Below are 57671 nucleotides of genomic sequence, written 5' to 3'. Positions count from 1 at the left end.
AGTCGCCGGTGTTGAAGTGGCCGGTGTTGTAGTTGCCCGCGTTGACCCCGCCGGTGTTGGTGTGGCCGGTGTTGTAGGAGCCGGTGTTGTAGTCGCCGGGGTTGGCGATGCCGGTGTTAACCATGCCGGTGTTGAACAGCCCCGTGTTGAAGCTCCCAATGTTGCCAAAGCCGGTATTGCCGGTGCCCGGGTTCCCGAATCCCCAGTTCGCGGAGCCCGTGTTGCCGAAGCCGGTGTTGCCGGACCCGGGGTTGCCGATGCCGAAGTTGCCGGTGCCCGAGTTACCGATCCCGATGTTTCCGGTGCCCGAGTTGAACAGGCCGATGTTTCCGGTGCCCGAGTTGAACAGGCCGATGTTGCCGCTGCCCGTGTTCCAGGCGCCGAACCCGACCTGTCCGGAACCGGTGAGCCCGAAGCCGATGTTGTTGACGCCGGTATTCCCGAAGCCGATATTGGAATCACCGGAGTTGCCGAGGCCAACATTGTAGGCTCCCAAGTTGCCCAGGCCGAAGTTGTAGCTGCCCAAGTTTGCGACGCCGATATTGCAGCTTCCCAAGTTCGCGGGACCGATGTTGTAGCTGCCCACGTTTCCAAAGCCAATGGTGAAACTGCCGCGGTTTCCGAAGCCGAGATTGGAGCTGCCGAAGTTTCCGCTGCCTAGGTTGAAGCTGCCGTCGTTTCCGCTGCCTGCATTCAGGGTGCCGTGGTTTGCCAAGCCCAGGTTGAAGTTCGACGCGCCATCAAAGAGGCCGGAAATTTGGCTGCCGACGTTCCCGATGCCGGACACATTGGCCGCCTTGGTGAGGTCCAGCGCGCTCGTGTTGAGGAAGCCGGAGACGGTGTTGCCGAGGTTCGACACGCCCGATACCAGCTCGCCGAGGTTCTTGTAACCCGAGATTCCAGAGCTTCCGGAGGCAGTGTTGGAAAAGCCTGACAGGTTGGCGCCGAGGTTTCCAAAGCCCGATGAACTTCCGGTGCCGGTGTTGAAGAAGCCCGATGACGGGGTGCTGGTCGAGTTGCCAAAGCCCGGGGCCGCCGGGATGTCGATGATCGGGATCCTGATCGGGCCGATGCCGCCGCTGCCACCAACATCGATAACAGTACCTGGGCTGCCGAGGTTGGCAGTAATCGGCGGAAGGCCAATGCTGATGGTGGGAATGAAAAGGGGACCGACGCTGATGAGCTGGAAGTCAGGACTGCCAAAAAAGCGGATCTCGGCCTGGTATGCCGGAATGGTGAAGCCCTGCAGGGAAATGGTGCCGAGCGTGGCGTCGATCGGGATGTTAATCGGGATTTGCACGTCGAGGGCCACGGGGATAGCGGTGTCCGGAATGACGATTTCCCAGTCAACGCCGTACAGGCCCTGATAGTCGCCCCTCCACAAGAGGCCGTTGGAGTAACTGCCGGCGATGAAAGCCCCGGTGTCAACATTGCCCGAGTTACCCATGCCGGTGTTGTAGTCGCCGGTGTTCAAATAGCCGGTGTTGTACTTGCCGGGGTTGAACCCGAGCGTGTTGAAGCTGCCGGCGTTGAAGCTGCCGGAATTGTAATTGCCGGTGTTGCCGATGCCGGTGTTGACGTTGCCGGCGTTAAAGAAACCGGTGTTGACGTCACCGGCGTTGAGTAACCCGGTGTTGATTTTACCGGAGTTCGCGATGCCCCAGTTTCCGCTGCCCGAGTTCCCGATACCGACGTTTCCGGTGCCAGAGTTGAACAGGCCGACGTTGTTGGCGCCCGAGTTGAACAGGCCGGTGTTGCCGCTGCCGGTGTTCAGCGCGCCGAAGCCGACCTGCCCGGTGCCGGTGAGCCCGATGCCGATATTGCCGCTACCGGTATTGCCGAAGCCGATGTTGGAGTCACCGGAGTTCCCGAAGCCCACGTTGTAAGGGCCCAAGTTTCCCAGGCCGATGTTGTAGTTGCCCAAGTTCGCAAACCCGGTGTTGTAGCTGCCCAGGTTTCCGGCGCCGACGTTGTAGCTGCCCGCGTTTCCGAGGCCGGCATTGAAGATGCCAATGTTTGCGCCGCCGAAGTTGGCGCTGCCGGTGTTTCCCAATCCGAGGTTGGTGTTCCCGACGTTTCCGAAGCCCACGTTGAAGGTGCCGTCGTTCGCGAGGCCCAGGTTGAAGGTCGACGGCCCAGCCACGCCGTCGCGGAACAGGCCCGCCAGGTTGGTGCCGATGTTTTGGAGGCCCGAGACGTTGGCCGGCGTGGACAGGTCCAGCGAGCTGGTGTTGAGAAAGCCCGACACGGTGTTGCCCAGGTTCGCCACACCCGAATCCAGCGCGCCCCAGTTTTTGATACCCGAGCTGCCGAGGCTCCCAAAGGAAACGTTCTGCCAGCCCGAATTGTTGGCGCCGACGTTGCCGAAACCCGAGGAGCTGCCGGTGCCGCTGTTGAAAAATCCCGACGACGGCAAGGTGGTGGAGTTGAAGAAGCCCGGGGCCGCCGGGATGTTGACGAGGGTAATGTCGACGGGGCCGATGCTGCCGAAGCCGGTGATATCAATCGAAGTAGATGGTCCGCCGATGGTTGCTTTCGGCGCCGGAGTCGGACCGGTGATCGTCACTTGCGGGATGGTGAGGGACTCGATTGTGCCCTCGAAGGCGCGGAGCGGACCGAAATTCAGAAAACCGAAGGGGACGTCGTGAATCGTCATGCCGCTGAAGACGGTGTTGGTGAAAGTGGCCGTGATGGGGATATTGATAGGAATGGTCCCGACCACATGCAACGGGATTTCGGGGACGTGGATGGTGTAGTTGGCGCCGATCAGCCCCTGGGAATTGCCCCTCCATAACAGGCCGTTGTTCATGTCGCCGGTGATGAAGGCGCCGGTGTCGAGATGGCCCGCGTTGGCAATGCCGGTGCTGTAGGTGCCCGGGTTGAACAAGCCGGTGTTGTAGTCACCCGGGTTGGCGATGCCGGTATTGGTATGACCGATGTTGTACCAGCCGGTGTTGTAGTCACCGGAGTTGGCCAGCCCGGTGTTGACCGCACCGGTGTTAAACAAGCCGGTGTTGGTGCTGCCGGCATTGCCGATGCCGGTGTTGAAGCTGCCGGAGTTGCCGATGCCGAAGTTGCCGGTGCCGGAGTTGCCGATGCCGATGTTGTTGGTGCCGGAGTTGAACAGGCCGATGTTGCCGCTGCCGGAGTTCCAGGCGCCGAACCCGACCTGATTGTCACCGGTGAGCCCGATACCGACGTTGTTGTTGCCGGTGTTGCCCAACCCGATGTTGTGGCCGCCGGTGTTGCCCAGGCCGAGGTTGAAAGAGCCGATGTTGCCCAAGCCGATGTTGGACAGGCCCGCGGTCGCCGACGGGCCGGCGTTGCCGAACCCGATGTTGGCGCTGCCGATGTTGCCGCCGCCGACATTGCTGCCGCCCAGGTTGCCGCTGCCCAGGTTGTAGGAGCCGACGTTGCCGTTGCCCAGGTTGTAGTCGCCAACATTTCCCAAGCCCACATTCAACGCGCCCAGATTGGCCAGGCCCACGTTGAAGGTTGTCCCGGCCGCGTCGCGGAACGCGCCCGCCAGGTCGGTGCCGACATTGACAAAGCCCGACACCTCGGCCGGGGCGGCCAAGCCCGCCGTGCCGGTGTTGTAAAAGCCCGACACGGTGTTGCCCAGGTTGGCCACACCCGATTGCAGCGCGCCCCAGTTCCTCAGACCCGAGCTGCCCACGTCCCCCCAGGAGTAGTTCTGCCAGCCCGAATTGTTGGCCCCGAAGTTACCAAAGCCCGAAGAACTGCCGGTGCCGCTGTTGAAGAAACCCGACGACGGGCCGGAGGTCGAATTCCCAAAACCCGGAGCCGCCGGAATATCGATGATGTGGATCGTGCGGCCCTCGAGGGCGCCGGCGATAGTGATGTCGATATTTGTAGTCGGTCCGCCGATGGTGAGCGTCACCAAGGGTATCGTGATCGCGGATTGCGGAAGGTCGAAGGGTCCAAAATAGAAGAAGCCGTCTAGAAAATAGTGCTGCGGGTAAAAGTACCCCGGAATGGTGACGGTGGTGCCGCCGAACTGGCGCGTCATATTGACGGGAATGCTAAATTTGGCGTTGATGGGCACCGTGGGAATCTTGACATCAAGATTGACGGCAATCTGATTCCGATTATCGCCGGAGACGAAAAAGCCGTTATTGAAGTCGCCCGAGTTAAAGGCACCGGTGTTGACATTTCCCGTGTTGAACAAGCCGGTGTTGTAATTTCCCCTGTTGAAGTAGCCCGTGTTGTAGTCGCCCGGGTTGACGCTGCCGGTGTTGAAGCTGCCCGTATTGAAGTTGCCCGTATTGAAGCTGCCAACGTTGGCGACGCCGGAGTTGACGGTGCCGGCGTTGAAGAAGCCCGTGTTGACCGCTCCCGTGTTGCCGATGCCCGTGTTGCCGTTGCCGGGATTTCCGATGCCGAAATTGCCGGTGCCCGAGTTCCCGATGCCCCAGTTTCCGGTGCCCGAGTTTCCGATTCCGATGTTTCCTGTGCCCGAGTTGAAGAAACCGATGTTGGCGCTGCCGGAGTTCCACCCGCCGAACCCCCACAGGTTGTCTCCGCTCAGCCCGATGCCGTTGTTTCCGTTACCTGTGTTGCCGAAGCCTATGTTGTTGTTGCCGGTATTGCCGAAGCCGATGTTGCCGCTGCCGGTGTTGCCGAATCCGATATTGTGGATGCCCACCGTCAGTAGTGGACCGGCATTTCCGAATCCGATATTGTTACTGCCCACGTTTCCGAAACCGAAGTTGGAATTGCCCAGATTTCCGGAGCCGAAATTGAAGTCGCCGATGTTCGCGTTGCCGACGTTGCCCGCACCGACGTTGGCCAAACCCAGATTGTGAAACGGGCCGACGGCTGCTTGGGAGGCGGCGGTCACGGCCGCGCTGGCCGGGACCGCGCTGCCCGCACTCGCGCTGGCCATCTGGCCCGCCAGGCCCGCCAGACGCTGCGAGAACGGCGTCAACGCTGAAGCCATCGCCGAGGCACCCGTGTGATAGTCGAACATCGCGGCCACGTCCTGGGCCCACATCAGCTCGTACTGGGCCTCTGCGGCCGCGATCGCCGGGGCGTTTTGCCCCAGCACATTCGACCTCACCAGCGACACAAGCTGAGCACGGTTGGCCGAAATAAGCGCTGGATGCACCGTCGCCGCCCGCGCCGCCTCGAACGCGGCCGCTGCCACCCGGGCCTGGGCAGCCGCCTGCTCAGCCTGGGCAGCGGCCGCCCTCAACCACCCCAGATAGGGCGCGGCCACACTCGTCATCGCCACCGAGGCCGGTCCCTGCCACGCCGCACCCACCAGCGCCGAGGTCACCGACCCAAACGACGTCGCTGCCAAACCCAGCTCGACGGCCAACCCGTCCCAGGCCGCCGCCGCTTCCAACATCGGCCCTAACCCAGCACCCATGTACAGTCGCGCCGAATTGACCTCCGGGGGCAGGACCGCAAAATTCATCGCACCGTCCTCAGACTGAACTCAAGGCCGGAACCGATGGGCGGCCCGGCCTTCGCCCGCGATGCCGACACGACGCATGTATGCCAGCGCGAAGGCGGCAGCTACGAGCCAGACATCAGTGACCTGGATCGGATCGCCGCGGCCCGCGGCAACCCTCACCGTGACACTGAGCCCACGCTATGGACCCCGCATATCGGCGTCTAGTAGAAGCTTCCGAACAAACACTTGACTCTTTCTCAAGGATTCGAGCTGCCCCCTGTGGAGCTCCCATCGACCACAGCAGCCCCGACGGGTGTTGGCGTCCGTGACCGTCGACAGACGACAAGGTCTGCCCTTGACGTCGACGGCACCTGTTCAATGCCCCCGATGGGTTGTCAGGCGAACCTGTCGTTGACGAGTGCTCGTGAAGTTGTCAATCGCCATTCGTCAGGCCGCGTCGGGACGCCCCCGGCTGCAACAAGCGGACACCCGAGCGGAGAGCATCACGATGTTGCGATCGACGCGACGATTGGTTGGTCAGGCCTCATCCCAAGCCGTGGGATTTGGTTCAGGCAGCTCCCATGACGAGATCGTGGTGTCCCGAAACGCGGCGGCTGAGGGCGGCAAATACCTGTTGGTCATCCAACCGATCGCAATGGGTCTGGCCAGTTCCTTGTCGTCGATTGCGATCTCGACGACGTCGGGTTGCGATGTGGTTGACGGGGGCAGAACACCTACGCCCAGGCGGGCGCCGATGAGGCCGCGCAGCGTGGGAACGCCCGTTCCTTCGAAGGCGATCTTGGGCGTGATACCGTGGCGCGCGCAGGCGTCGTCGAAGATCCTGCGCATGGCGTAATCACAGTTGAGGACCACGAAGGGTTGGTCGGCGAGTTCTTCGAACCCGATCACCTTCCGCTTGGCAAGCGAATGGTCTCGGTGGACGACGGCGCACAGCTGTTGGTTGAACAGGCGATGCCATTTCACGCCGGGCCATTCGTCAACGGGCATTGGGTAGCTGAGGCACAGGTCGATGGCGCCGGTGGCCAGATCGCCCAGCAGGGAGGTTCCGCCGGCCTGGCGCAGTTCGAATCGTGCCCCGGGAAAGCGGTCATGGTGGCGGCGGATCAGCCTGGGCACTACGGCCACGCCCAGTGTGTTGAGAAATCCCAGGGTCACCGTCCCGGCGTCGACTCCGGCAAGTTCACGGACGCCGGCGATCGCTGTGTCAAGGCTCCGCTGGGTCACGAGACTCGCCCGCAGGAACGCCTTCCCGAACCGGTTGAGTTCGTTGGCCCGTCCACGCCGGGTGAACAGTTCAACCCCGATCTCGGACTCGAGCATGGCGATGGCCCGGCTGACCGCGGATTGGGACACCGCCAGTTTCTCGGCGGCTTCGCGCAGCGTGCCGCACTCCGCGACCATTTGGAAATAGCGCAGTTGATACAGCTCCACGAGGTTCACGATACTTTCGGGTGACGCAAGTCATTCCGTAAACCCTCTTACTGGGGCGCCGATATCCTTCGGGCCGCAAGGCGTGGCCCGCTGAGCGCGCGGGAGCGCGCCAACGGAAGCGCCCCGCACGCGGCATGCGCACACCGGTGACGAAGGCCGCACGCTTGGCGCGGCGGCCAACTTTGGCGGCCGCGGCGGGATCCCTCGACCGGCAGCGGCGACCGGGTGGGCCGCCCAATCCCCACGTCCCGCGCGACGTCGGCCGTCCGCCGGCAGCCGCCACCCCAAGGCGACCTCAATGGCCGGCAGCTGGGTATTGGCGGCCCGCGGCAGCATGCCCGGCACGACATTCCCCAGGGATAGGCGCTTGCGGCCGACGCAAGAGTTTGTTCGCAACCTTCTACTGGACCCCGATGGGTGGTCCACATAGCGTGTCATGCAATCAGAAGCGCGCTGATGAGAACTCTTCACTGAGAACCCTCCAAGCTCCCGGTTGTTCACGCCGGTGACGAAGGCGTCGCATTTCGGGGCTGCACCCTTCGGTCACGTTGTCGTGCGGAAGGACTGGCGATGTCGTTTGTGAACACGGCGGTGAAGCACGTGACGCCAACGAATCTGGCGGCGCCATCTTCGGAATGGGCTGCGATTGGTTCGCCGATCGCCGACGCCCACGCGGTGTTGGCCGGCGCCGAGAACGGCAGCGCTGGCCGTGGGCACCGCGGCTGCGCCGTCGTAAGGTGCCCTTCCGGGTTCACCCGCACCACCGAGTTGACAGGCGCGCAGCCATGACGAGCTCAACAACCCGGGCGACCCCCGCCGCCACTCCGATCTGCCCACCGGTCAGCCTACGGCGGCGCAACGTTATCTTCGTGGCGATCGTGCTCGGCATGCTGGTCGCGGCGCTGGCGATAACGACTGCAGTTACCGCGCTGCCAACGATCGTCGCCGACCTGGGGGGCGCCAACCATCGGTCGTGGGTCGTCACCAGCCATCTGCTCGGCGTGACCAGCTCAATCCCGCTGGCCGGCAAGTTCGGTGACCTGTTCGGGCGCAAGCAGGTGTTCCTGGCCGCCACCGCGTTCTTGATCGCCGGCTCCGTACTGTGCGGGCTTTCGCAGTCGATGAGCATGCTGGTGATCTGCCGCGCGCTGCAAGGCGTCAGCGTCGGAGCGATCAGCGTCACCGCCAGTGCATTGGTCGGTGACATCGCGCCGCCCCGATACCGCGGCCGCTATCAGGGCATCTTGGGGGCGGTGTTCGGCGCCGCGATGGTGACCGCTCCCTTGGTGGGCGGCTTGTTCACCGATCATGTGAACTGGCGGTGGGCCTTTTGGATCAACGTGCCGATCTCGCTGGTGATCTTGTTGTTGGCGGCGGCAGCCATCCCCAAGTTCGCCCAACGCCCCAAGCCGGTCATCGACTACCTGGGAATGTTGCTGGTCATGTTGGGTGCGACCGCCCTGACGATGGCCACAAGTTGGGGCGGCGCCACCTATGCCTGGGGGTCACTGATCATCGTCGGGCTGTTCGTAGGTTCCGCGGTGGTGCTGGGCGCCTTCTTGTGGGTAGAAGGCCGCGTCGCCGCACCCATCCTGCCGATCCGACTGTTTCGCAATCCCACGTTTTCCCTGTGCTGCCTGCTGGCCTTCGGGGTCGGATTCGCGATGCTGGGCGCGCTGACGCTGGTCCCGACGTACCTGGGGTACGTGCACGGCGCGTCGCCAACCGCGTCTGGGCTGCGCATGCTTCCGATGGTGATCGGCATGCTGCTCACCGCTACCGGCGGCGGCGCCCTGATCGGCCGCGTGGGCCGGTACAAGATCTTTCCGGTGGTTGGTACCGCCCTGACAGCGGCTGCGTTCGGGCTGATGTCATACATGGACGAGTCGACGCCAGCTCTGCTGCAATCGCTCTACCTGTTCATCCTGGGGGCCGGCGTCGGCCTGTCGATTCAGCTGCTGATCCTCATCGTGCAGGACACGACACACGTCGAGGACCTCGGGGTGGCAACCTCGGGAGTGACCTTCTTCCGCGCGATCGGCAGTGCATTCGGGACCGCGCTGCTCGGCGCGTTGCTCGCAAACTTTCTCGGCCGGCGCCTGGGCCCGGTGTTGGCGTCCACCGGGACCTCCTTCGAGACCGCGCATTCGCCGGCCGCCCTGCACCGACTGCCGCACCACCTGACCGCCCCCATCGTGCGGGCCTACTGTGAGTCGCTCACGCAGGTATTCGTGTGCGCGGGACTGGTCGCCACGCTCGGATTCATCCTGGCTGTGTTCCTGCCGGAGGTCCCCCACCCACCCGCGCGAGCAGACGCAAAAGCCCCCGACACGCCGAGCGTGCGGGGGCTTTTGCGGCTGCTCGCGCTTACCTCAGCGAGTCCGGCGGCAGGAAGCGGTCGCCGTACGCGGCCGCCAACTCCCGGGCCCGGGCCACGAAGGCTTCCTTACCCGTGCCCGCCGGACCGGAGTAGCCGACGATGAACTGCGCACTGCCACCCGTCCACGGCGGGAACCCGATGCCCATGATCGACCCGATGTTGGCGTCGGCGGTCGACGTCAACACGTTCTCGTCGAGACACTTCTGGGTTTCCAGCGCCTCGGCGAACAGCATCCGGTCGATCATGTCCTGCAGCGGCGGCCGCGATGAGCCGGACTTGAACGTCTCTCGCAGCCCCGGCCATAGGCCAGACCGCTTCCCGTCGACGTACTCATAGAAACCCGCGCCCTTCAGCTTGCCCGAGCGGCCGAGCTCGAGCATCTTCTCGACGACGGCCTCGGCAGGGTGCGGCTGGTAGGTGCCGCCGGCGTCCTCGACACCCTTGCGGGTGGCGACGGCGATCTTGTGCATCAGCTCCAGGTTGAGCTCGTCGGACAGCTGCAGCGGCGGCGCCGGATAACCGGCCTGCGAACCGGCCTGCTCGATGCTGGCCGGCTCCACACCCTCGCCGAGCATCGCCAGCGCCTCGTTGACGAAGGTGCCGATGACACGGGAGGTGAAGAAGCCGCGGCTGTCGTTGACCACGATCGGGGTCTTGCCGATGGCCAGGGTGTAGTCGAACACCCGTGCCAGCGTCTCGTCAGAAGTCTTCTCGCCCTTGATGATTTCGACCAGCGGCATCTTGTCGACCGGCGAGAAGAAGTGGATCCCGATGAAGTCCTCTTGCCGCTTGACACCGCTGGCCAGACCGGTGATCGGCAGCGTAGAGGTGTTGGACCCCAGCACCGCGTTGGGCTCGACGATGTCCTCGATCTCGCCGAACACCTTGTGCTTGAGCTCCTGGTTCTCAAAGACCGCCTCGATCACGAAGTCCACACCCTTGAAATCGGCGGCGTCGGCCGTCGGGGTGATCCGGTCCAACAGCGCCTTGGATTTCTCCTCGGTGGTGCGGCCCCGTTCCAGCGCCTTGGCTTCCAGCTTCTCCGAGTAGCCCTTGCCCTTTTGCGCGGCTTCGAGGCTGACGTCTTTGAGTACCACGTCGTAGCCGGCCTTGGCCGAGACGTAGGCGATGCCGGCGCCCATCATGCCCGCACCCAGCACACCGATCCTCTTGATCGGGGTCTTGCCGATGCCTTCGGGCCGGGACCCGCCGGCATTGATGGCCTGCAGGTCGAAGAAGAACGCCTGCATCATGTTTTTGGCGACCTGACCGGTGACCAGTGACGCGAAGTAGCGGCTCTCGATGCGGGTGGCGGTGTCGAAGTCGACCTGCGCCCCCTCGACCGCGGCGGCCAGGATGGCGCGCGGCGCCGGCATCGGTGCACCCTTGAGCTGCTTGCGCAGGTTCGACGGGAACGACGGCAGGATGGCCGCCAGCGCGGGCGACGACGGGGTGCCGCCGGGCATCTTGTAGCCCTTCTTGTCCCACGGCTGCTCGTGCGCGTCCGGGTTGGCCTTGATCCAGGCCTTGGCGGCGGGCACCAGCTCCTCGACCGTTCCCACCAGCTCGTCGACCAGCCCCATCTCCTTGGCCTTGGCCGGCTTGAACCGCGTACCTTGCGCCAACACGCTCACGAACGCGTTCTGGATGCCGAACATCCGCACCGTGCGGGTCACCCCACCGCCGCCAGGCAGCAGCCCCAGCGTCACCTCCGGCAGGCCGAGCTGGCTGCCCTTGACGTCAGCGGCGATCCGGTGATGACACGCCAGCGCGATCTCCAGGCCGCCGCCCAGCGCCGCCCCGTTGATGGCTGCGACCACCGGCTTGCCCAGTGTCTCCAAGGTGCGCAGCTGCTTCTTGATGGTCTCGACGGTGTTGAACACATCGCCGGCGTCCTCGGGCCTGGCCTGGATCATCGTCTTGACGTCGCCACCAGCGAAGAAGGTCTTCTTCGCGCTGGTGACGACCACTCCGGTGATCGAATCCTTTTCGGCGACAAGGCGGTCGACGGCCTTGCCCATCGACTCGAGGTAGGCCTGGTTCATCACGTTGGCCGACCCGGAGGGATCATCCATGGTCAGCGTGACGATGCCGTCGGCATCCTTGTCCCACTGAATTGTGTTGTCGGGCATGCTGTTAAACCCTCTCGATAATCGTCGCGACACCCATGCCGCCCCCGATGCACAGCGTGACGAGCGCACGTCGGGCGTCGCGGCGCTCCAGTTCGTCGACCATGGTGCCCAGGATCATCGCGCCGGTGGCACCCAGCGGGTGGCCCATCGCGATGGCGCCACCGTTGACGTTGAGCTTCTCGTCGGGGATGTTGAGGTCCTTCTGGAACTTCAGCACCACCGACGCGAACGCCTCGTTGAGCTCGAACAGGTCGATGTCGTCCACGGTCAGGCCGGCACGGTCGAGCACCTTGCGGGTGGCCGGGGTGGGGCCGGTCAGCATGATCACCGGGTCGGCCCCGCTGGTGGCGGTGGCCACGATGCGCGCCCGCGGGGTGAGGCCCTGCGACTTGCCAGCGGCCTCGGAGCCGATCAAGACCAACGCGGCGCCGTCGACAATCCCCGAGCTGTTGCCGCCGGTGTGTACGTGGTTGATCTTTTCCACCCAGTGGTACTTCTGCAGCGCCACGTCGTCGAAGCCGCCCAACGCGGCAAGGCCCTCGAAGGCCGGCTTCAGCTTGGCCAGCCCCTCCATGGTGGTGTCGGGCCGCATGTGCTCGTCGTGGTCGAGGATCAGCAGGCCGTTCTGGTCGCGGACCGGAACCACGGACTTGGCGAAGTAGCCGCCCGACCACGCGGCCGCGGCCCTTTGCTGGCTGCGCAACGCGTAGGCGTCCACATCCTCGCGGGAGAAGCCCTCGATGGTGGCGATCAGGTCGGCGCCGATGCCCTGCGGGACGAACATGACGTCATAGTTGGTGGCCGGGTCCAACCCCATCGCGCCGCCGTCGGATCCCATCGGCACCCGGCTCATCGACTCCACACCGCCGGCCAGCACCAGATCATCCCAGCCGGAGCGCACCTTCTGCGCGGCGGTGTTGACGGCCTCCAGGCCCGATGCGCAGAACCGGTTGAGCTGCACACCGCCGGAGGTGACCGGCATGCCCGATGCGAGCACCGCGGCGCGGGCGATGTCGCCGCCCTGGTCACCGACCGGTGACACGCAGCCCAAGATGACGTCGCTGATCAGGTTCTCGTCGAGGTCGGGGAAACGCCTGCGCAGCTCGTCGATCAGGCCAACGACCAGGCTTAATGGCTTGACTTCGTGCAGCGATCCGTTTTTTTGCTTGCCGCGCGGGGTGCGGATGGCCTCGTAGATGAACGCTTCTTCGGACATGTCGATTCCTGTTCCAACTGTTCCAACTGTTCCCAATGACGGGGAGGTTCGGATCCGTCTTCAAGACTAGGTCCAGTACAGGCACACTAACAGGGGCCCCGGCCAACCTGTTGGTTGGGCAACAGTTCGCTGCGGCGCGCATCGTCGGCGGGCCCACGCCCAATCGCCCACCTCCTCCGCGCGCCGCAGCGCGGCGCACATCGTCGGCGGGCCTTAAGCTCGTGCACCATGACGGTGTCGCGACTGCGGCCCTACGCGACCACGGTGTTCGCCGAAATGTCGGCGTTGGCCGCGCGCATCGGCGCGGTGAACCTCGGACAGGGCTTTCCCGACGAGGACGGGCCGCCGGAAATGCTGCAGGCCGCCCAAGACGCCATCGCCGACGGTGTCAATCAGTACCCGCCCGGCCCAGGCATCGCGCCATTGCGGCACGCCATCGCCGCCCATCGAAGGCGCCACTTCGGGGTCGAGTACGACCCCGACACCGAGGTGCTGGTCACGGTGGGAGCCACCGAGGCCATCGCGGCAGCAGTGCTCGGCCTCGTCGAACCCGGTTCCGAGGTGCTGCTGATCGAGCCCTTCTACGACTCCTATTCGCCGGTGGTGGCAATGGCCGGAGCGCACCGCCTGACCGTGCCGTTGGTTCCCGATGGCCGGGGCTTCGCCCTGGACGCCGACGCGCTGCGCCGTGCGCTGACGCCGCGGACCACGGCGCTGATCGTCAACTCGCCACACAACCCGACCGGTGCGGTGCTGCGCCCGACCGAGCTGGCCGCGATTGCACAGATCGCGGTGTCCGCAGACCTGTTGGTGATCACCGACGAGGTCTACGAGCAGCTGGTGTTTGCCGGCCCGGACAACCCCCGGCATCTGCCGCTGGCCGCCTTCGACGGCATGGCCGAGCGCACGATCACCATCTCGAGCGCGGCCAAGATGTTTAATTGCACCGGCTGGAAGATCGGTTGGGCCTGCGGCCCAGCCGGACTCATCGCCGCGGTGCGTGCGGCGAAGCAGTACCTGAGCTATGTCGGCGGGGCGCCATTCCAGCCGGCGGTGGCGCTGGCGCTGGACACCCAGGACGCCTGGGTGGCCGGGCTGAAGAACTCGTTGCAGGCCAGGCGCGATCGGCTGGCGGCGGGGCTGACCGACGTCGGCTTCGAGGTGCACGACAGCTACGGCACGTACTTTCTGTGCGCCGACCCGCGGCCACTGGGGTACCACGACAGCACGGCGTTCTGCGCGGCGTTGCCCGAGAAGGTCGGCGTGGCCGCCATCCCGATGTCGGCGTTTTGCGTCCCGGCGGCGGCCCACGCCTCACAACAAGCCGACGTGTGGAATCACCTGGTGCGCTTCACCTTCTGCAAACGTGACGACACCCTCGAGGAAGCGATCAGGCGACTGGCGGTGCTCCGGGAGCACGCTATCTAGCCATCTCCATAACCCGTTTGCGCAGTCCCTCGGTGGCGGCGTGCAAGATCTTCTTGCGGGCCTTGTTCACCCAAAACTCCGGCAGCGGCGCGGAGGGTTCGACCGTGAGGGTAAATCGCACCCGGGTCTTGTCGTCACCCTCACGCAACAAGTTGTACTCGCCGTGCTGGCCGTGTTGCTGGGCGGTCCTTTGCGCGTCCCACACCACCCAGTCGGGTCCCCAGTGGTATTCGAGCAACTCCGTGTCGACTATCCCGGTCACCTTGATGGTGACCTTCACGTGGTACGGCCGACCGTCCGGATGGGTGTCGAGCACCTGGCAGCGCTTGTGCACCGACGACCAGGACGGCACCGCGTCCAGGTCGGCAAGTGCCTCCACGATCGCCGCTACGGGCGCTTCGATGACAACTTCACGCGATGCTTGGATGGCCATTGCTACCAAGTTTGCAACGCGATCCCATCACAGACCATGCCAACATCGCGGTGCCCGGACGGCTATCCGGATTGCCCGGAATCGCCGTGCTTGGCAACCCACTTCTGCAGGCCCTTTATCGCCGAATTCAACACCATCTCGCTCGCACGCTTGACCAGGAAACCGGGAATGGGCCCCGACGGTTCCACGGTGATGTCGAAGCGGACCCGCGCCTTGTCGATCCCTTCCGGCTTGACGGTGTACTCGATGTGCTGGCCGTGCTGTTGAAACGTCTTATCGGCATCCCAGACCACCCAGTCGGGGCCCCAGTGATATTCCAAGATCTCCTTGTCGGTCATCCCCAAAACCTTGACGATGGCCTTCACATGGTGGGGCCGGCCATCGGGGTAGCGGTCGATGACTTCCAGCTTCTTGTGCACCGGAGACCACTCGGACAAGACGTCAACATCGCTGAGCGCCTCCATGATTTTTTCCGGCGGCGCATCGATCACAATTTCCCGCGATGCCTGAACAGCCATCACTGTCAAGCTACAACGCCGTCGCAGCCTCGGACAGTGTTTGAGGCAAATACTGTGTCACCAGCCGATGTCGGCGAGCGGCGTGGTCGTGGCCGGCGGCCGGCCGACCGGTCCGGCCGGTGTCCGGGAGAAGCGCGGTGCGGGCGCGGCCTGCTGGACACCGTGGGCCGTGATCACCGTCGCGCGTGCCGTCAGATGCGCGTTGTTGGCGGCCTCGCTCCAGGTCAGCACCGGTGTCACGCAGGCATCGGTGCCGGCGAAAACCGCTGTCCACTCGGCGCGGGTCCGGCTGGCGAACCGTTGGGCGAAGGCCGCGCACATCCGCGGGTAGGAGGCCACGTCGAGCTGATTCGGCACCTCGTCGGGCGACAGCCCGAGCCCGGCGAGCAACGCCGCGAAGAACTGCGGCTCGATTGCCCCCACGGCCATGTACTTGCCGTCGGCGGTCTCATAGCAGCGGTAGAACGGGGCGCCGCCGTCCAGCAGGAAGGACTCGCGCTGGTCGCGCAGTCTGCCGATGGCCTTCATCGTCCAGATCATCTGCGCGAGCACGCTGACCCCGTCCACCATCGCGGCGTCGACCACCTGACCCCGGCCCGAACGTTCCCGCTCATACAGCGCGACCGCGATGCCCAGCAGCACCAGCATGGAGCCACCGCCGAAGTCGGCGACCAGGTTCAGCGGCGGCATGGGTGGTCGGTCGGCGTAACCGAGCGCCGATAGCGCGCCGGTCTGTGACAGGTAGTTGATGTCGTGGCCGGCGGTCTGCGCGAGCGGCCCGTCCTGTCCCCAGCCGGTGATGCGCGCGAAGATCAACCTCGGGTTGACCGCCGCGCAATCCTGCGGACCGATGCCAAGTCGCTCACAGGTGCCGGGCCGGAAGCAGTCCAACAGCACATCGGCTTTGGCGGCCAGCCCGAGCAGCGCCTCCGGCTGCGCCTTGACGTCCAGGTCGACGATGCGCTTCCCGCGGTGCAGCAGGTCGCGATCCTCCGACGGCATCGTCACGCCCGCTCGGTGGCGACCCGCTTCGCCCGGCTTCGCCGCGCTTGCGATCGCCACGCCGCCCGGGCGGCGCACTCGCACCACGTCGGCGCCGAGGTCGGCGAGCACCATGCCCGCGTGTGGGCCCGGTCCGATGCCGCCGAGTTCGATCACCTTCACCCCGACCAGGGGCCCCCCGGTGGTCACCGCGCCTATGTGCCCTTCTTGACCTTCAGCACCCGTTTGCGCAGCGCCTCGGTCGCCGTGTCGATCGTCCCCTTGACGGCGCGTTTGAGGACGAAGCCCGGCAGCGGAACGTTGGGATCGACGCTGATCTCAAACTTGACCAGGGTTTCGGCGCCCTTGGGAACCAAGGTGTACTTCCCGTCCTGCGACTTTTGCTGGCCGGAGCTGACCAGCGTCCAGCTCACCGCATTCTGGCCCCAGGTGTAGGCCACGACCTGCTCGTCGGTGATACCCGCGGTCTTGACTTTCATCTTGACTCGGCTGGGCCGGCCGTCGGCACCGGTCTCGAGTATTTCCACGCTTTGATGGGGTTCGGACCACTCGGGCATCGCTTCGAAATCGGCGATGACGTCCAGGATCTCTTCGGGGCTAGCTTCGATGACGATGTCGCGGGACTCGGTGATTGCCATGGCCCGCACGATATCGAAACCGCGCCCGGGCCGGAATGGTTTCGGATGCGCGTACCGTCGTCTCCGTGACCGATCCCGTGTACACCGTTGGCGATTACCTTCTCGACCGCCTCGCCGAACTCGGCGTCTCCGAGATCTTCGGCGTGCCCGGAGACTACAACCTGGAATTCCTCGACCACATCGTGGCCCATCCGGCCATTCGCTGGGTGGGCAGCGCCAACGAGCTCAACGCCGGCTATGCCGCCGACGGATACGGCCGGTTGCGTGGAATGGCTGCTGTGGTAACGACATTCGGCGTCGGCGAACTCTCGGCGACCAACGCGATCGCGGGCAGCTACGCCGAGCACGTGCCGGTGGTGCACATCGTCGGCGGCCCGTCCAAGGACGCCCAGGCCACCCGCCGAGCGCTGCACCATTCGCTCGGCGACGGCGACTTCGAGCACTTCCTCCGGATCAGCCGCGAAATCACCTGCGCCCAAGCCAATCTCATGCCAGCAACGGCGTGCAGGGAGATCGACCGGGTGCTGTCGGAGGTACGGGAACAGAAGCGGCCGGGCTACATCCTGCTGTCCACCGACGTGGCGCGCTTCCCCACCGAACCGCCCGCCGCGCCGTTACCCCGCTACACCGGCGGCACCAGCCCGCGCGCGCTGTCGATGTTCATCGCGGCCGCCACCGAACTCATCGCCGACCATCGCTTGACGGTGCTCGCCGACCTGCTGGTTCACCGCCTGCAGGCCGTCAAGGAGCTTGAGGAGCTACTGGCCGCCGACGTGGTGCCGCACGCCACGTTGATGTGGGGCAAGAGCCTGCTCGACGAGAGCTCGCCCAACTTCCTGGGAATCTACGCCGGCGCGGCCAGCGCCGACCGGGTCCGCACGGCGATCGAACAGGCGCCGGTGCTGGTGACCGCCGGGGTGGTGTTCACCGACATGGTGAGCGGCTTCTTCAGCCAGCGGATCGATCCGACCCGGACCATCGACGTCGGGCAGTACCAAAGCAGTGTGGCCGACCAGGTGTTCGCACCGCTGGAAATGGGTGCCGCGCTGGCGGCACTGGCCAGCATCCTGGCCCGGCGCGGCATCAGTTCGCCACCGGTGGAACCGCCGCCCGTGGAGCCGGCGCCGCTCGTGCCGGCCCGCGACCAGCCGCTCACCCAACAGATGGTGTGGGACCGGCTGTGCTCGGCGCTGACACCGGGCAACGTGGTGCTGGCCGATCAAGGGACCTCGTTCTACGGCATGGCCGACCACCGGTTGCCGCACGGAGTCACCTTCATCGGCCAACCGCTGTGGGGCTCAATCGGTTACACACTGCCGGCCGCGGTCGGAGCCGCCCTGGCGCATCCGGACCGGCGAACGGTGCTGTTGATCGGCGACGGGGCTGCCCAACTGACCGTGCAGGAACTGGGCACCTTCTGCCGCGAGGGCCTCTCCCCCGTCATCGTGGTGGTCAACAACGACGGCTACACCGTCGAACGCGCCATCCACGGCGAGACGGCCCCCTACAACGACATCGTCAGCTGGCGATGGACCGATGTTCCCAACGCGCTCGGGGTGACCAATCACCTGGCTTTCCGCGCACAAACCTATGGCGAGCTCGACGACGCCCTCACCGCCGCCGCGGAGCACCGGGACCGCCTGGTGCTGGTCGAGGTGATGTTGCCGCGCCTCGAGATCCCCCACCTGCTGGGCCAGCTCGTCGGATCCCTGTCGCAGCAGGGCCGTCGCTGAGGCAGGGTGATCGGTCACATGCCGGCGCACCGAACGTGCAACCATGGCGGCCTCGCCCGGCGTGTCCCCGCCACCAGTACACGCGCGACGTTGCCCGCCGCACGCTCGGCACGAAGTTAGGCACGCGAGGAATCACTCCCGTGCGCCGCAATCCGCATGTTGTCCAGCAGGCGGCCGACGAACAGCGGAGGGTAGGGCCCCAGTCCAGCCCGGCTCATCCAGTGTGCGGCGGCGTCGGGATGATCGATCCACCGCCGGGCCCCGTCCTCGTCGGGAAACTCCTGCAGGATCAACACTTCGTGCGCATCGTCAAAAGCCTGGAAAACCCAGGTCTTTCGGATGCCCACCGCGCTGAACCGGTCCATCGCGGCGCCGACCTCCGCCACCAGGTCCACCACGTCGTCGACCGATGCGAACGCGGCCACCACGACGCCCGGGGCCGCTGGAGCGGCCCCGGCACCGCCGGTGACGATCCGATCGACGATCTCGCCGGCGAACACCGCCGGGATGTCGTCGACGCCGCTGGCGTCGAACCAGTCGAAGAAGACCCGGGAACGAAGCAACTCCACGATGGGCTCGCGGCTGTGCACGCCGATCATTACCAGGACACGGCCACGGTCGTGGGTTGACGCGTAGATCAGGACGTGGTGAGCGCCGATGGCGGCGAGAGCCGACCTGTTGCGCTCGAGCAGCGGCCGCACCCGGCCGGGGTCGGCCACCCGGTAGTCCGATGCGATGACCATCGAATGAAGGTCGCCGGCGGTCACCGTAGCCGTTCTTCCATCACGTCTGCGGCGGCATTCGGTGGCGGCGCGCCGCCACACTCGATGCCGCGGCTACGGCGAAGCGGATCTGTCTCGTTTGGCACAGTCGAACAGGTTTGGCACAGTCGAACAGGCGCAGACACGATGGTCAGCGATCCAGCAGTGCGGCGATTTGCGGCAAGACCTCACGGGTCGCAATGCGCCCCGCCTCGCGGGCGGCGTCGATCTGGTGGAACTCCAACAGCCCGACGGCGCGGGCGTCGGGCCGGATCACCACGTCGGCCTGCGCCAGCGCCGCATCCGCCACCATCCGGCTGCCCATCATCATCGTGCGGATGACGGTTTCGCCGATGCTGGGGACCCTTGGTGGACGGCCCGGGCTCGGGGAGCCGTTCGCGGCACCGCCAAACCCGATGGCCACCGCTATCAGGGGACCCTCGGCGCGCGACAACGCGGCAACGGGAAGGTTGTCCAGCACACCGCCATCCACGTGCACTCCACCGTCGTAGACCTGCGGCGGATACAGTCCGGGCAGGCGCACCGAGCAGCCAACGACGTCGGCGAGCCGACCCCGCCGGTGCACCACCGCCTTGCGAGCCAGCAAATCCACACTGACGCACCGGAATTCCTTCGGCAGCTCCTCTACCAGCTGTTCACCATAGGCGTGCTGCAGGAGGGTGGCCGTTCGCCGACCACGGATCAACCCCTTGCTCGGCATCACCGTGTAATCGCTGACCGGGTTGTGGCGAACGGAAAACTCGTAGACGTTTGCGTCGACGGCCTCCGCGTCCATGCCCGCCGCCGCGAACGCGGCAATGGTGGCCCCCATGCTGGTGCCGGCGAACCTGTCGACGGTGACCCCGGCCGCCTCCAGCTCGTCGAGTACCCCGAGGTGGGCCAGCGCGCGGGCACCGCCACCACCGAGCACCAGCCCGATCGAACGACCCGCGATGCGCGCGGCAAGCGGGCGCAAATCGTGTTGCAGGCTCCGGTAAGAAACCGCGTGCACCGACCGCGGCGTGATCAACTCCTCCCAGCCGCGCCGCTGCTCTCGGCTGGCGGGGGCACCGGCCAGCACCAGATCGGCGCCCTCCGCCCGCGGGGGCAGCGGCGCCGCCTGTGGTGATGGGTCCCCCGCGACCAACACGATCCGATCGGCCACGCGCACGCAGAAGTCCCGCCACCCTGCGTCGTGCACCGACGCATGCAGCACCACCTTGTCCGCGGAGCGCTCGGCCCGTTCCAGGCCATCGCGGTCGACCCGGCCCGGGTCCACCGCGCGCAGCCTCTCCGACAGCGCGGCCAGCAAGGCGCCGGCCACCGCCCGAGCGGGCGCGTCGGCGCTCAAACCGACAACGGACACAACGACTTCGGGTGACGCCGTGGGGGGCACCGCCGGCGGTGGCGCCTGGTGCAGCCGGGTGCCGAGCACCCGAACCAGCGCGGCCAGCACCGCGCGGTTGGCCATCTTGTCGAACTGGGCCTTGGTGAGCCGCACCAGCGTCGAGTCGCGCAACGCCTTGATCGACGCGGACCGGGGAGCGTCGGTGAGCAACCCCAATTCGCCAACCACCTCGCCGCGGCCCAGTTCTCGGAGCACGATGTCCTCCTGGAGCACCTGCAGGCGGCCGCTGCGTACGACGTAGAGCGAGTCGGACACGTCGCCCGCGTGAAACAGATACGAGCCGGCTTGCAGATCAACCTCTTCGGTGCGCCGTCCAAGTTCGGCCAACGTCGCGTTGTCCAGTCCCGCGAACAACGGCAGCTGCCGGATCAGATCGGCCTCCCGGGTGGGCGCCAGCACGGGTTGGACCGGCGCGGTCGCCCGCCGGGGTGTCGAGGGCGCGACGGGCGCCGCCGTGGTGTCGGCCGCCACGTCAGCACCGCTGCGGGTCCTTCCCAGGAACGCGGCGCCGACCGCGACCGAAGCGAAGCAAATCGCTGCCATCACCCATCCCCGCCGAATGGCCTCCTGGGCGTGGCCGTGTGCCGGTGTCCCGATCAGGATCACCAGCACCGCGACGCCGATCACCGCGCCGAGCTGGCGGGTGGTGCTCACGACCGCCGACGCGGTGGCATAGCTACCGCCCTTCGCCAACCCGGCCAGCGCGGCGCTACCCAGAACCGGCAGGGTCGCGCCCACACCGATGCCCTGAATCAGTTGGCCCGGTAGCCATGCCCCGAGGAAGTCGGGTTCGGCCCCGACACGTTGTCGATACCACACCAGGCTGGCGGCCCAGACGATGGCCCCGACAACCACGATCGCCCGATGTCCACGCCGGTCGGCGATGCGGCCAAGTACCGCCGCGACCACGGCGGCGACGAACGCGGCGGGCGCGATCGCCAAACCCGCCTTCAGCGCCGAGTAGCCCCACACGTAGGTCAGGTACAGCACATGGGTGAGCACGTAGCAGTAGAAACCGGCGGCGGCGACCACCGTCAGCACGTTGCCCGCCACAAACGACCGGATCCGCAGCAACGCGGGCTCGACCAGCGGCACCGGGTGCGCACGCGAGCTCAGCACGAAGCCCATCAGCGTGACCGTGCTGGCCGCCAACGACGCGACGGTTCCCACGCTCACCCAACCCCAATCGGGGCTCTTGACCAACCCCAGGGTCAGCAGCCCCAGGGCCGCACCCAGCAACATCGCGCCCCGCAGGTCCGGCACCCGCCGCCGCCCCGCGGCACGGCTCTCGGTGAGCACCCGCCCGGCGATCATCACCGCCACGATGCCCAGCGGAATGTTCACCAGGAACACCCACCGCCAGCTTGACGCTTCCACGAGCAACCCGCCGATCGGCGGGCCCAGCCCGGACGCGATGGCCGCCGCCGCACCCCAGAGGCCCACCGCGTGGGCGCGGTGCGACGCATCAGAGCCCTCGACTACCAGTGCGAGCGAAGCCGGTACGAGTACCGCCGCGCCGATGCCCTGCAGCACTCGGAAGGCAACCAACTGCTCAACGTTGACGGCGACCGCGCACAACCCGGACGCGACCGTAAACAGCGCGACGCCGAAGATGAATGTTCGCTTCCGGCCGAGTATGTCCGCCAGCCTGCCGGCGGCCACCATGAAGGCCGCGAAAACAATGTTGTACGCGTTGAGGATCCAGGACAGGCTGCTGATGTGATACGCCGGAAAGGATCTTTGGATATTCGGGAACGCGATGTTGACGATGGTCGAGTCCAGGAATGCCAGGAAGGCGCCGAACGACGCGACCAGCAGAACGGCCGTCGGCGATGGGCGACGCCGCTGGGTGAGCGCCGCGACCGTTGATGCAAGGTAGTTTCGCGCTGGCGTGCCACCGGCGCGCGTGCGGTGACGGCGGGCGGTCTTGTCGGCGGAACGCGACGGTATACCGGTCATCTGCAACCTCCCTGCGACCTCGCGCGATGAGTCGTCGACCCGGATGCGTTCGCGCTTCTTGGCTTTCGTGGGAAATCTGATTTCGCGGTATTCTACGTATTATTGTCCACGAGGTTAATAGGCACCGGGATCGATCAGTCCCAACCGGTTAGCTGATATCTGGGCACCCGCCCCGACGCGACGACCGCACATTGGTGCGCTTGGATCCACCGCCCGGATTGATGGCGAGTCCAGGCCGCTTGGCTGGCCCCCGGTTGGAATTTCGAACCGGATTGTCGTTTCCCGGTGGTGATGCGAAGCGGGCGCGCAGCGGTGCGAGCTTGTCAGATCGCAAACATGACCTGCCGCAGAGCCGAGAAGTCCAACGGCTTGGTCAAATAGCCGTGCGCACCGAGGTCCTTCGCCTGTTGGGTGTAGAACGGACTGTCGTAGGCGGTGACCAGGTAGACACGAACGTCAGGCCGCTTTTCTCGCACGCGCTTGAGCAATTCGATGCCGTTCATCTCCGGCATCTCGATGTCGGTGAAGATCAGCACGACATCGGGATCCCTGGTCTCCAAGACGTCGAGCGCCGCCCGCCCCGTCTCGGCGAACTGCAAGATGAGCTCGCCTGAACGCAGTTCCCGGCGAAACCGCTGGCGGAACAGCGCCTCCATGTCAGCCTCATCGTCAACGATGAGCACATGGATCGCGGTCACGGTGACCGCCGCATCGTTTCCATCGACAGCGCGGGGCAGTGTCCGCACAGCAGACCCGTGTCCCATCCCCCTTTCAACCCATGCGTGCGGGGCTCTGCCGCACCCCGGTTACCGTTGCCAGCCGGGACATGGCCAGGGGCCGTGGCCGTCGAGACGGGAGTCTACGGTGTTCTCCGGCCGTTAGTCACCGTGGGCTTGGAGCCCACCGGTGGGTTTGTCCAGCCACCACGAAATGGGTCGTTCACCGGTGCGGTCAATCGCCGCACGCGCCGCCGTCTTCGCGGACGCATGGTCGAGCGGGAGCTTGACAACGAACGAAGCGCCCGCCCCGGGCCGGCTGCTGGCGCCGAGCGTGCCGTGGTGGCGGTTGTCGATGATGTCCCTGCAGATGAACAGCCCCAGCCCGGTACCCCCCTTGCGGTATTTGGTCGTGAAGAACGGCTCGAAGATGTGGCACAGGGTTTCTTGATCGATCCCCGGCCCGTTATCCACCACGACGACAACCGCCGAATCGTCGTCGTGCTGCACACTGATTCGAACCTCGCCGGTCCGATCGGGCACTGACGACGCAGCCTCGAGCCCGTTCATGACCAGGTTGACGATCACCTGAACGAGATCCCCCTCGAAACCCCGTACGACCGGGTCATCGCTATCGAGTTCGACGTGAATCGCGCAGCGCCCCTCGCGCCGGTTGATCCGCCACGAATGTTCGGCGATCCCGACGCTTTCCTCGACGATCTGGTTGACGCGACACGGCTGCGCATCGCCCACGTTCGACCGCCCGACCTGCAGCATGGTCGCCATCACGGCGAGCGCCCGTTCGGCATGGCGGCGGATGTAGTTGAGGTTGGTCTCGATATCCGAGATCAGCGCCTCGCTTTCGCCGGGCAGGGCCGCACGCAACTCGGCGCACAGCTCGAGGTTCAACTCGGCGAAGTTCACCACGAAGTTCAACGGATTCTTGGTCTCGTGCGCGACGCCGGCGGTCAACGTCGCAAGCGCGGCGAGCTTGGCCTGATCCACCAGCCTATGCCGCAGGGCACGTTCGGCCATCTGACTCGAATCCAGCGAGCTCACTAAGTAATTGAACGACGCCATCGCTTGGCCAAACTCATCGTCGCTGTCGACGGGTAGGGCATAACGGTCGGCCAGCGGCTCCCAAGACTCGGCACCCGCGCTGGCGGCGATCTCGCGTTGGGCTTCGGTGAGCCGGGCCGAAAGCACCCGCAACCGGCGCCGCACGACCCGGCTTACCAGCAGATAGTTCAAGGACACGCCCACGATGCCCGCGCACACCCCGACAGCGAACACCGGGGCTCGCACTCCTTGGCCGGCAGCCGCTCCGAGCACCACCACCCCGGACGCGGCCACCACACCGACGACCAGCCCAAAGCCGATCATCGCCGCGGCGAGGTTCCAGAAGACCTTCCTTGTCGGCCAAGGCGGTCGGACCTCAAGCGCCCTGTCTTCGGGTTCCACGATGCGTCCGTTCCGGCTTGCCGAGGTCAACTCGACGGCTGCGACTTGGGGAGCACGATGCGCACCGACGTGCCGACGCCCTGCTCCGACTCGATCGTCAAGTCCCCGTGATGCTCGCGCTTGACGACGTCGTAGCTGATGGACAATCCAAGCCCGGTGCCCTGGCCGGGGGGCTTTGTCGTGAAGAACGGCGTGATCACCTGCGACAGCACGGCCTGTTCGATCCCGATTCCGTTGTCGCGCACCAGGATCTCGACGCTGTCATCGACCGAGCGCGTCGTGATCTGGACGCGCGGTTGGTAACCCTCACCGTCCTGTTGCGCACGTTGCATCACCGCATCGAAGGCGTTGCCGAGAACGTTGAGCAGCACGCGGCTGATGTCTTGACCCGCCACCGATACGGGGCTGAGCCGCTCGTCGAGGTCGGCGGAGTAGGAAACGTCGAACCCGGGATGTTGGGCGCGGACGCCGTGATAGGCAAGCCGCAATGACTCGTCAACAAGCGCGTTCAAGTCGGTTTGCGCGAACTCCGGTTGCCCGCCACGAGAATGCCGGAGCATGTTCGCCACGATGTCCACCGAGGTTCGTCCGTGTGACCGGATCTTCTTGGCGGCCTCGTCGATGTCCGTCATCAGATCGTGGAAATCTCCGGACACCTGGTCCGGTAGCTGGGCGAGCTCCGGTGCCATCACCTCGTCAAGTTCGTTGGCCAGATTCACGACGATCTCGGCGAAGTTGTTCACGAAGTTGAGGTGGTTGCGGATCTCGTGAGCGATTCGTGCGGCCAGCGCGCCCAGCGAGGCGAGCTTTTCTTGTAGGGCCAGCCGGGATCGCAGCGCGTCTTGCCGTTCAATTTCCTCGGCGAGCCGCCGTTCGGTCGACATCAGCGAACGTTCCGCGGCGGCAAGTCGTTCCTCTAGGTCGGCAACCGCGCGACAACCATCTTCCAACAGCGAGATCAGCTCGTCGGCGGTGGGCGCCACCAAGCCAGCGGATTCCAATTCCGTTCGCAGCGCTTCCGCCCGCGCCGCGAAGTTGTCGGCGCGCATGGTGGGGACTTCGGGGTTCGTCGGGTTCGCATCGCCCACCGATGGTGTCCTCCACATACCGTTCGACACAGACGGTCGCGTCGGCCGATCCCTGAGGCGCCGACCGTACGATAGTAACCAGGCATTACGCCTGCACGTAGCTCCGAATTTGAACACAGTTGCCGGTAACCGTCGGTTACGATCACGCGGAGACCTCAGTGCCGCAGGGAGCGTGATGCACGCGCACGACACCGGACGGGCCGGCGGACAACGAGATGACGCGCCGGCACCCGCTGACGGATCGTCGCGGGGCGGCCAAGCGGTACCGGCGCAGCGACCGGTGCGGCTCCTGGTGGTCGACGACGAGGAAGACATCGAAGCGCTCTTCAAGGGTCGTTTTCGCAAGGAGCTGCGGAGTGGCGAGTACGAGCTGACGTTCTCCACCGACCCGGTTCAGGCGCTGGAGATGATCACCGAAAACCCGGATCTCGAGGTCCTCGTCACCGATCTCAACATGCCTCAGATGAACGGCCTCGAACTGCTCGCCGAGGTCGCCAAGCTTCAGCGTCCCCTGAAAACCATCGTGCTCACCGCGTACAACGATCTCGGAAACATACGTGCCGCCATGCGGCGCGGCGCCTTTGACTTCCAGGTCAAGCCACTCGACCTCGACGACCTGCGCGCCACCATCACCAAGGCCGTCACGATCGTGCGCGAACTCAAGGCCGGTGAGGATGCCCGGCGGCAAGCGCGCGAGCTGGCGGAGCAATACCGCCGCGTCGAGGACATCTTCGGCCGGTACGTCAGCGAGGAGGTGAAGGCCCACCTGTTGGCCTGCCCCGAGGGGCACCGCGGCGGTGAACGACGCACGCTGACGTTACTGATGGCCGACATCCGCGGTTTCGCCAGAATGTCGGAGACCCTGTCCCCCGAGCGGGTTGTGCAGGTGCTGAACGGTTACCTCGAGCGCGCGGCCGATGTCATTCTGCGCCGCAACGGAACGATCAACGAAATCCTTGGGGACGGCCTGCTCGTCTTCTTCGGCGCACCCATCAACGACGACGATGCGGCCGGCCACGCCGTCGCCGCCGCGCTCGAGTTGCAGCTGGCCATGAACGAGCTCAACGCAAGTCATCGCCAGCAGGGACTGCCCGAACTGGCGATCGGTATCGGCGTGCACACCGGGGAGGCGGTGATCGGCACCATCGGCTCACGGCGACGGCAGAAGTATGCGGCGGTCGGCAAGAATGTCAACCTGGTCGGCCGAATCGAGTCACACACCGTCGGCGGGCAGGTGTTGGTCTCCGATTCGACGTATCGAGAGATCCGCGACATCGCTCGCACGTCGGGCTCGTTCATGGTGCGTGCGAAAGGCTTCTCCGACCCGATCACCGTCCACGACGTCAAGGGATTGGCCGGCGAATACGACCTGCAACTTCCCAGCGCCGATCGAGCGCTGACGCGCCTGGCGGTGCCCAGGCCGATCGGCATCGCGATCATCAAGGACAAGGTGGTGCACGAGAAGCACCCGGCCGAGGTGATCGCCAGCGGCGAAGAACTTCTGCGGGTTCGCACCGAACTGGTGGTCTCGCCGTTCGACGACCTCATGCTCGATGTGGCCGGCGGTGAGGTGTTCGCGAAGGTCGTTGAATGCAATGTTCAAGAAGGCGTTTGCGATTTGGTCGCGGTGTACACGTCGGTCACCAACGAGGTCCGCCGGGCGTTGGCCGCGACGCTCGGCATAGCTCGGGGCTAACGGTGACGCCGGAGCAAGCGTTGCGCGGAGCGTGATCGCGCCGCCGCTTCTTGTGCCTCACATCAAAACCGGATTAACTGTCCACCAAGTCGCAGGTAACCGCTGCCCGCCCACCGAAAGGCACGATGATGGCGATCACCGACCTCAACGCATTCGCGCATCTGACCGACGCCGACATCGACAGCCTGGCGGCCGAGCTGGACGCCGTCCGCCGGGACGTGGAAGACGCTCGCGGCGAGCGCGACGCTCGCTACATTCGCCGCACCATCGCCGCGCAGCGTGCGCTGGAGGTCGGTGGCCGGCTGCTGCTGGCCGCCAGCTCACGGCGCAGCGCCTGGTGGGCGGGAGCGGTGACCCTGGCCGTGGCCAAGATCATCGAGAACATGGAAATCGGCCACAACGTGATGCACGGCCAGTGGGACTGGATGAACGACCCCGAGATTCACTCGGCGACCTGGGAGTGGGACATGAGCGGGTCGTCCAGGCAGTGGCGATACACCCACAACTTCGCGCACCACAAGTACACCAACATCCTCGACATGGACCATGACGTCGGCTACGGCATGGTGCGCGTCACCCGAGACCAGCCCTGGAAACCGCGCCACCTCTTCAATCTGCTCACCAACACCTTGCTGGCAATCGGCTTCGAATGGGGAATCGCGTTGCGGCATTTGCATGCCCGCAAGATCTTCAAGGGCGGCGCCGAGCGCGAAGCCGCCCAGATCAGGCTTCGGGAGTTCTCCGCCAAGGCCGGTCGTCAGGTGTTCAAGGACTACGTGGCGTTTCCGGCGTTGACCTCGCTGTCGCCCGCGGCGACGTACCGGTCCACCGTGACGGCCAACGCGACGGCCAACGTGATCCGCAACGTATGGCTCAACATGGTCGTTTTCTGTGGGCATTTCCCGGATGGCGCCGAGAAGTTCAGCAAGACCGACATGGTGGGGGAGACCAAGGGCCAGTGGTATCTGCGGCAGCTGCTGGGTAGCGCCAACTTCAACGCCGGGCCGGCGCTGCGGTTCATGAGCGGCAACCTGTGCCACCAGATCGAGCACCATTTGTATCCGGATCTGCCGAGCAACCGGCTTGCCGAGATCTCGGTGCGGGTGCGTGCGGTCTGCGACAAGTACGACTTGCCGTACACCACGGGCTCGTTTCTGGTGCAGTACGCCAAGACGTGGCGCACCCTGGCCAAGTTGTCGTTGCCGGACACGTACCTGCGCGACAGCCCCGACGACGCGCCGGAGACCCGCAGCGAGCGGATGTTCGCCAATCTGGACCCGGGTTTCGCACGCACCGACCCGACGACCGGGCGTCGGCGCGGGCTCAAGACCGCGATCGCCATCGTCCGTAGTTGGCGACGCGGCAAGCGTGTCGCGGCCATACCGGTCAGCGGCGCCGAAGACGACCTGGCGGCCTAAGCTAAACCCAGCCACGCGCCAGCCATTTGCGGCCAATCCTGCTGGCGGCGTGGGTTGTTGGGGCTTTAAGTGGTGCCGCTGGCGGGTACCTCCGGCAATGCCGCCCGGATCGACGGACCGCCGGCATCTTCGCCCACCAGGCGGGTCGGGCGGCTGCCGGCACGAACCGCCTACCGCGATGGGGCGCGGCGGTGCCCAACGAGACGGTACGTTGCCAGCGTGGGCAACGTACTCGATCTGGTCGACCAGGGCATGTTTGTCGGCGAACGAGCCACCGGAACAACCGCCCTGCTGCAGTGCGTCTGGGTGTACGACCGCGCGATCGACGTCGAGGGATTGCGCACGTTTCATCGTCATCTGCAGCGGGGGCGATTGTCCCGCCTCATCGAACGCTCACCATTGCCGTTTGGCCGGCATCGCTGGGTATCGGATGGTCACCCGCCGCGCGTCGAGATCGTCACGTCGGCCCGACCGCGGGAACACTTCGACACCCGGCTCACCGAGCAGACCAACGCCCACCTGGACGCCGAGCGCGGGCCCGGATGGCACCTCGCGACCGTCCCGTTCACCGACGGCGGTTCGGGGGTGAGCCTGGTCATCTCGCATTGCCTCACCGACGGCCTCGGGCTGTGCCAGGCGCTCGCGGACGCCGCTTCCGGCCGCGAAGCCGCGCTCGCCTGGCCGGCCGCCGGGTAGCGCCAACGGTGCCAGGCGTTGTTCGCAGACCTCGGCCAAACCGTGCGAGACCTCCCGAGCGTCGGCCGCGCGTTGGTCGTCGGGGCGCGACTGGCCGGCCAGGGCCACGAGCGTGCCGGCGCCGCTCTCCAGCCGCGCACCGCACCGCCTGCACCACTGAACGGACCCGACGAAAAAATCACCCTGCCCATGACAACGACCTTCATCGACGCCGACGAGTGGGACGCCCGGGCGCACTCACTCGGCGGGACCGGCAACGCGTTGCTCGCGGGATTGGCGGCCCGGCTCGCCCAACGGGTGGGCCGGGTCGCCGACGACGGGTCGGTCACCCTGGCGATGCCCGTCGACGAGCGCGGCCCCGACGACACCGCCGCAAACGCGGTCACCAACCTCGATATCAAGATCGACCCTGCGGCCGCGACGACGGACCTTCGGGAAATCCGGACCGCGATCAAGCAAGCGTTGATCCGCCACCAGCAGGCGCCCGACGAACTATGGGCACTGCTGCCCATCGTTCCCCTGCTGCCAGGGTGGCTGGTCCGGCGATTGGTCAACGTGGTCGCCGGCAGCCCGAGCACCGTCATCGCCTCCAACCTCGGTGAGATCAACCCGGCCGCCAATCAGCCAGACGGCACGGCCGCCGACTACTTCGCCATGACGTCGCTGTTCCCGGGTGTGACCAAGGCCATGATGCACAGCACCGGCGGACGGCTCGCGTTGCTGTCGGGACGAGTGCACGGCAAGGTCTCCGTCTCTGTCATGGCGTATCAGCCGGGCCATCCCAACTCGACCGAGAACTTGCGGCGCAGCCTGTCGAGCGCGCTGAGCGACTTCTCGCTTACCGGCACGACGGGCTGGTGACGCCGTTAGCCGGGGCGGCGTCGCCTGCCTGAGTGCCCCACCCACCAACGAAGAGGCCACCAGTGTTCAAACAGTTTGCTGCCAAGGCCTGGGCGCGTGTGGATCCCTTTTCGGTGCTGGGTCGCTTCGTGGTGCGCGCGCCGTGGCTGATGATCTTCGGCTGGATCGCTGCGGTGTTCCTGCTGGCCGTGGCCGTCCCGCCGTTGACAAAGGTGGTCGAGGGCCAGACCATGCGGCTGCTGCCGCCCACGGCCATGGCCGCGGCCGAGCAGATGGCCACGGATTTCGGTGAATCCGCGCAAAACACCGTGATCGTCGTGCTCACCGACCAGCGGGGGCTGCAGCCCGCCGGCGAGGATGTCTACCGCAAGCTGGCCAGCGCATTACGTGGCGAGGGCGGCGACGTAACCGCCGTTCAGGACGTCCTCAGCACGCCCGCATTGCGCCCCTTGATGGTCAGCGCTGACAACAAGGCCTATTTCATGGCGGTGACGCTGCGGGCGCCCATCGGCTCCCCGGGGGCCTCGCAGGCCTATCAGCGGATCACCGACATCGCCCATCGCTTCACTGCGGGTTCCCCGCTGACCGCGGAGGTGACCGGGCAGCCTGCCATGATCAGCGACCTGTTGATCATCAGCGCCCGCGACATGCACATGATCGAGATCGCCACCGCGGTGCTGGTGCTGACCATCCTGCTGGTGATCTACCGACGACCCGTGACCGTGCTGCTGCCCTTGATGACCATCGGAATCTCGGTGGTGGCCGCCCAGGGCGTGGTGTCCGCGTGCACTCGACTCGGACTTGGGGTGTCCACGCTGACGATCGCGTTGATGACGACCATGATCGTCGGCGCCGGCACCGACTATGCCGTCTTCCTGATTAGCCGCTATCACGAGAACGTCCGGTCCGGAAGCGACTCCGACCAGGCGGTGCAACGGGCATTGCGTTCCGTCGGCAAGGTCATTGCGGCCTCGGCGGCCACCGTCGCCGTCACGTTCCTGTGTATGGTCTTCACCCACCTGCCCGCGTTCACGAGTGTCGGCCCGGCACTTGCGATTTCCATCACGACCGCGTTTCTGGCCGCCGTCACGCTGTTGCCCGCCATACTTGTGCTCGCGGGTCGACGGGGATGGGTGGCACCGCGGCGAGAACTCAGCGGCCGGCTGTGGCAGCGATCGGCCGTGCAGATCGTCCGTCGGCGGGAAATGCATCTGCTCGTCAGTGTGGCGGCGCTGATCGCGCTGGCGTCCTGCGCGGCCTTCCTGCGCCCCACCTTCAACGACCGCCTGCAGTTGCCGCGGTCGGCGCCGAGCAATGCCGGCTTTGCGGCGATGGAGGCGCACTTTTCGACGAGTACGCTGCTGCCGCAATACATCTACGTTCACTCACCCCATGACATGCGCACCTCGCGGGACTTGGCCGACCTGGACCACATGGCGCAACGCGTGTCGCAGCTGCCCAATATCGCTGCGGTGCGCGGCATTACCCGACCTGCCGGCCAACCGCTTGATCAGGCCAGGCTCAGCTTTCAAGCCGGGGCGGTCGGGGCCGAGCTGCAGAATGCCTCGACACAGATCAGCGACCGAACCGACGACCTCGACGCACTGACGACTGGCGCCGACGAACTCGCGGCAAGCCTCGCCAAGGTTCGCGACCAAGTCCGCAGCGCTAGCGGGTCGATGGCCGGGCTCGCCACGACGCTGAATCGGTTGCAGCAGCAGCTCGTCACGACAGAACAACTGCTGCACACCATCCGCGGGCTGGCGAACACCAACGGATCCGCGTTGATGCTCGTCACCAGCGTCGTCGACTCGGCGGGTCCCATGCTCGACGCGTTGAACAACAGCGCGCAATGCAGCGCCGACCCCGCATGCAGCGCCGGCCGCTCCCACCTCGGGCAGCTCGTCCACGCGGGTAACAACGGTGCATTGGACGCCGTGCAAGCCCTGGCACAAAACCTGCAGTCCACGGTGCAGCAACTGAACACCCTGCTGGCAACGACGGGCGACAGCCTGCGCGCAGCCGGCATCACTAGCCCCGCCGGCGCGCGACCGGCGATTGTCCGGCTGCAGCAAGGTATCGACGCGCTGACCGACGGCAGCCAACGACTGGCCGCGGGCGTCCGGATGCTTGTCGACCAGACCAAACAAATGGGTCTGGGCATGAACGAGGCGGCCAGCCTGCTGCTGTCGATGAAACGCGACGCCTCCCACTCCTCGATGGCGGGCATGTACATCCCACCGCAGGTGCTCAACTCGGACGACTTCAACAACGCGGCGAAGATGTTCATCTCGCCCGACGGGCATTCGGCGCGTTACGTCGTCGAGACGAAGTTCGATCCGTTCAGCACGGCCGCGATGGACCAAGTGAAAGCGATTCTCGATACGGCTCGGGGCGCGCAGCCAAACACCTCACTGTCGGATGCCTCGATATCGATGGTCGGCACCACCCCGATGTACAGCGCGATCCGCAATTACTACTACGACGACCTTTCACTGATCGTCATTGCGACCCTTGTCATCGTGTTCTGCATTCTGATCGCGCTACTACGGGCGATCGTGGCCCCGCTATATCTCATCGCTTCCGTGGTGCTGTCGTATCTGTCCGCCTTGGGCGTGGGGGTCGCCTTCTTCCAGTTCATCCTCCATCAAGCGATCTCGTCGAATGTGCCACCGACGGCGTTCATCGTGCTGGTCGCCGTCGGGGCGGACTACAACCTGTTGTTGATCACCCGAATTCGTGAGGAGTCAACCTCCGGCATCCGCTCCGGCATCATTCGTGCCGTCCGCGCGACGGGTGGGGTGATCACGTCGGCCGGAATCATCTTCGCCGCCTCAATGTTCGGCCTGTTGTTCGGCAGCATCTCGACCATGGTGCAAACCGGGTTCATCATCGGTGTGGGCCTGTTGATCGATACCTTCGTGGTGCGCACCATCACGGTGCCCGCCCTGGCGGCGATGATCGGGCGGGCTAACTGGTGGCCCCTCAACGACTGAGGACGGATCGGGGCAGCGGCTTAGGTCTCTCGCTCGGCTCCTGGCGTCGCACCTTCCTCGTCTGCCCCACGTGTACCCGGTACGGCCGCCATGCAAAGTGCCCGCCTACCCGCGACAGCCACGGTTGTCGCTGCTAGGCGGGCACATCGCGTATCCCTACCGTGCCGCGACGCGTGAGGCGGGTGAGACAAGCGGGAACGTGCGCCTTGCGCACCGGGTCGCACCGCGGCCGCATGCGGGGTCACCGCGGTTCCGTCCCGCGACGAACTGACGACCGAGACCACTCGGCTCAGGTCACCAGCTCGACCACGGTGGCGTTAGCGGTGCCGCCGCCCTCACACATCGTCTGCAGCCCGTAGCGAATCCCGTTGTCGCGCATGTGATGCACCATGCGGGTCATCAGCACCGCACCGGACGCGCCCAACGGATGGCCCAGGGAGATGGCCCCGCCCAACGGATTCAGACGGCGCGGATCGGCTCCGGTTTCGGCAAGCCAGGCCAGCGGCACCGGCGCAAAAGCCTCGTTGACCTCGAACACGCCCACCTCCGCCAGCGCAACACCGGCCTTGATCAGCACCTTCGCGGTCGCCGGAATGGGACCGGTGAGCATGAGCACCGGATCCGCCCCGGTGACCGCGCCCGCCCGGTAGCGCACCATCGGCGTCAACCCCAGCTCGAGCGCTAACGCCGAGGTGGTCACCAGCAGCGCGGCCGCGCCGTCGGAGATTTGCGAGGAATTGCCCGCGTGGATAACCCCGTCGTCGACGAACGCGGGCTTCAGCGCCGCCAGCTTCTCGACGCTGGTCTCGCGCCGCACACCCTCGTCCGCGACGACGACCGTCGCGTCATCGACGAAGACAGGGACGATCTGATCGGTGAAGGCGCCGCTGTCCTGAGCCGCGGCGGCCCGTTCATGGGACAACACCGAGTACTCGTCGAGCTGAACGCGCGAAAATCCCCATTTCTTGGCGATCAGCTCCGCCGATATCCCCTGGTTGAAGGGGAAATCGCCATAGCGGGCAAGGACTTTCGGACCGTAGGGCATCCCGGTCGACCGGGCCGCGCCCAGCGGAACTCGGCTCATGACCTCGACACCGCCGGCCACCACGACATCCTGTTGGCCCGACATGACCGCGTGCACCGCGAAGTCGAGGGCCTGCTGGCTTGATCCACAGGCCCGGTTGACCGTGGTTGCGGGGATGCTCTCGGGCCAGCCGGCCGCCAGGACCGCGTAGCGGCCGATGTTGCTCGACTGGTCGCCGACCTGGGAGACACAGCCCCAGATCACGTCATCGACGATCTCCGGCCGAATGCCGGCACGCTCCACCAGTTCGTTGAGGACCACCGCGGACAGGTCGGCGGCATGCATCCCGGATAAACCCCCGTTGCGTTTCCCCACCGGGGTGCGCACGGCCTCGACGATGACTGTCTCCCGCATATGATGCTCCGCTCGATCCGATCCGGTGCCGCCCACGACCAGTAAACGACGGCGCTGGACACTCAACCCGGGCGGGATGGGCGTCCGGGCCGGAAACCCCCACCACCGGCGTCTGCCGCAGGCGCTGACCGCCGAGGCCGCCGTGCGCCTCGCCCCGACTCACCGGGGAAACGGCCGATCGCGGTCAGCCGAGGCGCCGACTGTGAATGCCACGACGCGACACGCGCTTGGGACGTCGTCAGATTCACCCTCGCGCAGCGAGTTGCTGTTCACCCTGCCCGTCGGCGCGGGTGGCTGCCTGAATAGGGTGCACTGCATGGACGGATTTGCCGGCCGCGGGGCGGTGGTCACCGGCGGAGCCAGCGGCATCGGTTTGGCCACCGCCACCGAGTTGGCCCGCCGCGGGGCCAGGGTGGTGCTCGCAGACGTTGACCAGCCTGGGCTTGAGCGGGCGGTGACGGGGTTGCGCACCAACGGGTTTGAGGCCCACGACCTCGGGTGTGACGTCCGCCAGCTGGACCAGGTCAGCCAGCTCGCCGATGACGCATTCCGCCTGCTGGGCCGGGTCGAGATCGTATTCAGCAATGCCGGCGTGGTCGTCGCGGGCGCGCTCGCGGACATGACGCACGACGATTGGCGCTTTGTCATCGATGTCGACCTGTGGGGCTCGATTCATACCGTCGAGGCATTCTTGCCGCGGCTGCTCGAGCAGGGCGCCGGCGGGCATGTCGTGTTCACCGCGTCCTTCGCCGGCCTGGTACCCAACGCCGGCCTCGGGGCATATGGCGTCGCCAAGTACGGCGTCGTCGGCCTCGCCGAGACGCTGGCCCGCGAGGTCAAGGCCCATGGCATCGGAGTGTCGGTGCTGTGCCCGATGGTCATCGAAACCAACCTGGTCGCCAACTCCGGACGAATCCGTGGTGCAGACGGCGGACCCTCGGCCCCGGGTGTGACGAACACACTGGGGCCACTCCCACAGCAGGACGACAGCCTCAGCGTTGACGCCGTAGCCCGATTGACGGCCGATGCAATCCTGGCCAACCGCCTCTACATCCTTCCGCACCACGCCTCGCGCGCCTCCATCCGGCGCAGGTTCGAGCGCATCGACCGGACTTTTGACGAGCAGGCCGCCCACGGGTGGAGGCATTAGCCGGCTAGCTCCGCCCATAAGTTCGCCTCGGGTCTGGGTGTGCTGACAGACCGCTCCAGGCGTCGCACCTTCCTCATCGGCCCCACGTGTACCCGGAACTGACCGATAGACAAAGTGCCCGCCTCACAGCGACAGGCCACCGTTGTCGCGCGTAGGCAGGCACATCACACATCCCCGGCACCGGAACGCGTGCAGCTGAGACACCAGGGAACGTACACCGCGCGCACCGCACACCAGCAGCAGAGAATGCGGCGACGTCCGCGCGGCGAACGCGCGGCAAGGTTCCTGGTTGCCATCTACCGCATACCTGAGCAGGGTGTAAGACGCCGGGCACGAAATCGACGAAGACGAGGAGCGGTCAATGCCGGCAGTGCCGACAAGCGGTAGCCCCTCCAACACCATGCGGCTCAACAGGCGCGGCTTCATCCTCGCCGGCATCGCCGGGGGCGTCGCACTGGCCTCGTGCAGCCAATCCAAAAGCCCGCCATCGGGTGCCGCCGCGATGGCCGCCGCGATTGCCGCGGCCGAGGCGGCCCGGCCGCACAGTGGACGGACGGTCACCGCCAACCTGACCCCCCAGCAGGCGACGATCGACCTGGGCGGGCCGCTCGCAACCACGCTGGCCTACGGGCACTCGATCCCAGGCCCGCTGATCCGGGCCACCATCGGTGACGAGCTCGTCGTCACGGTGACCAACCGGCTCGACCATCCGACGTCGGTGCATTGGCACGGCATCGCGCTGCGCAACGACATGGACGGGGCCATGCCCGCCACCCCGAACATCGAGGCCGGTCAGGCCTTCACCTATCGGTTCTCGGTGCCCGAGCCGGGCACCTACTGGGCCCATCCGCACACCGGCCTGGACGCCGACACGGGCCTGTATCTACCGGTCATCGTCGATGATCCGAACGAGCCGGTCCGCTACGACGCCGAATGGATTGTCATCCTTGATGATTGGACCGACGGCGTGGGCAAGAGCCCGCAACAGCTCTACGACGAGCTGACCAACCCCAACAAACCCGGCACCGAGACCTTGCCCCCGCCGACCACCACCCCGGAAGCCACGACGACCAGGACTGCACCCACCACCACCACCACGACCACCACGACAGGCGCGACCACCACGGCGCCGGAGACAACCCCGACGACCGGGATGCCAGGCATGCCCGAAGGCGAAGTTGGCCGCAGCGACTTGCTCGGCGGCGACGCCGGGGATATCGCTTACCCGTACTATCTGATCAACGGGCGAATTCCGGTGGCCGCCAGTTCGTTCAGCGCCAAGCCACGCCAGCGAATCCGGATACGGATCATCAATGCCGCATCCGATACCGCGTTCCGCATCGCTTTGGCCGGGCATTCGATGACGGTCACCCACACCGATGGCTACCCGGTGATTCCCACCCGGGTCGACGCCCTACTGGTCGGCATGGCCGAACGATACGACGTCATCGTGACCGCCGCCGACGGTGTCTTCCCACTGGTCGCGGTCGCGGAAGGCAAAAACGCCCTGGCGCGCGCGTTGCTGTCCACCGGCGCCGGTCGCCCGCCCGACCCGCAGTTTCGTCCGGCCGAGCTCACCAAACTGGTGGGAACCGTCGGGATGTTCACCGCCGCCACCACCGCCAACCTGGGTCGACCCGAACCCAACCTCGACCTTCCGGTGGTGCTGGGCGGCACCATGGCGAAGTACGACTGGACGATCAACGGCGAGCCTTACAGCAAGACCACACCGTTGCACGTACGTCCAGGCCAACGCCCAACCCTAACGTTTGCCAACGCCACCATGATGTTTCACCCAATTCACCTGCACGGCCACACCTTCCAACTGATCAAGTCCGACGGCACCCTCGGTGCTCGCAAGGACACCGTCATCGTGCTGCCGAAGCAGAAACTCAGCGCGGTCCTGGTCGCCAACAATCCGGGCACCTGGGTGATGCACTGCCACAACACCTATCACCTCGCGGCCGGGATGATGACCCGCCTGGACTACACGCTGTGACGGCCGGCTTCCCAGCGGGCGGCGTCGGGTCAACGCTGAAGCGGAAGCTCCACGCAGACATGGGTGCCCGCCGGTGAGTCGAGGAACACGAACGTTCCACCGGCGGCATCGACACGGGCCCGATGCGACGCCAGGCCGATGTGTCCCTCACCCAAGCGGCGAGCCATGGTGTCCCCACGGATGCCCACACCGTCGTCCGCCACGCTCAGGACGCACCTCGCATCGGTGATCCCGAGGGTGACCGAGGCGTTGTGGGCCTGGGAATGCTGCACCACGTTGGACAGCAGCTCACGAGCCACACCGAACGCGATGGGGTCGATGTCGCTACGGACCGGGTAGTCGATGTCGGTGGTGATCTTGATGCCCGAACGCTTCGCGGTGAAAGCGGCCAGTTGCTCCACCGCTGCGCCCAACCCGACCTGCTCCAGCACGGCGGGGTGCAGCTCGAAAGTGGCCTGCCGCAATCGTTCCGACGCGCTGTGCAGCGCGGCCAGTGCACGTTCGACCCGCTCATCGCCGGGGTTGGCGGTATCCAACTCGACCAGTTCTTGACGCGCGGCCAACACATCTTGCAACGGTCCATCGTGAATGGATTCCGAAATCCGGCGCTGCAGGACCTCCGAAGCCGTCATCGTCTGGGCAAGCAACTCCTCCCGCAAGGCGCTCAGACCGGCGACCGAGTGGGTATGGCGTTCCTCGATGCGGACCACCACCAGCGCCGTGGCGCTCAGAAACGTGTAGAGCACGAACCGGAAAATCGCTTCCGGCCATCCGATCGCGCGCACCATCACCGGGTCTTGGATCACCGCGACGGCGAATCCGACGAGCGTAAAGGCCAGCACCACCGCCGCCCGTCGCGACGAGATGTCCAGACCCACCAGCACCGGCAGCAACGTCATGATCAGCAGCGGATAGATCCCATCGGTGGACAGCAGCTGAAAGCCGGTCAAGGCGACCACGTCGATGGCCGTGAAAGCGAACGGCTCGAATCGGCGCATCCCGTCCAATGGGCCCAGCCCCACCCATCGCCGAAATGACGAAAACGCCAACAGAAGGGCACACAGTGCGGTGAACGCGTAGATCACAATCAGCACAATTTGCTGGGGCCATTCGGACCGGCGGGTTCCGACCAGCATGGCGGCGACCATGAACACCACCACGCCAATTCGCAACACCGAGCCGATCCGGTAGGAGCGCATCTGGTGCAGCCGGCGCACCCGATCCAGTTCTACGTCGCTGGTCACCACCACAGGATCACCGTACTCACGGCGCCCGTCGCGATGCCGGGTTTGCCTGCATTGCGGGTGCGCGCCCGACCGATCCACCTTCCGGCTTCTGTCCGGCGCACCGAGAAGTGCCAACAAGCTTCCAAGCCGTCCCGTCCGCGAGCACGGCAGTCCCTCAGAGCAAACTGTCAACATACCCATCGTGTCGTCCCTCAAGTGTTAACGGGTCTTTGCCACAACCGGCTAAACTCGTCGCCATGGTCGGCCCTAAATGAGCAATCCCAAGCCCGAAAAAGTCCGTGTGGTGGTCGGCGATGATCACCCGCTGTTTCGCGAAGGCGTTGTGCGTGCGCTGTCGTTGAGCGGCGTGGTGAGCGTTGTCGGCGAGGCCGACGACGGCGCGACCGCGCTGGAGTTGATCAAGGCGCACGTGCCCGACGTCGCGTTGCTGGACTACCGCATGCCCGGGATGGACGGGGCACAGGTCGCGGCGGCGGTGCGAAGCAACGAGTTGCCGACGCGGGTGCTGCTGATCTCGGCGCACGACGAATCGGCGATCGTCTACCAGGCGCTGCAACAAGGTGCCGCCGGATTCCTGCTGAAAGATTCGACGCGCACCGAGATCGTCAAGGCGGTGCTCGATTGCGCCAAAGGCCGCGACGTGGTGGCGCCTTCGCTGGTCGGGGGCCTCGCCGGGGAGATCCGGCAGCGCGCGGCGCCTACGGCGCCGACGCTGAGCACACGCGAACGCGAGGTCCTCAATCGCATTGCCCGCGGGCAAAGCATCCCCGCGATCGCGGCCGAGTTGTATGTGGCGCCCTCGACGGTCAAGACCCATGTGCAACGGCTATACGAGAAGCTCGGCGTCAGCGATCGCGCCGCCGCGGTCGCCGAGGCGATGCGACAAGGCCTGCTCGACTAGCGGTTGTTGCTCCACGTCGATGCGGCATCGGTGCTGAACCTGTCGGGCCAACGTCTCGGCCTGCTCGGGATCCTCTCCGCGGCACACGACATAGGCGGCGTGCGTCAGCGCGGCGTGCAGATCGCCGGTCGAGTCCCCGTTTCGCAGCACGATCTGCGCCTCGATCACCCCCGGCAGATTGAGCACATCCTTTTCGTCGGGCATGCCGGTGATAATGCCCGAACCGGTGACCGGGATGGTCGCCCACGCAAACGCGCCCCGCGGCGCGGCGACGGTGCGGGGTCGGCGCCCGACGAGCTGGTCGGCCAACAGGTCCAGGTTGTCGACGCCGTAGGTGAGTTGCAGGGTGCGGGGTATCAACAGACCGCCGGGCCGAGCGGCGAACTCCCCCAACAGCCATCTACCGTCTCGGTCGCGCAAGATCTCGCAGTGCCCGAATCCGTGGGTGAGGCCCAACGCCGACGCGGCCGCGCGGGTCAGCTCGCATACCCGGATCGCCTCATCGGAATCGGGGTCCAAGAACACCGACCCGTAGGCGTGGTTGGACAGCACGGGCGTGAAATAGCGGGCCGCCAGGCAGTGCACCTCCGCATCTTCGTGGCGCAGCAGCTCGCAGTGGTACTCGCCGACAACGTCGACGAAGCGCTCGGCCAGACAGCCGACCCGTCCGATGTCGGCCACCAGAGACGTCGCGTGGATCCATTCCGGAAGTCCTGCCGGCGGATCGAACGCGCCCGCCGATGCCAGTTGCTCGACGTTGTCCCGGCTGACTCGATGGGTGTTGATGGTGGCGAATCCGTAGCGCGGCTTGACGACGATGTCGGCGGCCGTTTCGTCGAGGAATGCGCGGATTTGCCACGCATTTCGCACCAGTCGGTGCTCGGCCACCGGGATGCCCGCCGCGCTCAAGCGCCGCTTCATCATCCACTTGTCAGTGCACGCGACCGCGCTGTTGTGGTCCTGCCCGGGAACGTCCAGTAAGCCTCGCAGGAAGGCGGCGGCCCGAACGCAGGGTTCGTCGATGGTGGCGACCGCGGTCACGCCGAGCGCTTCGAGTTCAACCGCGAGGCCGGCGAGCGTCGTGTAGTCATCGAAGTGCTCGACGGTCCGGATCGGATACCCGGGATGAGCGGATTCCCGTGCTTCACGGATGCTTTCGGGAATTATCGCGATGATCTCCTCACCCCGTTTGGTGAGGTGATCTTCCAACCGAGGACGGCATGCGGACAGCACGACGATCACGACGTTGAACCTTCCAGGACGAACGGACTAGGGGCCATCGGTGAGCTCATAGAAGCCTTCGCCGTCGAGATAGCGCAGCGTCGCAAGGTCGCGAAGGAGTATTTCGTCGACCTCGTGCATCAGCGTCAGCGACACCGGATAGGTGCTGTCGTCGATCGTGCGGTGCAGCCGTTGCCCGGGTTGCACCAAAAGCCGCATCTCATAAAAACTTTCCAATGCTTTGATGGCATCCAACCCGCGGTAGCAGGCCAGCACGCCGCTGCGCGGCGCGACCATCAGCGCCCAGGCGACACTGCGGACAAGCTCATAGGGCCGGCCATGGCGTTGCCTGAACCGGTCGGGGTCGGTGTAGGCGTCCACCAACCACTCAATCTGGGATTCCCCGGTCGCCATGGCGGTGTAGCCGGGCAGGTCCTGGCCTGCGACCCGAGCACCGACTTCGACCAGGCAGGGCCCGTCGGGAGTCATCTTGATCTCGATATGCGCTGCCCCGTAACGGATGTCGAGGGCATCGAGCACATCAAGGGCGTAGGGCACCAGCCGATCCTGGACCTCCCCACGGAACGGCAACAGGTGGCACGCCACCACCAGGTCGGCCACCCCGTTGGCGCTGATGCGGTGTGTTTTCCAGATGTCGCAGACGTGATGCAGGCCTTCCCGACTCACCGTGTTGACCAGGTATTCCGCGCCGATCAGGTACTCCTGGGCCACCACACCGTCGTTGGGCAGGTTGACGACATTCGTCCTGCCGTTGAGTCGGCGAAAAGCCCGGATGGAATCCTCGGGCGTGCGACACCAGCTGACCCCGTCATTGGCGGCGCTGCGCAGCGGTTTGAGGATGGCCATGCCACCCAGGCGGGTGTGCCATTCCCACAGTTGGTCTTCGCTGTGCACCGTGATTTGTCGAGCCCCGCGCAGTCCGCATTCCTTGATCCGCTCGATCATGAGGTACTTGTCGCGCCGCGCCGCGCTCAGCGCGGTGCCGTTGGTGGGCGCGCCGGTCAACGGGTGCAGGGCTTCGCTGAGCGCATCGGCCAGCTCGACACCATGGTCGCAGCCCGCGATGACCGCGACCGGGTGAAACGGCAGGATAGCGTTCACCGTCTCCGCCACCGAGCCGCGGTGGATGAACTCGAAGGTATAGCGGAACGGATCGGGGCAGTTGCGGTACAGCCGGGGCGTCTCGGGTGTGCTTTGCACCCTGATGGGCAGGTAGCCGGCGGCCTGAAACGCTGGCGCCAGCCGAGACGCCGACGGCCCGTAGGTGTCCACCAAAACCAGGTGTTGGCGGCGGCTTTCGTGGATGCTCACTGGGCGGTCCATCCGCCGTCGACCGCCAATGCCTGGCCGGTGATGTATGCGGCTTCATCGGAGGCCAGCCAGACCACCGCATTGGCCACATCCTCGGGTGTTCCCAGCCGTCCCAGCGGGATGTGGGACAGGTAGAACTCGTCGGCCTGCGGTCCCCGCTCCGCCTTGGCCTGGGCCAGCATCGGAGTCAGGACGGGCCCCGGGCATACCGCGTTGACCCGGATCCCCTCGGTCGCGTGATCGATGGCGGCCGCGCGAGTAAGGCCGACCACGCCGTGCTTGCTGGCGGCATAGGGTGCGGCGTGGTAGTAGCCGACGACACCGGCAATCGACGCAACGTTGACGATGGCTCCGCCGGAATTGGTTCGCATGTGCGCGATCTCGTGCTTCATCGACAGCCATACGCCTTGCAGGTTGGTGTCAACGATGTGCTTCCACTGATCGAGCGAGTAGCCGTCGGTGGCCCGTCCGGCGCCGGGCACCCCGGCGTTGTTGCACGCGATGTGCAATGCGCCATGGCGTTTCACGATGGTGTCGATCAGCTGGGTCACGTCGTCCTCGTCGACGGTGTTGGCCCGCAGCGCTTCGGCCGTTCCGCCTTCGGCCGTGACCAGTGACACGGTTTCCCGCAGGGGTTCGAGCGTGCGGCCCGAGACGACCACGGTGGCGCCGGCACGCGCGAACCGGCAGGCGGTGGACCGGCCTATCCCGCTGCCGCCACCGGTGACCAGGACGACCTTGCCGGCAAGGGATGTGCTCATGTGTGCTCCCGCGCGGGGACGCGGGCGCGTGCCCGTCGCGTCGCCATCAGCCGCTGGGCGGCCCGCACGATGTGGTCACCGCCGCGCAGCACCGCGGATTCCAAATGAGGGCTGGCCGGATACGGCACGGCCAGTGCGCCGACCCGGGCCACCGGCGCGTGCAGGTCCTCGAACGCCTCCTCGGCGATCACCGCGGCGATCTCGGCGGTGGGCCCGTATCGCAGCCAGGTCTCGGCGGCCACCACGACGCGTCCGGTCTTGCGGGCCGAAGCGACCAGCGTCTCGGTGTCCAGCGGACGCAGTGAGCGCACATCGACCACTTCGGCGTGCACGCCCGCCGTCGAGAGGCTGGCCGCGGCGTCGAGCGCGTAGCGCACCATTCCCGCCATGGCGATGATCGTGACGTCGCTGCCGTGATGGAGCACACGTGCCGTGCCGAGCGGCGTAACATGCTCCCCTTCGGGAACCAGGTCTTCGCTGGCGTACAAACCCTTGTGCTCGAACAGCACAACGGGATCGTCGGATCTGATCGCCGCGGTCAGCAACCCCTTCGCGTCGGCGGCGTCGCTTGGCATCACGGTGTGGAGCCCCGGCAGGTGCGCGGTCCACTGCTCAAGTGATTTCGAGTGCTGCGGACCCGCGCCGCCGCCCGGACCGCCCTGGGTTCTCACCACCAGCGGAACACCGACTTTGCCGTGCGACACAAAGGGATACACCCCCGCCGCGTTGGCCAGGCTGTCGAGGGCCAGGCACAGGAAATCGCTGTACATGATCTCCACGACCGGGCGCAGCCCCGCCATCGCCATGCCGATGGCGGCACCGACAATCCCGTTCTCCGAGATCGGGGTGTCGACCACCCGCCGGGGACCGAACTCGTCGAGCAATCCCTTGGTGGCACCGAAGATCCCGCCGTAGGCCGCCACGTCTTCGCCGAGCACGACCACCCGCTCGTCGCGCCGCATCTCCTGACGCAGCGCATCGTTGACCGCCTCGGCATATGTCATCGGCGTCATCGCAGCCACCGGCCGGCCTCCGCTCTCCCGTCCCATTTACGCGCTTGCTCAACCAGTTCCGCCGGGTCGGGCCAGGGACTGGCCTTGGCGAAGGCCACCGCGTCCTCGACCAGCCGGCGCGCCGCCCGCTCCACCTCACGCACCCGCGCGATGGGGGTGCCGGCATCAATCAGGCGCTGCCGGGTCACTACCAACGGATCTCGCCACCGCTCGGCCTCCGCGGGATCGCGATAACCGCCCCGATCGGAGCCCGAGAACAGCGCGTTGCGGTAGGTGACGGCTTCCACCAAGGTCGGGCCGCCGCCGGCGCGCGCACGGTGCACCGCGTCGCGCACACCGTGATACACCGCCTCGACATCGTTGCCGTCGACTCGCACCCCGGGCATCCCATAGCCGGCAGCCCGTCGATACAACTGGGTCTCCCGAACGTGCTGGTCCAGCCGGACGCTCAGGGCATACTGGTTGTTCTCCACGAAGATCACCACCGGCAGCTGCCAGACCGCGGCCATGTTCGCGGCCTCGTTGAACGCGCCGGAGTTCACCGCGCCGTCCCCGGTGACGCACAGCGTGACCCGCCCGTCTTCGGCCAGCAGTTGGGAATAGGCGTGGCCCACCGCGAGCAGCAGGGAATGGCCGACAATGCCCGACGGAGCAAGCAACCCGTGCTCCGGATCGGTGATGAGCATGTGGCCACCGCGGCCACCGCATTGGCCGTCGGCTCGGCCCATCATTTCCGCGATGGTCGGGCCCAGGGGAAGCCCAAGACCGACATATTGGGCGTGCGGGCGATGGGTTGCCGTGGTGACGTCACCCTTGCGCAACGCCGCGGTGGCCCCGATGCCGGCCGCCTCCTGACCAAATCCGACATGCATGGGCCCCTTGATCAAGCCCTCGACACGCAACTCTTCCAACGCCACATCGAGCAGCCGCAACACCCACATGCGGCGATACAGCTCCAGCCGGTCGGGCAACACCGAAACCGGCCCAGCACTAACACACGTCACTCCGCGGGCTCCTCACCTTGTTGTGGAAGATCTCGCCGGCGCTGTGGCGATGGATAACCCCCAATCCACGACGTGATCGTCGCCGTCGCGGGCACACCTCGCAGGGTAAACGAGCCCACCCAGGCGAACCTCCGCCGATCGGGCCAAAAATCGGCGGACCGCTATCCGCTCATCGGGGGACACGCAACCGGGCCGGACTTGGCAACCGCCACCGCATCAGCGACGAGTCTGCGTGCCGCACACTCGTCCTCACTCAGGCGGGCGGGGGTGGCGCCGGCGGCCATCAGCCGCCGGCGCGCGACGATCAAGGGGTCGACGAATCGCCCGTCCCGGTCGCCGTCGTCGGCCCGGTCGGGTGCACAGAGGTCCGTGCGATGGGTGATGGCGTGGATCAGCGTGGGCCCACCACCGGTGCGAGCTCGTTCCACCGCCTGGGCCACACGGTCACGAACCGCCGCAACATCATGGCCATCAACCGATACTCCCGGCATCCCGTAACCGGCTGCCGTGCGATACAACCGGGTCTCGCGGCCGCACCCATTCCGCCGGGCGCTGCACGCACCGCGGATGTCCTCCACGAGAATGACCACCGGCAACCGCCGGCACACGGCGAGCTTCGCGGCCTGGTCGAAGTCGGCGGAATCCACCTCAGAATCCGCTACGACACAGAGCGTCACCCGGCCGGCGTCATCCAACCACTGCAGATAGGCGTGGCCGACCGCCAACAACGGCGATCGCTTGACCGCAGGTGCGGGAGCCGGCAACCCACCATCGGCACCGATTCGGCCCATCATCGGGGCAATCGTCGGGCCAAGCCGGGCGCCCAGGCCGACAAGATCGGCGTACGGGCCACGGGTAGCGATGGCGACATCACCTTCGCGCAGCGCCGCACCCGCACCCACTGCCACCGCCTCCTGACCGAACCCCACTGGCGGTGATCCCGCGATCATGTCGTCGCCGCGCAGCTCTGCGATCGCCATGCCCAGTAGCCGCAACACCCACATCCGGCGATGCAGTTCTAGCTGATCAGACAGCGCCGCCGAGCTTTCATCGACACACGTCATACCGCCGGCCGTTCCCTCATCGTGGGGATCTGGTTGGCACAGCTCAAAACCCGTGCCAACGGCAGGCACAGCGCCGTGCCGAGGAGTCCGACCGTCGCCGTGGCGGCAGCCACCGATGGACGTCCGCCATGTGCCAGGCTGGCCGAGGCCAGGATCGGCGCGATCACCGACGCGGCGGCCGTGGTCATCGACCAAATCCCGTGGTAGCGGCCCTTGTTAGCGAGCGGGGCGATCCGGTGCACAATCCCGGCGGCGACCACAAACCAGGCGACCTCGCCCGGCGCACAGGCGGCCGCGGCCGCGGTGAAGCTCAACGTGGTGTGCGCCAGCCCAGCAGCGGCCATGCAGGCCGTCATCCACGCTCCCGCGCCCGCCAGGATGTCGAGCCTTGCACCACCCGCTAGCCGTTTGCTCAGCCAAGGCGTGATCAGCGGAGTAACCGCAACCACCGCCAATGCGTTGATCAGCTGCACCCAACCGTATGCCGCGGCACCGAGCCCGCACGCGCTCATCAGCATCGGAACGGCGGCGAAGATACCCATCAGCGCGGTCAGCGTGGCCAAGCCGGATGCGAACAGCAAGACAAGTCGCTTGTCGGAGAATGCTTGCCGATAGCTATTTTTCGATGTTTCTGAGCCGAATCCGGCCTCGGTCGCCGCCGGCGCCGGGCGGCGCAGCTCAGCGGGTAGGTACCGGGCGGCCACCACCGCGAGGGTCGCACACGCGACGGCGTTGATCCCATACAGCGCCGGGGTGCCCAACCGACCTCCGACCAGAATGCCGACCCCGCCGGTGATCGCCGCCCCAATGTTGAGCACCCAGCCGTGGCGCCAGGCATCGAGCCGTGCTCGCCGCTGCGGTTCGGGAATCAACTCCGCGATCACGGCAGCCAGCACGGGGCGCGGCGCGTCACAGACCAGGCCGGCAACCGTCGCCCCAACCAGCAGCGCCGGCACACTGTGCGCCCCGGCCATCAGCGCCAGCACCGCGGCCGCCACCGACATGCTGACCACCAGCGTCACCCGGGCCCCGACGCGGTCCACCAGCCAACCGCACGTCAGCTGTCCCACCGTCCAGCCCACGCCATAAGCCGCCAACACGACGCCGACGGCGCCAGCGGCATGGCCGCGCGCCGTCACGTGATAGGCCATGAACGGATAGGCGAACCCCGCCGAACGCACCAGCAAGTTCCCGCCCAGCAGCAACCAGATCGCAGCCGGATAGCGCGCAATCACTCGATCGTTCGTCGGCCGATTCTCCACCGAGATGGCCGCCAGGGTGGTCACCGCACTCAAGGTAAAGACCTCAGACGGCGTGCAGTACCCCCGATCGGTCCGACAATGTGACGAACACCCCATCCCCCGATCGGAGGACCGGGAGCCGGGGCCGGCATCATCACCCTGGGTTTCACACCCGATGCCTGCGACGCACACATCGAGCCGTGCGGCCACTCATGCGGCCGACAACGGAAGCTGCTCGGCCGCCGACTCGACGACCGCGGCGCCGCGATGCGTCGTCTTCTCCCAGAGGAACGGCGCGGTGACCAGTTGGTAGAGCGCGCGCCAGGCGGCCACCCAATGCGCCAGCCAATACATTGGAAGCGCGGCGATCGCGCGCAGATGACTCCGGCGTTCGGACTGCGCCAAATAGGTAGTTGCCAACCACATCAGCGTGCTGGACAGTTGGACCACCGAGATCGCAGCGGGATCTACTTCCGTGGCGATCAGACCACCGTAACCAAGCGCGTCACCGACGCCGAGGATGAAAATGATTGACTGCGCGAGGAATTGGAGGGGCGTGCCGAGAACGAAGACAACAACGCTCAACAAGCCACGGGGACCGAACCGGCGCATCGTCGCACGCGGTGATCGGGTGTGCACGAGCGCTGTCAACAGAAAGCCCTTGTGCCACCGGGTCCGCTGGGAGATCCAGTCGCGCAGCCGATCCGGGGCGTCGCCGTAGGTGACCGAGTCCACCACGTCGGACCGATAGCCCAAGGCGTGCAGGCGCATCCCGAGATCCGCGTCCTCGGAGACGTTCCAGGCATCCCAACCACCCACCTCGCGCAGCACCCGGGTGCGGAAGTGATTGCTGGTTCCACCCAGCGGAAAAGGCGCCCCGAGCGCGGCCAAGCCCGGCACCGTCAGCCGGAACCGCCGCGCGTACTCCACGCCAAAACAGTGCGCCAGCAGGCTGGTCCTAATATTGCTGGTCTGCAACGCCGCTTGAACGCAAGCCAGCTCACCGGAATCCGCGGCGAACACCGCGGCGGCCTTCCTGAGCTGATCGGGCTCCGGTCGGTCCTCGGCGTCGAACACCACCAGCAACTCACCCTTGGCCACCAGCAGCCCGGCGTTGCAGGACCGCGGCTTGGTGCGCGGTGGCCCCGGTGGCACCGGCACGATCCGCATGTATGACGGCGGCCGCGCTGCGGCGATGGCCTGCTGGGTCGCCGTGTCGGTACGTTCCACCAACAACAGCACTTCCAGCCGCTGCGGCGGATAGTTCAACCCGGCGAGGCAGCGGACCAGGTCACCGATCACTTCTTCCTCGCGGTAGGCCGGAACCAACACCGTATAGCTGGGTAGCAGCTCGTCGGCCAACGCCGTGGCCGCCGCACGCCGTTTGCTTCGCCGCAGACCGGCCATCGCGACCGCAAACGACACCAGCACGATCCCCGTGGTGAGCGCCGTCAAGACCACCAACAACGCCGACGGTGCTACCACCGTCGCGATCGCGCAGACCACTGCCACGCCCTGGGCGGTACGCCGCTGCCATCTCGAAATCCCATGTCGAGCAGCCATATTCGGGTTGCAGTCGGCAAAGTCGTGCATGATCGCATGCGCGACTTCACCTTCTGCCTCGGCGAAGACGCGGTCCTGCAGCGGCGCCGGCAGCGAATGCAGACCGGCTAGGTCGACGTTCCCGCCGCTGCGGTCAGCACTCACCGCAAAGCCTCAGGTCGCTCGTCGGATAGCCGCGACACAGCGCGCGCCAGCGGCAGGCACAGCGCGACACCGAACAAACCGACGGTCACCGTGACGACGGCGACCGCCTGATGACCGCCGTGGGTGAGGCAGTACGACGCCATGATCGGGGCGATCACCGATGCGATCGCCACGGTCATGGACCAGATGCCGTGGTAGCGCCCGCCGTTGGCGGGCGGTGCGATCCGGTGCACGATGCCGGCCGCGATCACGAACCAGGCGATCTCGCCCGGGGTACATGCGACGGTGGCCGCGGCGAAGCCGAGCGTGGTATGCGCGACCGCGGCTCCCCCCATGCTGACGGCCGTCCACCCGCCGGCTACGGCCAGGATGTCGAGCCTCGGGCGCAACCGGGCGGCGGCTCGTCGGCCAAGCCAGGGCGACAGCAGCGGCGTGAGTCCAATACCCGCAACGGCATTGGCCAGCTGCGCCCAGCCGAATTCACTGGCGCTCAACCCACTATCGGCCATCAGCATGGGCACGGTGGTATACAAGCCCCGCACCGCGGTCAGGGTGGCCAAGCTCGATGCGAACAGCAACACCAGCCGAGCATCGGCGAACGCCCGGCGGCAACCGCTGTGTGTCGTCTCGGTGACCGCCGGGGCGGGACCCCCGGCGCGGGCCGGTACGCAGCAGGCGGCTACCAGCGCGAGCAGCGCGCAGGCGATGCCGTTGATCCAAAACAGCACCGGCACGCCCAACCAAGCGGCGAGCAGACCGCCGACCCCGCCGGTGATCGCCCGCCCGATGCTGACGATCCAGCCGAAGCGCCAAGCGTCGAGTTTCGCTCGTCGCCTGGGATCTGGGATCAACGCGGCGATCGCGGCACCCAGGACCGGGCGCGGCGCGTCAAGGACCACACCGGTGACCGCCGCCCCGATCAGCAAGGCGGGCGCGCTGCGCGCCTCGGCCATCAGCCCCAGCACCGTGGCCGCCACCGCCATCGTGGAGACCAGCGTTGCCCTGGCCCCGATCCGGTCCACCAGCCACCCGCACACCAGCTGCCCCGCGGCCCAACCCACCCCGAAGCCGGCCAACACCGCACCAACGGCTCCCGCGGCGTGCCCACGCCCAGCCACGTGGTATGCCAGGAACGGGTAGGCGAACCCCGCCGCGCGAACGACCGTGTTCCCGCCCAGCAGCAGCCAAATCATCGGCGGATAGCCACCCCCCGCCGACGGGCCGCGTCCGCTGACCCCGGCACCCCGCACCCGAGCGCCGCTGATCGACCGGACCGAGGGCACGGCAGCGACCCCCGGCAGCCCCGGGTCAGCCGAAGCGACGCCGAGGTCTGGGTGCAGCACCAGCATCCGATCCTGGACCGGGCCGGCCGTCGTCATCGTCACCAACCGGACCCTAGAAGCGATCACCGGTGCAGAACTCCCCCGATCGGTCCGAAATGCGGCGGAAACCGGTCCGCTGATCGGGGGACGCGCCCGGCCGCAGGCGCCGACTATCCGACCACCTCCGGCAGCACCCGAAGGGGGGCGATGCCGTCCTGGGCGGCGTTGCCGGCCGCTTCGGCGCGACTGGCCGCGCTGGTCAGCGGCATGCCTCCCAACAGGCTCGGAACATTGGAGCCGAACGACGGGGCGGCACTCGAGACGGCACCCGGCAGCGCCGCCACCGCGGCGGGGCTGAGCGTGGGGACCGACGCGGCCCAGGAGGGTGGCACCGACAACGCCCCGATCGCCGTCGACGCGCCCAACCCGGCCGACACCGCCCCGGTCAGGCCTGCCGAACCCAGCGCGCCGGCCGCGGCCGATCCCAACGACGTCGCGATCTGGCTGCCCACGGCCGCAGCCGTCGGGAACAAGCTTCTGATGGTCGACAAAAACGACATCATCAAACCGGCCGACGACGTGCACACGAAGAAGGGGGTGCCGAAGATGCTCATCAGCGTCTCCAGGTCCTGCACCCAGCCGGGGAGCACGGTCTCGCCAGCGGTTGGCACCGCCGACGCGAGCTGTGACAGCACCCCGGGGATGTCGGTTGCCACCGAGCAGCCGGTGGCGTGGGTAACGACACCAGCCGGGGTGGCGGCCTGGCCGACCAGCCCGGCCAGGTTGGCCAGCTGCGGCGGCGGGGTGAACGGTGTCAGTCTGGTCGCCGCCGCCGACGCGGCGGCGTAGCCATACATCGCGGCCGCATCCTGGGCCCACATTTCGCCGTATTCGGCTTCGGTGGCCGCGATCCCTGGGCAGTTTTGGCCCAGGACGTTGGTGGCGATCAGGGTCATCAGCTGAGCGCGGTTGGCCGCGACCAGCGCCGGATGCACCGTCATCGCGTGCGCGGTCTCGTAGGCGGCGACCGCCGCTTTGGCTTGACTGGCGGCGTGCTCGGTCCGTTCGGCAGTGGCGAATAACCAGGTCACCTGGGGCGCCGCCGCGGCGGCCATGGCTGTCGCCGCGGCGCCCAGCCAGGGCCCGCTGATCACTGCGGAGATCACCGATTGAAAGGAGATCGCGGTGGAGGTCAAGGCGTCCGCGAGGCCATCCCAGGCGGCGGCGGCGGCCAGCATCGATCCCGCTCCCGGCCCGGCATACATCCGCCCAGAGTTGATCTCGGGAGGTAGCGCCCCGTAGACCATCGACGCCGTTCCCCTCAGCGAGCTGCGATCGCGTTGGCCGCCTCGGTCGCCGGGCAGGAACCGTCACCGGCCCCGAGGATGGTCGCAACCGGCTCGGGGCGCGCAGCGACCGGCGCTTTGGCCCGGTTGGTCACGGGTGACATGGGCTCAACTGTGCCGCCATGACGCGCCGCTGTCTGTCGGCTGAGCGGCCACTGTGCGGGATGAATCGCCGCGTCCTCCGGCCGCCGGATATGGTGTCCCCCTCATGCCTGGGGCCGCCAGGCGGGCTTCGCGCGCACGGGCAACGTCGACAGGAGGCAGGGGCGATGCAGGGCACGATCGCGGTTCCGGGTGGACATGTGTGGTTCCAGCGGGTACCACCCACGCCGCCGAATACCAGGCCGGCGATCAGAACCTGGCATACCTTGCTAGTCGATGGGCAGGTCCAGAATCGGGTGATCGATGCCAGCGCCGGGACCGTCGAAGTGCCACCACTCCCCGGAGTAGGTGGTCAGCCCGCCGTGGTTCATGGCGTCCCGCAGCCGGGCCCGATTCGCCTGAGCGGCGGCACTGACGTCCCGCGTTGCGAATGCGTTTGCCCGCGCGGTGAAGTCGTCGAAGTCCGTTCCCATGTCGGCCAGGCAAAGCCCGCGCAGCTGGCGCTCGGGCGGGCACTGCGGTTGCGCACTGGCGAAGGTCACGTCAACCGAACGTCCGGCCTCGTGGCTGCGCGCGTACGGCCCCGGGCGCGCCACCCAGGCGGGATTCGAAACGACGTTGAACAGTGTGATCTGGACGTTGTGCGGCCGGTAACAGTCCCAGAACACCAGCAGCTGTCCCTGCGGGCGCAGCGCCGTTGCGGCGGCCGCAAGGCCGTGCGCCATCGATTGGTGCACGAGGCAGCGAGCACCGGAGGGATACAGCTGAGTGTGGGTGACGTTGTTCGTGGTCGCGTAGCGCAGGTCGATCAGCGCGTCGGGAACCACAGCGCGAACGTCCACGAAGCCCGCCGCGCTCGCCGCGGCGCCGACCGGCGGCACCCCGGGGCTGGGCGGCGCGGTGGTGCCGACGGGCCGCACGGGTAGCGGCGCGACGGTGCTGGATTCCGACGGCCGATCGGACGATGCCACCGGGGCAACCGTGCAGGCACCGCAGCCGGCTGCCAGCATGGCAGCGAGCGTGGCGCGCAGGAACCGCCGTCGATGACGCACCAGAACATTGTCGGGGATTGATCGAGCGGGTGCCCACCCTGCCACGGCGGCCAGCGCCGCCCGGCCGGCTAGCCGAGGTCGCCGTCGACGTAGCGCTGCAGGTTGGGGGCCATCGCGGCCACCAGCTCGTCGTCGGGCATCGACGCGATCGGCTCGATCTGCCAGACGTAACGCAGCAGCGTGAGGCCGATCAGCTGGCTGGCGATCAAACCGCTGCGACGCAGGCGGTCGTCCTCGTCGCCGCCCAGGGTGGATTCGCCGATCAGGCCGCGCTCGACGATCAGCCGCAGCTTTTCGCGGGTCGTGGTTTCGTGCGCGGCGGTCAGCACCACCGCGCGCAGCACCGGACCGACGTCCTCGTCGGTCCAGATGTCCAGCACATTGCGGATCAGTTGTCGACCCAGATCCGCGCGCGGAGTGGCCCAGGTCCTCACCACCGAGTCGAGCCACTTCTGCGGCGGTGCGGTCGCGGCATCAAGCAGGCCCTCCTTGGAGCCGAAGTAGTGGTAGATCAGGGCGGGGTCGACGTCGGCGGCCCGTGCGACGGCCCGGATCGCCGTGCCGGCCCAGCCGTGTTCGGCGAACTCGCCACGCGCCGCGTCCAGGATCCGTGCCGCCAATACCCCGCGTTCGTCGCGTGGACCCGGGGTGAGGGATCGGCTGGGCACAGCCACACTCTAGCGCGAAATTTCATCTTGCGTTGAGACTAGTTTCAACGTAGCGTGAAACTATGCCCGCGACCATGACCAGAACGCTCAACGGCCCGCAGACCACCGGGCGGGAATACCGCAACCTCAGCGAGCCCCGCTACACCCGCCGCAGCGACATCAACGTGGCGATCGCCGTGCGAGACGGCACCACCCTGTTGGCCGACGTCCACCGGCCCGATTCCGACGGTCGCTTCCCCGCGCTGCTGGCCGCATCGCCCTACCCGCGGCAGATGCAGGACTTCGGCGCCCCGGCCGGATTCATCGAGGCCGGTGCGACCGACTTCTGGGTGCCCCGCGGCTACGTGCACGTCATCGCCAACGTGCGCGGCACCTGCGGATCCGGCGGCACGTTCGGCTTTTTCGACGCCCAAGAACGCCAAGACATGTACGACCTGGTCGAGTGGATGGCCGCACAACCGTGGTGCGACGGAAACGTCGGCATGATCGGCATCAGCTACTTCGCCATGACCCAGCTGGAGGCTGCCGTCGAACGCCCCCCGCACCTCAAGGCGATCTTTCCCGTTGCGGTGACCACGGACCTCTACGACGGCGCCTACCATCACGGCCTGTTGAGCTCGGCGTTCGTCACACCGTTCCTCTCGATGATCGGGCTGACCTCCGAGCGCAGCGACAAGCTGTGGCGCAGCAAGCCCGTCGCCCTGGCCCGCCAGGTGCTGCACACTCCGCGGCTGCACAAGAAGTTCGCGACGATGAACGGCGAGTCGGCGGTCACGATGCTGCGCCAGCTACTCAGGCTGCCGCACAACCCGCACCCCTGGGACGAGTTGTGGCTGAACGCGGTGGTCCATCACCCAACCCACGACGAGTGGTGGGAGGAGCGAAACCTGCTGCCATTGCTCGGCAACATCGACGTTCCGGTGTACCTCGGGTGCGACTGGGAGAACGTGCCGCTGCACCTTCCTTCGACGTTTGCCACCTGGAAAGGTCTGGCACACAACGCATGTGTGCGGATGGGTATGCTTGGTCGGTTCGGTCTCACCTGGCCGTGGGAAAGCCTGCACACCGAGGCACTGGCCTGGTACGACCATTGGCTGAAGGGCCGCGACACCGGGATCACCGACGGACCGCCGATCCGCTACTTCCTGCCCGGCGCCGATGAGTGGCGCACCGCCGAGTCGTGGCCGCCGTCGACCGCTGCGCATCGCGAGCTGGCCCTGCGCGCCGACGGCGGCTTGAGCGAAGACGAGGGCGAACCGGGCAGCCGCGAATTCATGGTGCTGGGAGCGGGATTGGGGCGCGTCAAGCCCAGTCCGATCGACCCGCCGTCGATGCTGACCTGGACCAGCACGCCGCTCAGCGAAGACCTCGACGTGGTGGGCGACCTCGAACTGCGGCTGATCGCATCGGCGACGGCGATCGACACCGCCTGGATCGCGACGCTGCAAGACGTGGCGCCGGACGGTCAGACCACCGACGTCACCGCCGGTTGGTTGCGCGCCAGCATGCGCGAGGTCGACGAGGCGGCCAGCCGCCCCGGCGCACCTGCCTTGCCGTGCAAGAACCCGCACGGAGTGCCGCCGGGTGAGGACGTCGTGTACCGCATCCCCCTGGTGCCCAACGCCCGGCGATTCAACAGCGGTCACCGGATTCAGTTGGTGCTCACCAGCGACGATCAGGACCCGTCGACACCGGCGATGATGAGCTTCCGGCACGCCAGCGTCGGCACCAGCAGCCTAAACACGGTGAAATCGTCGTCCCGACTGCTGATCCCGGTGCTCGGCGAGCTCGGTCATTCCTAACTCCGCGCCGAGCGTGCACTGGTGGCGGGGACACGCCGGGCGATGCCGCCGTGGTTGCACGTTCGGCGGGCCGCTATGTGATCCGATCGGCGGCTGTCTGAAGGATGGTATTTGCGATCCGGTCCGCGGGCTCGATGCCGACCACGCCCACGGATATCAACACGGCCGATTTCTCGCGATACACGTGGCTCCACGCCGGGGCGCTGATCCGCAGCGTGGAGGCATCTGGCCTGTCCAGGGTGAAATCGTAGTTGGGGTCGTGCAACGCGACGCACGCCTGCAGCGACGACTCCAGCTGATGCAGCGCCCCACGCGCCGTGCTGGAGTCCGGGTATACGGCAACGGCCTGGCTGACGGTCTGGATCAGCGCAGGCCCGCCCGGTTTGAGCTCGTCGGTCACGCCGTGGTAGCCCGCACTTCGAAACTCTGACCAACCGGTGCCGAAGGTGAGATCGCTGGTCCCCGCCGCTCGGCAGGGGCCCGGAGCGTTCACGTCGCCCGGCGGCGGATGGCGCAAGTCCGCGTGTGAATGCGCGGTGAGCTCCTCGTAGTTGGCGATGCGCCGCACGTCTTCGATGCTGACGATCAACGAATCGGCGCGGGACAGCGGCTCGGTGCCGGGCTGGGCCGCTGGGCTGTGATGCGAACACGCCGAGATTGCGGCTACCACGCAGCTGACGAGGAGCACCGACCTGCCCGCCGCCGCTCGCCGTGTGAGCCAGCTCGCTCGCGATTTGGCGTTGCCGCCGGTCGGCTTGTTTGGCCTCATCGTTGATAGCCGCCTCTGCGGACCACCGTCCGCGCTCGTTCGTCCTGGGGCTCCGGCGCTGGCCAAGGCGGGATGACCCCCTCTGTCGTCGCCTCAGTCGCTATCCTACGGGGCGTTGACGTCTTACTGGGCGCAACGACGACGGGCCCGCTCGTGTCGACCCCCGCCGCGGGCCTTGCCGGCGCGGACGGATCAGCCGCCGTTCGCGGCGTGCCGCCGCCAATGGCTTGTCGGCAACTTGCGTGTCGGCAGATCACGATCCCGGCATCGACAAGATAGGAAACAGCGCTAGTCTTCCGCCCGTCGCGGTAGACGGTGGCGGTCACGTCCCGATCGAGCTGCATCAGATCGCGCAGATGGAACGCCTGCCTCGGTCCGTCTATTTGGTGCATCGCCCGCCGGCCTGGTCGGCGGATCTGACCGCGAAGACCAAGAAACGGCCCAGGATCCACGTCGTGGATGGTGTCGCGGCCTGGTTGCGCGGGCACGGCGCCGACGCTCTGCCAGGCCAACGACGCAGGGCACGGCCAGCTGATGAAGCGATGCGCGGCGGCCGAACTCGAGGTTGACCGGTATCACTTTCGCGACCGAGACGGACAGAAGATCGACCGCATCCCGCAGACACCAGACGGTCGCGTCGCCGGTGTCGAGGTCAAGGACTCGGCGACAGTGAACGTCCACGACGTCCGGCGCCTGTCGTTCACACGTGACCGACTCGGCGACCAGTTCGTCAGCGGTGTGGTCTTTCTACACTGCTGCCCGGGCATTGCGCTGGGCGACCGATTGACGGCGCTACCCATCAACCTCCTCTGGAACGGACGATCCGTCTACGGCCTGTAGTCGCAGACCCAATTTCCTTGCGGCACCGGGGACTTGGAACTTCCCCACCCGGGGTTACGCGGGCCCGCTGGCAAGTTCGTCGGGGTCTCGGTGTGCTGACAGGTTGCTCCGGACGTCGCAGCTTCCTCGTCTGCCCACGGGTACCCGGTACTGCCGGCATAGAAAGGTGCCCGCCTCCGCGCGACAGCAACGGGGGTTGTCGCTGTGAGGCGGGCGCAACTCATATCCCTTCCGAGCCGGAACGCGTGAGGCCGGCGAGACACAAGGGAAGGTGCACCGTG

At 66.6% G+C, this 57671-nt stretch carries 38 protein-coding genes and 3 pseudogenes (1 of these 41 running past the window's edge); 12 read left to right on the top strand and 29 right to left on the bottom strand.

Annotated elements, in window-relative coordinates:
• Both G6N20_RS20295 and G6N20_RS20290 read right to left on the bottom strand, forming a co-directional pair.
• On the bottom strand, positions 1-5440 hold the 5' portion of the coding sequence (locus G6N20_RS20295; RefSeq protein ID WP_163663180.1) for a PPE domain-containing protein. It extends 3584 nt beyond the left edge of the window; 5440 of the gene's 9024 nt are visible here — the first part of the coding sequence; the start codon lies at positions 5438-5440; the stop codon falls past the left edge of the window.
• A 516-nt stretch (positions 5441-5956) separates the two neighbouring features.
• Entirely contained in the window at positions 5957-6871 is a 915-nt protein-coding gene (locus G6N20_RS20290) for a LysR family transcriptional regulator (RefSeq protein WP_083050088.1), read from the bottom strand.
• Positions 6872-7656: 785 nt separating this feature from the next.
• On the opposite strand from G6N20_RS20290, the pseudogene G6N20_RS20285 reads away from it, so the two are divergent.
• Positions 7657-9165 (top strand): annotated as a pseudogene (locus G6N20_RS20285) (MDR family MFS transporter); the annotation flags it as partial.
• Between the two features lie 73 nt (positions 9166-9238).
• Here the strand turns inward: G6N20_RS20285 and fadB are convergent.
• Together fadB and G6N20_RS20275 are read right to left on the bottom strand one after the other, a co-directional pair.
• Positions 9239-11383, bottom strand: a complete 2145-nt coding sequence (fadB, locus tag G6N20_RS20280; protein WP_142272112.1) for a fatty oxidation protein FadB — start codon at positions 11381-11383, stop codon at positions 9239-9241.
• 4 nt (positions 11384-11387) lie between these two features.
• Positions 11388-12599, bottom strand: a complete 1212-nt coding sequence (locus G6N20_RS20275) for an acetyl-CoA C-acetyltransferase (RefSeq protein WP_083050055.1) — start codon at positions 12597-12599, stop codon at positions 11388-11390.
• A gap of 228 nt (positions 12600-12827) precedes the next feature.
• On the opposite strand from G6N20_RS20275, the gene G6N20_RS20270 reads away from it, so the two are divergent.
• Positions 12828-14027 (top strand): pyridoxal phosphate-dependent aminotransferase, encoded by a 1200-nt coding sequence (locus tag G6N20_RS20270; RefSeq protein ID WP_083050057.1) that lies wholly within the window; start codon positions 12828-12830, stop codon positions 14025-14027.
• Here G6N20_RS20270 and G6N20_RS20265 read toward each other — a convergent pair.
• From G6N20_RS20265 to G6N20_RS20250, 4 genes are all read right to left on the bottom strand, one after another.
• Positions 14020-14460, bottom strand: coding sequence for an SRPBCC family protein (locus G6N20_RS20265; RefSeq protein WP_083050059.1), 441 nt, complete (start codon positions 14458-14460; stop codon positions 14020-14022). The genes G6N20_RS20270 and G6N20_RS20265 overlap by 8 nt on opposite strands.
• Positions 14461-14522: 62 nt before the next feature.
• Entirely contained in the window at positions 14523-14978 is a 456-nt protein-coding gene (locus G6N20_RS20260; protein ID WP_083050062.1) for an SRPBCC family protein, read from the bottom strand.
• 57 nt (positions 14979-15035) lie between these two features.
• The gene (locus G6N20_RS20255; RefSeq protein WP_083050064.1) at positions 15036-16169 is read right to left on the bottom strand and encodes a CaiB/BaiF CoA transferase family protein; all 1134 of its coding nucleotides are present in this window, start codon (positions 16167-16169) and stop codon (positions 15036-15038) included.
• A gap of 5 nt (positions 16170-16174) precedes the next feature.
• Positions 16175-16618 carry an SRPBCC family protein gene (locus tag G6N20_RS20250; RefSeq protein WP_083050065.1) on the bottom strand — a complete coding sequence of 148 codons (444 nt, stop codon included), beginning with the start codon at positions 16616-16618 and terminating at the stop codon, positions 16175-16177.
• Between the two features lie 35 nt (positions 16619-16653).
• On the opposite strand from G6N20_RS20250, the gene G6N20_RS20245 reads away from it, so the two are divergent.
• Positions 16654-18351, top strand: a complete 1698-nt coding sequence (locus G6N20_RS20245) for an alpha-keto acid decarboxylase family protein (protein ID WP_083050066.1) — start codon at positions 16654-16656, stop codon at positions 18349-18351.
• Positions 18352-18467: 116 nt separating this feature from the next.
• Here the strand turns inward: G6N20_RS20245 and G6N20_RS20240 are convergent, their stop codons facing one another.
• From G6N20_RS20240 to G6N20_RS20220, 5 genes are all read right to left on the bottom strand, one after another.
• Positions 18468-19118 (bottom strand): fatty-acid--CoA ligase, encoded by a 651-nt coding sequence (locus tag G6N20_RS20240; protein ID WP_142272113.1) that lies wholly within the window; start codon positions 19116-19118, stop codon positions 18468-18470.
• Between the two features lie 145 nt (positions 19119-19263).
• Entirely contained in the window at positions 19264-22479 is a 3216-nt protein-coding gene (locus G6N20_RS20235; protein ID WP_083050067.1) for an MFS transporter, read from the bottom strand.
• Between the two features lie 323 nt (positions 22480-22802).
• Entirely contained in the window at positions 22803-23243 is a 441-nt protein-coding gene (locus G6N20_RS20230) for a response regulator transcription factor (RefSeq protein WP_263992175.1), read from the bottom strand.
• A 114-nt stretch (positions 23244-23357) separates the two neighbouring features.
• On the bottom strand, positions 23358-24656 hold the full coding sequence (locus G6N20_RS20225; protein ID WP_142272114.1) for a sensor histidine kinase: 1299 nt from the start codon (positions 24654-24656) through the stop codon (positions 23358-23360).
• A gap of 26 nt (positions 24657-24682) precedes the next feature.
• Entirely contained in the window at positions 24683-25744 is a 1062-nt protein-coding gene (locus G6N20_RS20220; RefSeq protein ID WP_158084775.1) for a sensor histidine kinase, read from the bottom strand.
• Positions 25745-25919: 175 nt separating this feature from the next.
• Here G6N20_RS20220 and G6N20_RS20215 point away from each other — a divergent pair, with 175 nt between their 5' ends.
• The 4 genes and pseudogenes from G6N20_RS20215 (at position 25920) to G6N20_RS20200 (ending at position 33411) form a co-directional block, all read left to right on the top strand.
• Entirely contained in the window at positions 25920-27440 is a 1521-nt protein-coding gene (locus G6N20_RS20215) for an adenylate/guanylate cyclase domain-containing protein (RefSeq protein WP_083050070.1), read from the top strand.
• A 128-nt stretch (positions 27441-27568) separates the two neighbouring features.
• Positions 27569-28858 (top strand): fatty acid desaturase family protein, encoded by a 1290-nt coding sequence (locus tag G6N20_RS20210; protein ID WP_083050094.1) that lies wholly within the window; start codon positions 27569-27571, stop codon positions 28856-28858.
• Between the two features lie 219 nt (positions 28859-29077).
• Positions 29078-30415, top strand: a pseudogene (locus G6N20_RS20205) (hypothetical protein).
• Between the two features lie 62 nt (positions 30416-30477).
• On the top strand, positions 30478-33411 hold the full coding sequence (locus G6N20_RS20200) for an MMPL/RND family transporter (RefSeq protein ID WP_232065387.1): 2934 nt from the start codon (positions 30478-30480) through the stop codon (positions 33409-33411).
• 289 nt (positions 33412-33700) lie between these two features.
• Here the strand turns inward: G6N20_RS20200 and G6N20_RS20195 are convergent, their stop codons facing one another.
• On the bottom strand, positions 33701-34849 hold the full coding sequence (locus tag G6N20_RS20195) for a thiolase family protein (protein ID WP_083050098.1): 1149 nt from the start codon (positions 34847-34849) through the stop codon (positions 33701-33703).
• 316 nt (positions 34850-35165) lie between these two features.
• Between G6N20_RS20195 and G6N20_RS20190 the strand changes: the two genes are divergently transcribed.
• Positions 35166-35999, top strand: coding sequence for an SDR family NAD(P)-dependent oxidoreductase (locus G6N20_RS20190; protein WP_083050099.1), 834 nt, complete (start codon positions 35166-35168; stop codon positions 35997-35999).
• A 361-nt stretch (positions 36000-36360) separates the two neighbouring features.
• The gene (locus tag G6N20_RS20185; protein WP_083050071.1) at positions 36361-37998 is read left to right on the top strand and encodes a multicopper oxidase family protein; all 1638 of its coding nucleotides are present in this window, start codon (positions 36361-36363) and stop codon (positions 37996-37998) included.
• A 29-nt stretch (positions 37999-38027) separates the two neighbouring features.
• Here G6N20_RS20185 and G6N20_RS20180 read toward each other — a convergent pair whose 3' ends face one another.
• Entirely contained in the window at positions 38028-39197 is a 1170-nt protein-coding gene (locus G6N20_RS20180) for a sensor histidine kinase (protein WP_197745508.1), read from the bottom strand.
• Positions 39198-39495: 298 nt separating this feature from the next.
• Here G6N20_RS20180 and narL point away from each other — a divergent pair, with 298 nt between their 5' ends.
• Positions 39496-40146 (top strand): two-component system response regulator NarL, encoded by a 651-nt coding sequence (gene narL / locus G6N20_RS20175; RefSeq protein ID WP_083050076.1) that lies wholly within the window; start codon positions 39496-39498, stop codon positions 40144-40146.
• Here the strand turns inward: narL and G6N20_RS20170 are convergent.
• From G6N20_RS20170 to G6N20_RS20115, 13 genes are all read right to left on the bottom strand, one after another.
• Entirely contained in the window at positions 40072-41388 is a 1317-nt protein-coding gene (locus G6N20_RS20170) for an ATP-grasp domain-containing protein (RefSeq protein ID WP_083050079.1), read from the bottom strand. The two genes, narL and G6N20_RS20170, sit on opposite strands and share 75 nt — an antisense overlap.
• A gap of 27 nt (positions 41389-41415) precedes the next feature.
• The gene (locus tag G6N20_RS20165; protein ID WP_197745487.1) at positions 41416-42699 is read right to left on the bottom strand and encodes an ATP-grasp domain-containing protein; all 1284 of its coding nucleotides are present in this window, start codon (positions 42697-42699) and stop codon (positions 41416-41418) included.
• The gene (locus tag G6N20_RS20160) at positions 42696-43460 is read right to left on the bottom strand and encodes an SDR family NAD(P)-dependent oxidoreductase (RefSeq protein WP_083050083.1); all 765 of its coding nucleotides are present in this window, start codon (positions 43458-43460) and stop codon (positions 42696-42698) included. The genes G6N20_RS20165 and G6N20_RS20160 overlap by 4 nt, the downstream gene beginning before the upstream one ends.
• Complete coding sequence (locus G6N20_RS20155; protein ID WP_232065386.1) at positions 43457-44464, bottom strand: alpha-ketoacid dehydrogenase subunit beta; 1008 nt, start codon at positions 44462-44464, stop codon at positions 43457-43459. Before G6N20_RS20155 ends, G6N20_RS20160 begins: the two co-directional genes overlap by 4 nt.
• 5 nt (positions 44465-44469) lie before the next feature.
• Entirely contained in the window at positions 44470-45477 is a 1008-nt protein-coding gene (locus tag G6N20_RS20150) for a thiamine pyrophosphate-dependent dehydrogenase E1 component subunit alpha (RefSeq protein WP_083050085.1), read from the bottom strand.
• Positions 45478-45638: 161 nt separating this feature from the next.
• Positions 45639-46541 carry a thiamine pyrophosphate-dependent enzyme gene (locus G6N20_RS20145; protein ID WP_163663165.1) on the bottom strand — a complete coding sequence of 301 codons (903 nt, stop codon included), beginning with the start codon at positions 46539-46541 and terminating at the stop codon, positions 45639-45641.
• Complete coding sequence (locus G6N20_RS20140; protein ID WP_372516280.1) at positions 46538-47818, bottom strand: MFS transporter; 1281 nt, start codon at positions 47816-47818, stop codon at positions 46538-46540. Before G6N20_RS20140 ends, G6N20_RS20145 begins: the two co-directional genes overlap by 4 nt.
• A gap of 174 nt (positions 47819-47992) precedes the next feature.
• On the bottom strand, positions 47993-49489 hold the full coding sequence (locus G6N20_RS20135) for a glycosyltransferase (protein ID WP_083048047.1): 1497 nt from the start codon (positions 49487-49489) through the stop codon (positions 47993-47995).
• A complete protein-coding gene (locus tag G6N20_RS20130) occupies positions 49486-50682 on the bottom strand; it encodes an MFS transporter (RefSeq protein ID WP_232065551.1) in 1197 nt (398 codons plus the stop codon). The genes G6N20_RS20135 and G6N20_RS20130 overlap by 4 nt, the downstream gene beginning before the upstream one ends.
• Before the next feature lie 299 nt (positions 50683-50981).
• Positions 50982-52118 (bottom strand): PPE family protein, encoded by a 1137-nt coding sequence (locus tag G6N20_RS20125; RefSeq protein ID WP_083048049.1) that lies wholly within the window; start codon positions 52116-52118, stop codon positions 50982-50984.
• A gap of 14 nt (positions 52119-52132) precedes the next feature.
• Positions 52133-52261: a hypothetical protein gene (locus G6N20_RS21840; protein ID WP_263992176.1), complete on the bottom strand. Its 129-nt coding sequence runs from the start codon at positions 52259-52261 to the stop codon at positions 52133-52135.
• 267 nt (positions 52262-52528) lie between these two features.
• A complete protein-coding gene (locus G6N20_RS20120; RefSeq protein WP_083048051.1) occupies positions 52529-53269 on the bottom strand; it encodes a M15 family metallopeptidase in 741 nt (246 codons plus the stop codon).
• A 110-nt stretch (positions 53270-53379) separates the two neighbouring features.
• Positions 53380-53979: a TetR/AcrR family transcriptional regulator gene (locus tag G6N20_RS20115; RefSeq protein ID WP_083048053.1), complete on the bottom strand. Its 600-nt coding sequence runs from the start codon at positions 53977-53979 to the stop codon at positions 53380-53382.
• A gap of 62 nt (positions 53980-54041) precedes the next feature.
• Between G6N20_RS20115 and G6N20_RS20110 the strand changes: the two genes are divergently transcribed.
• Positions 54042-55781, top strand: a complete 1740-nt coding sequence (locus tag G6N20_RS20110; RefSeq protein ID WP_232065385.1) for a CocE/NonD family hydrolase — start codon at positions 54042-54044, stop codon at positions 55779-55781.
• 73 nt (positions 55782-55854) lie between these two features.
• Here G6N20_RS20110 and G6N20_RS20105 read toward each other — a convergent pair whose 3' ends face one another.
• The gene (locus G6N20_RS20105; protein ID WP_083048055.1) at positions 55855-56550 is read right to left on the bottom strand and encodes a sensor domain-containing protein; all 696 of its coding nucleotides are present in this window, start codon (positions 56548-56550) and stop codon (positions 55855-55857) included.
• Between the two features lie 374 nt (positions 56551-56924).
• Between G6N20_RS20105 and G6N20_RS20725 the strand changes: the two are divergent.
• Positions 56925-57390, top strand: a pseudogene (locus G6N20_RS20725) (DUF4143 domain-containing protein); the annotation flags it as partial.
• Positions 57391-57671: the final 281 nt, after the last annotated feature.

The organism is Mycobacterium shinjukuense, from assembly GCF_010730055.1.
GTDB classification, from domain to species: domain Bacteria; phylum Actinomycetota; class Actinomycetes; order Mycobacteriales; family Mycobacteriaceae; genus Mycobacterium; species Mycobacterium shinjukuense.
Note: the sequence above shows the minus strand (reverse complement) of the source record. Positions and strands in the feature narration are given on the sequence as shown.

Coding starts and splice junctions, on each gene's coding strand:
- fadB (WP_142272112.1), bottom strand. CDS start 11,383: ATGCCCGACAACACAATTCAGTGGGACAAGGATGCCGACGGCATCGTC.
- G6N20_RS20275 (WP_083050055.1), bottom strand. CDS start 12,599: ATGTCCGAAGAAGCGTTCATCTACGAGGCCATCCGCACCCCGCGCGGC.
- G6N20_RS20270 (WP_083050057.1), top strand. CDS start 12,828: ATGACGGTGTCGCGACTGCGGCCCTACGCGACCACGGTGTTCGCCGAA.
- G6N20_RS20265 (WP_083050059.1), bottom strand. CDS start 14,460: ATGGCCATCCAAGCATCGCGTGAAGTTGTCATCGAAGCGCCCGTAGCG.
- G6N20_RS20260 (WP_083050062.1), bottom strand. CDS start 14,978: ATGGCTGTTCAGGCATCGCGGGAAATTGTGATCGATGCGCCGCCGGAA.
- G6N20_RS20250 (WP_083050065.1), bottom strand. CDS start 16,618: ATGGCAATCACCGAGTCCCGCGACATCGTCATCGAAGCTAGCCCCGAA.
- G6N20_RS20245 (WP_083050066.1), top strand. CDS start 16,654: ATGGTTTCGGATGCGCGTACCGTCGTCTCCGTGACCGATCCCGTGTAC.
- G6N20_RS20235 (WP_083050067.1), bottom strand. CDS start 22,479: ATGACCGGTATACCGTCGCGTTCCGCCGACAAGACCGCCCGCCGTCAC.
- G6N20_RS20230 (WP_263992175.1), bottom strand. CDS start 23,243: ATGGGACACGGGTCTGCTGTGCGGACACTGCCCCGCGCTGTCGATGGA.
- G6N20_RS20215 (WP_083050070.1), top strand. CDS start 25,920: ATGCACGCGCACGACACCGGACGGGCCGGCGGACAACGAGATGACGCG.
- G6N20_RS20210 (WP_083050094.1), top strand. CDS start 27,569: ATGGCGATCACCGACCTCAACGCATTCGCGCATCTGACCGACGCCGAC.
- G6N20_RS20195 (WP_083050098.1), bottom strand. CDS start 34,849: ATGCGGGAGACAGTCATCGTCGAGGCCGTGCGCACCCCGGTGGGGAAA.
- G6N20_RS20190 (WP_083050099.1), top strand. CDS start 35,166: ATGGACGGATTTGCCGGCCGCGGGGCGGTGGTCACCGGCGGAGCCAGC.
- G6N20_RS20185 (WP_083050071.1), top strand. CDS start 36,361: ATGCCGGCAGTGCCGACAAGCGGTAGCCCCTCCAACACCATGCGGCTC.
- G6N20_RS20180 (WP_197745508.1), bottom strand. CDS start 39,197: ATGCGCTCCTACCGGATCGGCTCGGTGTTGCGAATTGGCGTGGTGGTG.
- narL (WP_083050076.1), top strand. CDS start 39,496: ATGAGCAATCCCAAGCCCGAAAAAGTCCGTGTGGTGGTCGGCGATGAT.
- G6N20_RS20160 (WP_083050083.1), bottom strand. CDS start 43,460: ATGAGCACATCCCTTGCCGGCAAGGTCGTCCTGGTCACCGGTGGCGGC.
- G6N20_RS20155 (WP_232065386.1), bottom strand. CDS start 44,464: ATGACATATGCCGAGGCGGTCAACGATGCGCTGCGTCAGGAGATGCGG.
- G6N20_RS20145 (WP_163663165.1), bottom strand. CDS start 46,541: ATGACGTGTGTCGATGAAAGCTCGGCGGCGCTGTCTGATCAGCTAGAA.
- G6N20_RS20130 (WP_232065551.1), bottom strand. CDS start 50,682: ATGATTTGGCTGCTGCTGGGCGGGAACACGGTCGTTCGCGCGGCGGGG.
- G6N20_RS20125 (WP_083048049.1), bottom strand. CDS start 52,118: ATGGTCTACGGGGCGCTACCTCCCGAGATCAACTCTGGGCGGATGTAT.
- G6N20_RS21840 (WP_263992176.1), bottom strand. CDS start 52,261: ATGTCACCCGTGACCAACCGGGCCAAAGCGCCGGTCGCTGCGCGCCCC.
- G6N20_RS20120 (WP_083048051.1), bottom strand. CDS start 53,269: ATGCTGGCAGCCGGCTGCGGTGCCTGCACGGTTGCCCCGGTGGCATCG.
- G6N20_RS20110 (WP_232065385.1), top strand. CDS start 54,042: ATGCCCGCGACCATGACCAGAACGCTCAACGGCCCGCAGACCACCGGG.
- G6N20_RS20105 (WP_083048055.1), bottom strand. CDS start 56,550: ATGAGGCCAAACAAGCCGACCGGCGGCAACGCCAAATCGCGAGCGAGC.